Origin of the sequence: Curtobacterium sp. NPDC086286 (assembly GCF_044746255.1) — a bacterium.
Lineage (GTDB): Bacteria > Actinomycetota > Actinomycetes > Actinomycetales > Microbacteriaceae > Curtobacterium.
The window spans coordinates 24,102-74,593 of record NZ_JBIVBW010000010.1; the positions used below are offsets into that span (position 1 = coordinate 24,102).

General features: G+C 70.7%; 52 protein-coding genes and 1 riboswitch. Of the genes, 29 read left to right on the forward strand and 23 right to left on the reverse strand.

Annotation, left to right across the window (positions count from 1 at the left end; genetic code table 11):
* Positions 1-210: 210 nt before the first annotated feature.
* Positions 211-618 (forward strand): tautomerase family protein, encoded by a 408-nt coding sequence (locus ACIPKM_RS17080; protein WP_070416741.1) that lies wholly within the window; start codon positions 211-213, stop codon positions 616-618.
* Between the two features lie 9 nt (positions 619-627).
* Here the strand turns inward: ACIPKM_RS17080 and ACIPKM_RS17085 are convergent, their stop codons facing one another.
* Together ACIPKM_RS17085 and ACIPKM_RS17090 are read right to left on the reverse strand one after the other, a co-directional pair.
* Positions 628-1,386 (reverse strand): GntR family transcriptional regulator, encoded by a 759-nt coding sequence (locus ACIPKM_RS17085; RefSeq protein WP_070416740.1) that lies wholly within the window; start codon positions 1,384-1,386, stop codon positions 628-630.
* Positions 1,387-1,468: 82 nt separating this feature from the next.
* A complete protein-coding gene (locus tag ACIPKM_RS17090) occupies positions 1,469-2,104 on the reverse strand; it encodes an exonuclease domain-containing protein (protein ID WP_083295392.1) in 636 nt (211 codons plus the stop codon).
* 189 nt (positions 2,105-2,293) lie between these two features.
* Here ACIPKM_RS17090 and ychF point away from each other — a divergent pair, with 189 nt between their 5' ends.
* Positions 2,294-3,367, forward strand: a complete 1,074-nt coding sequence (gene ychF, locus ACIPKM_RS17095; RefSeq protein ID WP_070416738.1) for a redox-regulated ATPase YchF — start codon at positions 2,294-2,296, stop codon at positions 3,365-3,367.
* Between the two features lie 33 nt (positions 3,368-3,400).
* Here ychF and ACIPKM_RS17100 read toward each other — a convergent pair whose 3' ends face one another.
* Positions 3,401-4,300 (reverse strand): LEM-3-like GIY-YIG domain-containing protein, encoded by a 900-nt coding sequence (locus ACIPKM_RS17100; protein ID WP_402737167.1) that lies wholly within the window; start codon positions 4,298-4,300, stop codon positions 3,401-3,403.
* Positions 4,301-4,448: 148 nt separating this feature from the next.
* Here ACIPKM_RS17100 and ACIPKM_RS17105 point away from each other — a divergent pair, with 148 nt between their 5' ends.
* The 3 genes from ACIPKM_RS17105 (at position 4,449) to ACIPKM_RS17115 (ending at position 5,924) form a co-directional block, all read left to right on the forward strand.
* Complete coding sequence (locus ACIPKM_RS17105; protein WP_402737168.1) at positions 4,449-4,838, forward strand: DUF2510 domain-containing protein; 390 nt, start codon at positions 4,449-4,451, stop codon at positions 4,836-4,838.
* Positions 4,839-4,934: 96 nt separating this feature from the next.
* On the forward strand, positions 4,935-5,399 hold the full coding sequence (locus ACIPKM_RS17110) for a phage tail protein (protein ID WP_402737169.1): 465 nt from the start codon (positions 4,935-4,937) through the stop codon (positions 5,397-5,399).
* Between the two features lie 108 nt (positions 5,400-5,507).
* Positions 5,508-5,924: a hypothetical protein gene (locus tag ACIPKM_RS17115; RefSeq protein ID WP_402737170.1), complete on the forward strand. Its 417-nt coding sequence runs from the start codon at positions 5,508-5,510 to the stop codon at positions 5,922-5,924.
* Positions 5,925-5,986: 62 nt separating this feature from the next.
* Here the strand turns inward: ACIPKM_RS17115 and ACIPKM_RS17120 are convergent, their stop codons facing one another.
* The 3 genes from ACIPKM_RS17120 to ACIPKM_RS17130 all read right to left on the reverse strand — a co-directional run bounded on the left by ACIPKM_RS17120 (position 5,987) and on the right by ACIPKM_RS17130 (position 7,993).
* Positions 5,987-6,274, reverse strand: a complete 288-nt coding sequence (locus ACIPKM_RS17120) for a hypothetical protein (RefSeq protein ID WP_071294526.1) — start codon at positions 6,272-6,274, stop codon at positions 5,987-5,989.
* A 232-nt stretch (positions 6,275-6,506) separates the two neighbouring features.
* Positions 6,507-7,133 carry an HD domain-containing protein gene (locus ACIPKM_RS17125; RefSeq protein ID WP_402737171.1) on the reverse strand — a complete coding sequence of 209 codons (627 nt, stop codon included), beginning with the start codon at positions 7,131-7,133 and terminating at the stop codon, positions 6,507-6,509.
* A gap of 83 nt (positions 7,134-7,216) precedes the next feature.
* Positions 7,217-7,993 carry an isocitrate lyase/phosphoenolpyruvate mutase family protein gene (locus tag ACIPKM_RS17130; protein ID WP_402737172.1) on the reverse strand — a complete coding sequence of 259 codons (777 nt, stop codon included), beginning with the start codon at positions 7,991-7,993 and terminating at the stop codon, positions 7,217-7,219.
* Between the two features lie 97 nt (positions 7,994-8,090).
* Between ACIPKM_RS17130 and ACIPKM_RS17135 the strand changes: the two genes are divergently transcribed.
* Both ACIPKM_RS17135 and ACIPKM_RS17140 read left to right on the forward strand, forming a co-directional pair.
* The gene (locus ACIPKM_RS17135) at positions 8,091-8,972 is read left to right on the forward strand and encodes a helix-turn-helix domain-containing protein (RefSeq protein WP_071301997.1); all 882 of its coding nucleotides are present in this window, start codon (positions 8,091-8,093) and stop codon (positions 8,970-8,972) included.
* A gap of 146 nt (positions 8,973-9,118) precedes the next feature.
* Positions 9,119-10,306 (forward strand): MalY/PatB family protein, encoded by a 1,188-nt coding sequence (locus tag ACIPKM_RS17140; protein WP_254790694.1) that lies wholly within the window; start codon positions 9,119-9,121, stop codon positions 10,304-10,306.
* A gap of 63 nt (positions 10,307-10,369) precedes the next feature.
* Here the strand turns inward: ACIPKM_RS17140 and ACIPKM_RS17145 are convergent, their stop codons facing one another.
* Genes ACIPKM_RS17145 through ACIPKM_RS17155 form a run of 3 tightly spaced genes read right to left on the reverse strand, consistent with a single transcriptional unit; the run spans position 10,370 to position 11,955 of the window.
* Positions 10,370-11,155, reverse strand: a complete 786-nt coding sequence (locus tag ACIPKM_RS17145) for a class I SAM-dependent methyltransferase (protein ID WP_402737173.1) — start codon at positions 11,153-11,155, stop codon at positions 10,370-10,372.
* 58 nt (positions 11,156-11,213) lie between these two features.
* Positions 11,214-11,414, reverse strand: coding sequence for a hypothetical protein (locus ACIPKM_RS17150; protein WP_402737174.1), 201 nt, complete (start codon positions 11,412-11,414; stop codon positions 11,214-11,216).
* A 43-nt stretch (positions 11,415-11,457) separates the two neighbouring features.
* The gene (locus ACIPKM_RS17155; protein WP_229085175.1) at positions 11,458-11,955 is read right to left on the reverse strand and encodes a GNAT family N-acetyltransferase; all 498 of its coding nucleotides are present in this window, start codon (positions 11,953-11,955) and stop codon (positions 11,458-11,460) included.
* Between the two features lie 69 nt (positions 11,956-12,024).
* Here ACIPKM_RS17155 and ACIPKM_RS17160 point away from each other — a divergent pair, with 69 nt between their 5' ends.
* A complete protein-coding gene (locus tag ACIPKM_RS17160) occupies positions 12,025-12,912 on the forward strand; it encodes a LysR substrate-binding domain-containing protein (RefSeq protein ID WP_402717127.1) in 888 nt (295 codons plus the stop codon).
* Between the two features lie 19 nt (positions 12,913-12,931).
* On the opposite strand, the gene ACIPKM_RS17165 is transcribed toward ACIPKM_RS17160, so the two are convergent.
* The 4 genes from ACIPKM_RS17165 to ACIPKM_RS17180 are packed head-to-tail and all read right to left on the reverse strand — an operon-like array spanning position 12,932 to position 14,826.
* On the reverse strand, positions 12,932-13,186 hold the full coding sequence (locus ACIPKM_RS17165) for a hypothetical protein (protein WP_071294534.1): 255 nt from the start codon (positions 13,184-13,186) through the stop codon (positions 12,932-12,934).
* Positions 13,183-13,665 carry an FBP domain-containing protein gene (locus ACIPKM_RS17170; protein WP_402737175.1) on the reverse strand — a complete coding sequence of 161 codons (483 nt, stop codon included), beginning with the start codon at positions 13,663-13,665 and terminating at the stop codon, positions 13,183-13,185. Before ACIPKM_RS17170 ends, ACIPKM_RS17165 begins: the two co-directional genes overlap by 4 nt.
* Before the next feature lie 35 nt (positions 13,666-13,700).
* Positions 13,701-14,441 carry a M56 family metallopeptidase gene (locus tag ACIPKM_RS17175; RefSeq protein WP_402737176.1) on the reverse strand — a complete coding sequence of 247 codons (741 nt, stop codon included), beginning with the start codon at positions 14,439-14,441 and terminating at the stop codon, positions 13,701-13,703.
* Positions 14,442-14,451: 10 nt separating this feature from the next.
* On the reverse strand, positions 14,452-14,826 hold the full coding sequence (locus ACIPKM_RS17180) for a BlaI/MecI/CopY family transcriptional regulator (protein WP_070416722.1): 375 nt from the start codon (positions 14,824-14,826) through the stop codon (positions 14,452-14,454).
* 93 nt (positions 14,827-14,919) lie between these two features.
* Positions 14,920-15,022: riboswitch (glycine riboswitch) on the forward strand.
* 170 nt (positions 15,023-15,192) lie between these two features.
* Between ACIPKM_RS17180 and gcvT the strand changes: the two genes are divergently transcribed.
* From gcvT to ACIPKM_RS17220, 8 genes are all read left to right on the forward strand, one after another.
* Positions 15,193-16,311, forward strand: coding sequence for a glycine cleavage system aminomethyltransferase GcvT (gcvT, locus tag ACIPKM_RS17185; RefSeq protein WP_402737177.1), 1,119 nt, complete (start codon positions 15,193-15,195; stop codon positions 16,309-16,311).
* Between the two features lie 4 nt (positions 16,312-16,315).
* Complete coding sequence (gene gcvH / locus ACIPKM_RS17190) at positions 16,316-16,693, forward strand: glycine cleavage system protein GcvH (RefSeq protein ID WP_071294536.1); 378 nt, start codon at positions 16,316-16,318, stop codon at positions 16,691-16,693.
* Positions 16,690-19,614 carry an aminomethyl-transferring glycine dehydrogenase gene (gcvP, locus tag ACIPKM_RS17195; RefSeq protein ID WP_402737178.1) on the forward strand — a complete coding sequence of 975 codons (2,925 nt, stop codon included), beginning with the start codon at positions 16,690-16,692 and terminating at the stop codon, positions 19,612-19,614. Before gcvH ends, gcvP begins: the two co-directional genes overlap by 4 nt.
* Before the next feature lie 314 nt (positions 19,615-19,928).
* Positions 19,929-21,557 carry an ABC transporter substrate-binding protein gene (locus ACIPKM_RS17200; protein ID WP_402737179.1) on the forward strand — a complete coding sequence of 543 codons (1,629 nt, stop codon included), beginning with the start codon at positions 19,929-19,931 and terminating at the stop codon, positions 21,555-21,557.
* Between the two features lie 231 nt (positions 21,558-21,788).
* A complete protein-coding gene (locus ACIPKM_RS17205; RefSeq protein ID WP_402737180.1) occupies positions 21,789-22,718 on the forward strand; it encodes an ABC transporter permease in 930 nt (309 codons plus the stop codon).
* The gene (locus tag ACIPKM_RS17210; protein ID WP_402737181.1) at positions 22,708-23,658 is read left to right on the forward strand and encodes an ABC transporter permease; all 951 of its coding nucleotides are present in this window, start codon (positions 22,708-22,710) and stop codon (positions 23,656-23,658) included. The genes ACIPKM_RS17205 and ACIPKM_RS17210 overlap by 11 nt, the downstream gene beginning before the upstream one ends.
* The gene (locus tag ACIPKM_RS17215; protein WP_402737182.1) at positions 23,655-25,397 is read left to right on the forward strand and encodes a dipeptide ABC transporter ATP-binding protein; all 1,743 of its coding nucleotides are present in this window, start codon (positions 23,655-23,657) and stop codon (positions 25,395-25,397) included. Before ACIPKM_RS17210 ends, ACIPKM_RS17215 begins: the two co-directional genes overlap by 4 nt.
* Positions 25,398-25,495: 98 nt before the next feature.
* Positions 25,496-25,951: a PH domain-containing protein gene (locus ACIPKM_RS17220; protein ID WP_402737183.1), complete on the forward strand. Its 456-nt coding sequence runs from the start codon at positions 25,496-25,498 to the stop codon at positions 25,949-25,951.
* Positions 25,952-26,030: 79 nt separating this feature from the next.
* On the opposite strand, the gene ACIPKM_RS17225 is transcribed toward ACIPKM_RS17220, so the two are convergent.
* The 3 genes from ACIPKM_RS17225 to ACIPKM_RS17235 are packed head-to-tail and all read right to left on the reverse strand — an operon-like array spanning position 26,031 to position 30,090.
* Positions 26,031-28,175, reverse strand: a complete 2,145-nt coding sequence (locus ACIPKM_RS17225; RefSeq protein WP_083403222.1) for a dipeptide ABC transporter ATP-binding protein — start codon at positions 28,173-28,175, stop codon at positions 26,031-26,033.
* Complete coding sequence (locus tag ACIPKM_RS17230) at positions 28,168-29,106, reverse strand: ABC transporter permease (protein WP_402737184.1); 939 nt, start codon at positions 29,104-29,106, stop codon at positions 28,168-28,170. Before ACIPKM_RS17230 ends, ACIPKM_RS17225 begins: the two co-directional genes overlap by 8 nt.
* A gap of 3 nt (positions 29,107-29,109) precedes the next feature.
* On the reverse strand, positions 29,110-30,090 hold the full coding sequence (locus ACIPKM_RS17235; protein WP_070416712.1) for an ABC transporter permease: 981 nt from the start codon (positions 30,088-30,090) through the stop codon (positions 29,110-29,112).
* 261 nt (positions 30,091-30,351) lie between these two features.
* Between ACIPKM_RS17235 and ACIPKM_RS17240 the strand changes: the two genes are divergently transcribed.
* The gene (locus tag ACIPKM_RS17240) at positions 30,352-32,064 is read left to right on the forward strand and encodes an ABC transporter family substrate-binding protein (protein WP_261646322.1); all 1,713 of its coding nucleotides are present in this window, start codon (positions 30,352-30,354) and stop codon (positions 32,062-32,064) included.
* Positions 32,065-32,155: 91 nt separating this feature from the next.
* Here the strand turns inward: ACIPKM_RS17240 and ACIPKM_RS17245 are convergent, their stop codons facing one another.
* The 3 genes from ACIPKM_RS17245 to ACIPKM_RS17255 form a co-directional block, all read right to left on the reverse strand.
* Entirely contained in the window at positions 32,156-32,704 is a 549-nt protein-coding gene (locus tag ACIPKM_RS17245) for a hypothetical protein (protein ID WP_402737185.1), read from the reverse strand.
* A gap of 310 nt (positions 32,705-33,014) precedes the next feature.
* Complete coding sequence (locus ACIPKM_RS17250; RefSeq protein WP_070416709.1) at positions 33,015-33,494, reverse strand: peroxiredoxin; 480 nt, start codon at positions 33,492-33,494, stop codon at positions 33,015-33,017.
* A 181-nt stretch (positions 33,495-33,675) separates the two neighbouring features.
* Positions 33,676-34,425 (reverse strand): CPBP family intramembrane glutamic endopeptidase, encoded by a 750-nt coding sequence (locus ACIPKM_RS17255; protein ID WP_071294976.1) that lies wholly within the window; start codon positions 34,423-34,425, stop codon positions 33,676-33,678.
* Positions 34,426-34,563: 138 nt separating this feature from the next.
* On the opposite strand from ACIPKM_RS17255, the gene typA reads away from it, so the two are divergent.
* From typA to ACIPKM_RS17290, 7 genes are all read left to right on the forward strand, one after another.
* Entirely contained in the window at positions 34,564-36,486 is a 1,923-nt protein-coding gene (typA, locus tag ACIPKM_RS17260) for a translational GTPase TypA (protein ID WP_070416707.1), read from the forward strand.
* A gap of 93 nt (positions 36,487-36,579) precedes the next feature.
* A complete protein-coding gene (locus ACIPKM_RS17265; protein WP_229085184.1) occupies positions 36,580-37,773 on the forward strand; it encodes an amidohydrolase in 1,194 nt (397 codons plus the stop codon).
* Between the two features lie 113 nt (positions 37,774-37,886).
* Positions 37,887-38,429, forward strand: a complete 543-nt coding sequence (locus ACIPKM_RS17270; protein WP_261646318.1) for a hypothetical protein — start codon at positions 37,887-37,889, stop codon at positions 38,427-38,429.
* Between the two features lie 25 nt (positions 38,430-38,454).
* A complete protein-coding gene (locus ACIPKM_RS17275) occupies positions 38,455-39,654 on the forward strand; it encodes a PIG-L family deacetylase (protein ID WP_402737186.1) in 1,200 nt (399 codons plus the stop codon).
* Positions 39,655-39,736: 82 nt separating this feature from the next.
* Positions 39,737-40,054, forward strand: coding sequence for a ferredoxin (fdxA, locus tag ACIPKM_RS17280; RefSeq protein ID WP_058728223.1), 318 nt, complete (start codon positions 39,737-39,739; stop codon positions 40,052-40,054).
* A gap of 14 nt (positions 40,055-40,068) precedes the next feature.
* Positions 40,069-41,187 (forward strand): succinyldiaminopimelate transaminase, encoded by a 1,119-nt coding sequence (gene dapC / locus ACIPKM_RS17285; protein ID WP_402737187.1) that lies wholly within the window; start codon positions 40,069-40,071, stop codon positions 41,185-41,187.
* Between the two features lie 151 nt (positions 41,188-41,338).
* The gene (locus ACIPKM_RS17290) at positions 41,339-42,637 is read left to right on the forward strand and encodes a citrate synthase (RefSeq protein ID WP_083403225.1); all 1,299 of its coding nucleotides are present in this window, start codon (positions 41,339-41,341) and stop codon (positions 42,635-42,637) included.
* Positions 42,638-42,763: 126 nt separating this feature from the next.
* Here ACIPKM_RS17290 and ACIPKM_RS17295 read toward each other — a convergent pair whose 3' ends face one another.
* Both ACIPKM_RS17295 and dapD read right to left on the reverse strand, forming a co-directional pair.
* Complete coding sequence (locus ACIPKM_RS17295) at positions 42,764-43,570, reverse strand: alpha/beta hydrolase (protein WP_402737188.1); 807 nt, start codon at positions 43,568-43,570, stop codon at positions 42,764-42,766.
* Positions 43,571-43,581: 11 nt separating this feature from the next.
* Positions 43,582-44,550, reverse strand: coding sequence for a 2,3,4,5-tetrahydropyridine-2,6-dicarboxylate N-succinyltransferase (gene dapD / locus ACIPKM_RS17300; protein WP_071294981.1), 969 nt, complete (start codon positions 44,548-44,550; stop codon positions 43,582-43,584).
* Between the two features lie 88 nt (positions 44,551-44,638).
* Between dapD and dapE the strand changes: the two genes are divergently transcribed.
* Together dapE and ACIPKM_RS17310 are read left to right on the forward strand one after the other, a co-directional pair.
* Complete coding sequence (gene dapE / locus ACIPKM_RS17305; protein WP_402737189.1) at positions 44,639-45,721, forward strand: succinyl-diaminopimelate desuccinylase; 1,083 nt, start codon at positions 44,639-44,641, stop codon at positions 45,719-45,721.
* Complete coding sequence (locus ACIPKM_RS17310) at positions 45,706-46,950, forward strand: hypothetical protein (RefSeq protein ID WP_402737190.1); 1,245 nt, start codon at positions 45,706-45,708, stop codon at positions 46,948-46,950. The genes dapE and ACIPKM_RS17310 overlap by 16 nt, the downstream gene beginning before the upstream one ends.
* Here the strand turns inward: ACIPKM_RS17310 and ACIPKM_RS17315 are convergent.
* Entirely contained in the window at positions 46,929-48,077 is a 1,149-nt protein-coding gene (locus ACIPKM_RS17315) for an AI-2E family transporter (protein WP_070416699.1), read from the reverse strand. The two genes, ACIPKM_RS17310 and ACIPKM_RS17315, sit on opposite strands and share 22 nt — an antisense overlap.
* 127 nt (positions 48,078-48,204) lie before the next feature.
* Between ACIPKM_RS17315 and ACIPKM_RS17320 the strand changes: the two genes are divergently transcribed.
* Both ACIPKM_RS17320 and ACIPKM_RS17325 read left to right on the forward strand, forming a co-directional pair.
* Positions 48,205-48,375: a DUF3117 domain-containing protein gene (locus tag ACIPKM_RS17320; protein ID WP_017887054.1), complete on the forward strand. Its 171-nt coding sequence runs from the start codon at positions 48,205-48,207 to the stop codon at positions 48,373-48,375.
* A gap of 122 nt (positions 48,376-48,497) precedes the next feature.
* Positions 48,498-49,256 (forward strand): AAA family ATPase, encoded by a 759-nt coding sequence (locus ACIPKM_RS17325; protein ID WP_402737191.1) that lies wholly within the window; start codon positions 48,498-48,500, stop codon positions 49,254-49,256.
* Here the strand turns inward: ACIPKM_RS17325 and ACIPKM_RS17330 are convergent.
* Positions 49,253-49,885 carry an O-methyltransferase gene (locus ACIPKM_RS17330; RefSeq protein WP_070416696.1) on the reverse strand — a complete coding sequence of 211 codons (633 nt, stop codon included), beginning with the start codon at positions 49,883-49,885 and terminating at the stop codon, positions 49,253-49,255. The genes ACIPKM_RS17325 and ACIPKM_RS17330 overlap by 4 nt on opposite strands.
* A 64-nt stretch (positions 49,886-49,949) precedes the next feature.
* On the opposite strand from ACIPKM_RS17330, the gene ACIPKM_RS17335 reads away from it, so the two are divergent.
* Positions 49,950-50,318 (forward strand): twin-arginine translocase TatA/TatE family subunit, encoded by a 369-nt coding sequence (locus tag ACIPKM_RS17335; RefSeq protein WP_070416695.1) that lies wholly within the window; start codon positions 49,950-49,952, stop codon positions 50,316-50,318.
* Positions 50,319-50,492: the final 174 nt, after the last annotated feature.

The following is a 50,492-nucleotide window of genomic DNA, read 5'->3' on the forward strand; positions in this document are numbered from 1 at the left end:
CCCACAACGGGTGCCGCCGGCCCCCTCCCCCCCTCCCGGGGGGGGGGCGCGCCCCCGCCGGCGGCGGCCGCCGATACCCGACCCCCCCCCCCCCCCCCCCCCGGCGGGGGGGGGGGGGCCCCGGGGCCCCCCCGCCTCCCGTCTGCTCTGTCCCGCGGTCGCAATCCATGTTAGTTTGTCAGGACAAAGTATCGACCTGCAGGAGGCACCATGCCGCTCGTCCGTATCGACCTCGCCACCGGCCGCACGCCCGAGGCCGTGCGTGCCGTCGCCGACGCGATCCACACCGCCATCGTCGACGTGTACGGCATCCCCGCACGCGACCGGTTCCAGATCGTCACCGAGCACCCGGCGCAGCAGATCATCGCCGAGGACGCCGGACTCGGGTTCGAGCGCACCGACGGCGTCGTGATGATCCAGGTCTTCACACAGCGCGGGCGCGACCAGGCCGCGAAGCAGGAGCTCTACCGCGCGATCCACGACGGCCTTGCCGGGGTCGGTGTCGCGTCCGAGGACGTCTTCATCGGGTACGTCGAGAACGGGCCGGAGGACTGGTCCTTCGGCTTCGGCCGGGCGCAGTACGTGACCGGCGAACTCGGGGTCCCCTCGTTCGCCTGAGCGGGCCGCCTACTTGTCGACGAGCGTGACCTCGAACGAGTAGCGGTCGGGGCGGTAGCAGTGCACGCCGTACTCGACCGCGCGGCCCGAGGCGTCGTAGGCGGTGCGGCTCATCGTGAGCACCGGGTCGCCGTCCTCGATCTCGAGCAGACCGGCCTCCTCGTCGGTGACCGCGCGGGCGCCGATGCGCTGCTTCGCGACCCGCATGGTGACGCCGCGGCCGCGCAGGAGCTGGTACAGGCCGTGGGTCTGCAGGTCGTCGTCGGTGATCTCGAGGAACTCCGGCGGCAGGTAGTTCTCGAGGATCGCCATCGGGACGTCCTCGGCGAAGCGCACGCGACGGATGTGGGCGACCGTGGTGCCCGGTGCGATGCCGAGCGCCTCGGCGACGGCGTCCGGGGCGGGTACGTCGTTGCGTTCGAGGAGCTTCGTGGCCGGGGCCTGCGACCCCTGTGCGAGGTCGTCGTAGAGGCTGGTCAGCTCGACCTTGCGGGTCACCGGGCCGTGCACGACCTGGGTGCCGATCCCGCGCCGGCGCACGAGCAGGCCCTTGTCGACGAGGTCCTGGATCGCGCGGCGGATCGTCGGCCGGGACAGCCCGAGCCGCTCACCCAGGGCGATCTCGTTCTCGAGGCGGGCACCCGGGGGCATCGCGCCGGAGCGGATCGACTCCTCGATGCGCGAGGCGACCTGGAAGTACAGGGGCATCGGACCCGACCGGTCCAGGTCCATGAACAGGTCGGACGGCAGCTGGCCTTCGTTGGTCATCGCGGTCCTTCAGCAGTAGGGATTGTCGTGACAATACCACCGGGGCCGCGGCGGACCGGCTAGCGCGGCCGTGCGGCCGACGTCAGTCGGCGAAGATCATCGGGCGGTTCGACAGCCGGGGCTGCGCAGCCGTCCGCGGCTTCTCCGCTCGGGCCCGTACCGGAGCGATGGCGACCCGGACGGCCGCGCCGAGCGCCTCGACCGTGTCCGTCCCGTGGTGCCCGGCCGCGTGCACGACGATCGCCGCACACGCCTCGGCGTCGGCGGCCGCGTCGTGGTGCTGGAAGCCTTCGTACCCGGCGGCCCGTGCCGCCATCGGCAGGCGGTAGGAGTCGAGCGTGTAGGTCTTGCGGGCGACTTGCAGCGAGCACAGCGAGTGGTGTTCCGCGAGGTCGATCCCCGTCGCCGAGCACCCACCGGCGATCACGCCCATGTCGAAGCGGGCGTTGTGCGCCACGAGGACGTCCCCGTCGGCGAACGCCACGATGTCCGGGTACTGCTGCTCCCACGACTTCGCCCCGACGACGTCCGACGCGACGATGCCGTGGATGCGGGTGTTCCACTCGAGGAAGGCGTCATGCCCGAGCGGCGGTCGGATGAACCACGACGCCCGCTCGACGACCCTGCCCGCGCGGACCTTGACGAGTCCGACCGAGCAGGCGCTGGCGGGCGAGCTGTTCGCGGTCTCGAAGTCGATCGCGGTGAAGTTCAACGGCACGGTCCCGATCGTCGCACGCGGCGCCGACATCGCCGCAGAGCCCCTCGGCGTTGCGGCCGGGCCGGCCGTCCCGGCCGTCGGGCGTCGGGCGTCGGCGGTCGACGGTCGGCCGTCCTGTCGGACTGTCGGACTGTCGGACTGGAGGCGCGGGTCGGCCCCGACGGGCGGCCGCCGGTAGGCTGTCCTCCCGTGGCACTCACCATCGGAATCGTCGGTCTCCCGAACGTCGGCAAGTCGACCCTGTTCAACGCCCTGACCAAGAACCAGGTCCTCGCCGCGAACTACCCGTTCGCGACGATCGAGCCGAACGTCGGCGTGGTGAACCTCCCCGACCCGCGGCTGGACCAGCTCGCAACGCTCTTCAACTCCGAGAAGACCGTGCCGGCCCCCGTGTCGTTCGTCGACATCGCCGGCATCGTCAAGGGCGCGAGCGAGGGGGAGGGGCTCGGCAACAAGTTCCTCGCCAACATCCGCGAGGCCGACGCCATCGCCCAGGTCGTCCGCGGCTTCACCGACGACGACGTCGTGCACGTCGCGAACAAGGTGTCGCCGAAGGACGACCTCGAGGTCATCAACACCGAGCTGATCCTCGCCGACCTCGAGACCATCGAGAAGGCGCTGCCGCGGTACGAGAAGACCGTGAAGCTGAAGCAGGCCGAGCCGATCGTGCTCGAGACCGCTCGTGAGGCCAAGGCAGCGCTCGAGCAGGGCACGCTCCTGTCCGCCACCTCGATCGACCTCGCTCCGATCGCCGAGCTCGGGCTCCTGTCGGCCAAGCCGTTCATCTTCGTCTTCAACGTCGACGAGGCGATCCTCACCGACGAGTCCCGCAAGGCCGAACTGGCCGCGCTCGTCGCGCCCGCCCAGGCCGTGTTCCTCGACGCGCAGGTCGAGTCCGAGCTGATCGAGCTCGACCCGGCCGACGCCGCCGAGCTCCTCGAGTCGACCGGGCAGACCGAGTCCGGCCTCGACCAGCTCGCCCGCATCGGCTTCGACACCCTCGGGCTGCAGACCTACCTGACGGCCGGTCCGAAGGAAGCCCGCGCGTGGACGATCGGCAAGGGGTGGAAGGCACCCCAGGCTGCCGGCGTGATCCACACCGACTTCGAGAAGGGCTTCATCAAGGCCGAGGTCATCTCGTTCGAGGACCTCATGGCTGCCGGCTCCATCGCCGAGGCCCGTGCGCACGGCAAGGCCCGGATCGAGGGCAAGGACTACGTCATGCAGGACGGCGACGTGGTGGAGTTCCGCTTCAACAACTGACCCGTCGTCCGGGTTGTGCGCCTCGGTCCGTCCTCAGCGGGCGTAGGGCCAGTAGCGGAACGTCGACTGCTCGCCACGCTTCTTCTCCGGCAGACGGTGGCCGTACGCGCCGACCGTCTCCTCGAACAGCGCTCCGTCGCTCACGACCTCGAAGCGGAAGCCGCTCCGGCGACCAGTGCCCGACCCTTGGTGCTGCCACGAACCCGGGACGATCCGGAGGAGTGCGCGAGTCACGCCGCGATGCGCTGCGACGGCGTACTCGATCCCGTGGCGCCCGACCGTGGCTTCGGAGAACTTGAACCACTTCGACGCCGATTGCGCGATCTCCTGGGAGTGCTTCTCGCGCTCCGCCCGCGGGAGCCAGTCCGCCTTGTACCCGTAGCCGTCCAGTTCGGAGCCGTCGAGCGCCTCCTCGCGACTGCTGGTCCACGCGCCGAGCGAAATGATGAGCAGGGGTTCGTCCGTCTCGAGCGGCGGCGCTGACATCTCGTCGAGAAGGTCCTGGAGTCGCATGATGCCGTGCCCCTTGGCCGACTCTCGTCGCGCGTTCGTGAGCTGGGCGGCTTGGCCTCCGGGAAGCCGCACGGTTCCTGTGGCCCGTGCGAGGACCGGCATCGAGCGGAGCAGGTCGATGCACGCGGCCTCGACAGACGTGTACTCGACCTCGGATCGCATGCCGTAGCGGACGATCCAGATCTCCGGTTCAGCGCCGAGTTCCCGGATCGCCTTGATCTTGGCGATCTTGTTGCTCGGGGTCTCGGCGCTGTCCGTGAGCAGCGCTTCCCTCCCGTGGGAGGCGAAACGTTCGCCCTTTCCCTTCCCGACGTAGAAGGGCACACCCGTCGCGGGATCGACGAGCATGTAGACGTAGAGTCCAAGCTCGTTCGCTACCTGCTGCTGCACGCTTGGGTCGATCGCGGTCTGCACTGCCATGGTTCTTCCCCCGAGTTATTGATGTTTACTCAAAGAGACTAGGGCACGATGTTGGTGAGCGTGACCAACGCGCGGCTTCGCCGGTGACGGTGCTGGGGGATTCGCAGTGCCGTCGCCGGAATCGATCGCACGCCGCCAGGATGGGCACATGACGAACGCGCAGGCGGGCTGGTACGACGACGGTTCCGGGACGATGCGGTGGTGGGACGGCTCCGCGTGGACGGACCAGGTGCAGCCCGCGGCAGCGCCGCCACCGGGACTCGGCGGGGTGATCGACCGTATCCAGGCCGAGGCCTCCGCCGGTGGGCAGCCGCGCCTTGCTCCAGCCGGTATGAGCTACGTCGTCCTGCAGGTGGTGCTCAAGGAGAAGTTCTTCGGTACCGGGTCCGGCAACCTCACGGAGCTCGAGCGGGCGATCAACGCGCAGGCGGCGCTCGGGTACCGGCTGCACACGATCACCACGTCGTCCTCGGGCAGCACCGGCTTCGGCGGCGGCGACCGGATCCAGGCGACGATGGTCTTCGAGAAGCTCGTCTGACCGCAACCGCGGATGCGCCGCGTCGGACCGGCTGGCTTGGCGTCTGTTCGCATCGCCCCGCTAGGTTGGCGCTGAGTCCATCGCCGAGGAGGCCCCATGTCGTACGTCGTCGACTTCGAGCACGTGTCCACCGTCGGGTTGGAGTCATCGCCGGTCGCCGACGCCCTCGCCGGGCTCCGGGCGAACGAGGCCCGCTACTTCAAGAACAAGTACGACCACGTCTTCACCACCCACCCCGCCGAGGACGTGCCCGACCTGGTCGACTACGTCACGAAGGTCCTCCAGGAGGAGCGGGGGCTGGTCATCGCCTCGAAGCCACTCGAAGCCACCGAGGCCTTCGTCGACGGCATCCGCTGGACCCACGTCTTCTACGAGTCCGGACTCGCGGTCAACGTCCTCTACACGTTGGAGCCGGGCGGCAAGCGGGCGGTCGGATTCAAGCTCTCGGACGGCATGGAGATACCGGAGGAGCTGGCGGACAAGTTCAAGTTCGCGCGGCAGAAGTCGAAGCTGGCGGGGACGATTCGCGGTTCGTACTTCGTCGTCAAGGGCGAGTACTGACCTCGCGTCGTCCGCGCTGAGCCGATCGTCGTCCGGTTTGGCCACAGAACGCGCTTGCTCGGCCCACGCGCATCACGCCCACCTACCGTCGAGAGGCTAGGAGGCAACGTGAAGTACATCCACTACGACGGCAGCCAGATCCTCACGGGGGACGCGATCGCCGATGCGGTCGCGGACTACGCGGCGATCCTCGGTGCCAACGGCAGGACCGACACCGTTGCGATCCCCGCGGTGGCCGACGACGGCTCGGTGACCCGGACGACGGTGCTGATCGGCCCCGCGAGCGAGTTGACCGTGAGCGCGGCGCCCGACGACGAACTCGAGCCCGAGGACCACGCGTTCATCCGGCGGCTGCGGGACGCTGCGGAGCGAGCGGGGACCGAACGGCCGGTGGACGTCGACGGCGGGCACCGCTTCGCCGACGCCGACGAAGCGAACACGGCGGACGCGGACACGGCGGACGCGGATACGGCGACCGCGGACACGGCCGCGGCGGACACAGCGGCCGCGGACAAGACCGACTGACCCCACACACGACGAAGGCCGCCGAGCAGTGCTCGGCGGCCTTCGTGTGTGGCGTGCTGGGCTCAGGCTGCGAGTGCCAGTTCGCCCACGCGGACGGACTGCGCCTGCACGAGCGTGCGGCTCGCCTCACCGCGCCACGAGCGACCGGGCACGGTCCAGCCGGCCTCGCCGTCGATGTCGACGCGGGCGCCACGGGTGATGAAGAGACCGAGGTCGTCGGCCGGGATGCGGACGAGGTACTCGCGCTGCGAGCGCTCGTCGCGCACACCGAACTCGGCGATGCGGTCGGGGGAGACGGTCGGCGCCGCGAGGGCGGTGCCGGTGATGGTGATTCGTTCGTTGCTGGTCATGGTGTTGCGGTACTTCCTGGTCGTTCGGCGCCCAGGGCGACTCGGTGTCGGCGGACGGCTGAGTCCGGCGCGACGCATCGAGTGCGGGGCGCGCACGTCGAGCTTCGACGTGCAGCTCGTCCGTTCGGATCGAGCGGTGGTCTCGTGGGAATGCGACTCGGGTGAGTCGGCTTCGAGACGGTTCGGCGTGCGCGAGTCAGATGGGTTCGCTGCAGTGCACCAAAAGAACACTCTACTCGACGATGCCCGGATTGTCCAGGAACGATGTCCAGCGGCTCCCACCGGCAGCGACGTTGCCCGAGCCGTCGAGTCGGGCGGCGGAAGACGACGGCTTGCGACCGGCCTGCTCGTGGATCAGCCCGTCGAACGCCTCGGAGAAGTCGAGGCGGGGGACTGCCGCGGTGACGGCGAGCAGGTCTGACGCCGTCCACCGGGCGAACCCGGCCCCGGAGACGTCGAGCGAGGTCGCGACCTCGAGCAGGTGTCCCTCGACGTCGAGCGCGGGGTCGACCGACGTCCACATGTGACGCTCGATCACCTCACCGACCCGACGGGCACGGGCGGCGTCCCACCCGGCACCGAGGGCGAACACGCTGCCGACCGCACCGCCGGCGTCCTCGAACGGCACGGCGTGGGCGTCGAACGACGGCGTCACGCCGAGGTCGTGCAGCATCGTGGCGACGAACAGCAGCTCACGGTCCGGTTCGAGCTCGATGGTCGGAGCGAGGAGCGACGCCCACGCCCACGAACGCAGGCAGTGGTTCACCAGCGCCGGCGAGGACCACGCGCGCACGACATCGAGCGCCCGCGCGGCCACGGGGGAGGGCGGTGCGAGCAGCGCGTCGACGTCCAGGGTCATGGCAAGAAGGTATCGGAGGCGACCGCCGGACGGACGGGAGGCGCGGTGCCAGCTGGCACCGCGCCTCCAGGCCGCCTGTTGGTTCAGTTGAGGGTCGGGGTGTCCTCCGGCACGACGCCACCGCCGTACAGGTCGGTCGCCAGGTCACGCAGCGCGCGGAGCGCGACGCGCTGCGTGAGCGGCCCGTAGGAGATGCGGGCGACCCCGAGGGCCTCGTACTCGGCGGCGGGCAGGGCGCCCGGTAGCCCGATCACGGACAGCTTGCCGCGACCGAGGCCCGCGACGAGCTGCTCGACGACGTCACGCTGGATGGCTCCCGGCACGAACACCAGTGCGGCGCCGTTGTCGAGGAACGCCTTGCCGCGGGCGATCGCGTCGGCGACGCTCTCCTCGATCGGGCGGTCCCCGCCGCGGGCGATGGCGTCGGTGCGGGCGTTGAGCTGGAAGTCGATGCCCTCGGCCTGGGCGGCGGCGGTGATGGCGGCGACCCGGGCGACGGCCTCGTCGAACGGGCGGAGGCGGTCCTCGACGTTCGCGCCCACGATCCCCGCAGCGATCGCGCGGCGGATCGTCTCGGCCGGGTCCTCGTAGCCGTCGTCGAGGTCCGCCGTGACGGGCAGGTCCGTGGCGGCGGCGACGATCGCGGCGCCCGACAGGGCCAGGTCGAGCGGCATCCCGCCGTCGTCGTACCCGTGCGAGGCGGCGATGGAGTGCCCGGCGGTGGCGATCGCCTTCGTCTCCGGCAGGTCGCTGACGACCTTCGCGCTGATCGCGTCCCAGACGTTGACGACGCGGAGGATCTCCGGTGCTTCGTGCAGCTGCTTGAGGGTGGTCGCCTTGTCGGCGGTGCTCGTGCTCATGACGCAGACAGTAGGCCGACCAGCCCGGGCAGGGATCATCGTGTCCGTCGCGCGACGTCACCGTAGCGTCGAGGACACCACCAGGAAGGACACCGACATGGAGCGTTGGAACGAGGCGATCGCCGCGGTCGAGGAACACCTCGACGGCGGCCCGGACGACACCGTGCTCGACGTGGACGAGCTCGCGCGCATCACCGGGACGAGCGAGTACCACTTCCGGCGCGTGTTCTCCGCGCTCGCCGGGATGCCGCTCTCCGAGTACGTCCGACGTCGGCGGATGACGCTCGCCGCGGCCGTCATCGCCTCGGGGACGACGACCGTCTCGGACGTCGCCGCACGCTTCGGGTACGGCTCGGCCGATGCCTTCGGGCGGGCGTTCCGCGCCGTGCACGGCATCGGGCCGCAGGAGGCGCGCGAGCCCGGCGCAGTGTTCCGGTCGCAGGGTCGGCTGTCCTTCCGTCTCACCGTCGAAGGGAGCACTCCCGTGCAGTACCGCCTCGTCCAGAAACCCGCCTTCCGTCTCGTCGGACGCTCGACCCGTGTGCCGCTCGTGTACGAGGGGCCGAACGACGCGATCCAGGCGTTCGAACGCAGCATCACCCCCGAGGACCGGGAGCGCATCGCCGGACTGTCCGACCAGGAGCCGTCGGGCGTGCTGTCGGTGTCCGATGCGTTCGCCGAGGGCCGCGCGGACGGCAGTCTCCTCCGTTACTCGGTGGTCGCCGCCACCTCGGTCGAGAGCGCACCGGGCCTCGACGTCATCGAGGTGCCGGCTGCGACGTGGGTGGTGTTCTCCGGCTCGGGACCGGTGCCCGAAGCGATCCAGGCGCTGTGGCCGCAGGCGTTCGGGGAGTGGTTGCCCGCCAACCCGTACCGTCTCGTGGCGGCGCCGGAGATCGCTCGTGTCCGGCTCGCACCCGGCGGTCGTACCGCGGAGGCCGAGCTCTGGCTCGCGGTCGAGCCCGAGCCGGGGGCGTGACGCGGATCTGCTGAGCAGCAATGGTCGGGTCGGCGCAGGCAACCCGACCATTTCTGCTCACGATGCGATCCGCGGCCGGCCCGCGCACGACGCAGGATGACGGCCGGACTCGCGCCGCGCCTCCAGTCCGATGCATGCTGGGACGCATGGCGCACGACGAGGAGGACCCGGTCGGCACCCTGCGAGGGGTCCGCACGAGCATCAAGTGGACGCGGTACGCGCCCGACGTGCTGCCCCTGTTCGTCGCCGAGATGGACCACGAGGTCGCGCCGGCGATCCGGCAGGCGCTCATCGAGCGGGTGCAGCAGTCCGACCTCGGGTACCTCGATGGGCCCGGGCCGCTCGCACCGGCGTTCGCCGCGTTCGCGAAGGACCGCTGGGACTGGGACGTCGACCCCGCCCGGGTGTCCCTCGCCACGGACGTCAGCGTCGGGATCGTCGAGTCGCTCCGCCTCGCGCTGCCGGACGGCGGCCGGGTCGCCATCACGCCGCCGGTGTACCCGCCGTTCTTCGAGCTCGTCGAAGAGGCCCGATGTCAGGTGGAAGAGGTCCCGCTGCTCGAGCAGTGGGGCGTCTACCGGCTCGACCTCGAGGGCCTCGAGCGCGCCTTCGCCGACGGCGTCCGCGTCTTCCTGCTCTGCAACCCGCACAACCCCGTCGGCCTCGTGCACGACCACGACGACCTCGTGGCGCTCGCCGAACTGGCCGCCCGGTACGACGTCCTCGTCATCAGCGACGAGATCCACGCACCGCTGACGCACCCCGGCGTCCGCTTCACCCCGTTCGCTGCGGTTGCCGAGCCTGCCGGGGCGCGGAGCATCTGCGTGACGAGCGCGAGCAAGGGCTGGAACCTCGCCGGGGTGAAGTGCTCGATCATCGTCGCCGGGGACGCACGGACGGCAGCGCTCCTCGACACGCTCTGGGAGGAGGTCGCCTGCCGCACGAGCATCCTCGGGTTGCACGCGAACCTCGCGGCGTTCAGCCTGGCGACGGACTGGCTCGACGACGTGGTCGCCCGGATCGTCGCGAACGAGCGGTTGCTCGGGTCCCTCCTCGCGGAGCACCTGCCCGGCGTCGTGTACACCCGGCCCCGCGCCGGCTACCTGGCGTGGCTCGACTTCCGCGGCATCGGGCTCGGGGACGACCCGGCCGTGCCGCTCCGGGAGCACGCCTACGTCGCGTTGAACTCCGGTCTCGGGTTCGGATCGCAGGGCCGCGGGTTCGCGCGGCTCAACCTGGCGTGCTCGCCGGACACGCTGCGCGAGGCGGTGCTGCGGATCGCGGCGGCCTACCCGTCGAGTGCGCAGGAGGGGCTGGTCTGGCACGTCGCGTGAGCGGCGGGCTGGTGTGGGCCGTCGGCTGTCGGCTTTTGCCGTCGGCCTGGAGGCGCGGGTCGGCTACTCGGGTCGGCGCGCCTCGATGAGGTGCCGGGCTGAGGACGCCACGAACGGTCCGTCCCGCTGGATCAGCTCGTGCAGGTCGCGCAGACGGTCGCGGTACCGCTCGACGCTGAAGTCAGGCACCCACCAGATCACCTTCCGCAGCAGGTAGACCACCGCTGCGACGTCGTGGATCTCGATGCGGGTGCGAGCGGTCCGGAGGTCCACGACCTCGAGGCCGGCGGCGCGCGCGGCGTCTGCCTCGTCGTCGTGGTGACGCCCCCGACGCTCGATCGGCTTCGGGCCGAGGAAGAACTCGATGAGCTCGAACACGCTCGCCGGGCCGACGTGCTGGGCGAAGTACGTGCCTCCGGGGGCGAGTACCCGGGCGATCTCGTCCCAGTGGATCGCGGCGGGGTGCCGGCTCGTCACGAGGTCGAAGGCGCCGTCGGCGAAGGGCAGCGGTGGTTCGTCCGGGTCAGCGACGACGACCACTCCGCGCGGGTGCAGGAGCCGAGTGGCGGCGGCGACGTTCGGCGCCCAGGACTCCGTCGCGACCGCCGTGGCCGGGAACGCCGTGGCCTCGGCGAGGACCTCACCACCGCCGGTCTGCACGTCGAGGCTGGCGGAACCGGGGACCTCGGCGAGGCGGCCGAGTCGCTCGCCGAGCAGCTTCGCGTAGCCCCACGGCGGGCGCTCCTCGGTGGCGCGGCCGTCGAGCCACGAGAAGTCCCAGCCGGTGACGTCGGCGGCTTCGCCGATCGCGATCAGGTCGTCGAAGGTCGTGGTGCTCACGCGGTCCATGGTGGCGTCTCCCCGGCGAGGGCGCCAGCTCGTCGCAGCTGCTCGCTGACGGGGAGCGTCAGGCCACGTACTGGTTGCGTCCGACGACGCGGATCGTCAGGTCGACCTCGCGCGCGGGCACCTCTTCGGTGAGCCCGATCCACTCGCGGGCGACGAACCCGACGGAGGGCCACCGGGTGACCTCGGTCACCAGGGACCCGTCGATGAACACCTGCCACGCGCCGCGTTCGCGGACGGCCTGCACCTCGTGTGTCGCCATGCCGCGAGCGTACCGGGTCGGTACCGCTCCCTGGCGGCTCCGCTCAGAGGTCGAGTGTCATGTGGACGTCCGCGCGGGCGTAGGGGCTCGGCGCGACCTCGTCGTGGCCGAGGTGCCGGAACCCGAACGCCTCGTACAGGTGCACGGCGCTGGCCAGCTGCGCGTTGCTCTCCAGCACCACCCGGTGCGCACCGATCGCCCGGGCACGTTCGAGTGCCGCGGCGATGAGCTTGCGGCCGGTGCCGTGCCCCTGGTGCTCGGGCGAGACGGCCATCTTGACCAGCTCGAACACCCCGGGCCCGACGGGCGCGATGCCGACGCAGCCGATGACCGGCCCGTCCGATCCGAGCCGTGCGACGAAGGCGGCGCCGCCGGGCTCGACGATCTGGCCGAGCGGGTCGCCGAGGAGCTTCCGGTCCTCGTCCTCGAGCGTGAAGAACCGGCTGATCCAGGCCTCGTTGAGGACGCGGAACGCCTCGGCGTCGGCGGCGGAGGCGATGTCGGTGATGAGCACGGCGTCGGTGGTGGTCGCATCGGGCATGCACCCATCCTCGGACGCCGTGCCGAGTCCCGTCCAATACTCGTTCGCGCGGATCGATACGCTGAGTGCATGGATCGCGAGCCCGACGTCGACCTCCGGCAGCTCCGGGCGTTCCTCGCCGTGGCCGACGAACTGCACTTCGGACGTGCCGCCGAGGCACTCCGGATCGCGCAGCCGGCACTGTCGCAGCAGATCCGGCGGACGGAACGGGCGCTCGGCGTCGACCTCTTCGTGCGGACGAGCCGCAGCGTCGCGCTCACCCCGGCCGGACGGGTGCTGCAGGGCCGGGCACGATCGCTCCTGCAGCAGGCTCGCCGGGACCTCGACGAGACCGTGCGGGTGGGCCGGGGCGAAGCGGGTCGGCTCGACGTCGGGTTCGTCGTCTCCGCGCTGCCGCTCGGTCCGATCGAACGCGTGCAGGTGTTCCGGGAGCGTTACCCGCTCGTCCGCGTGGAACTCACCGAGGGCTACTCGTCGACCCTGCTGGCGCGGATCGTCCGCGGGGAGCTCGACCTGGCGATCGTACGAGACCCCGATCCCGACCCGGCCGTGCGCTTCCTGCCGTTCCGCAGCGAGCGGTTCGTGGCAGCGGTCCCGCGTGGGCACCGGCTCGCGGCGCGGGCATCGATCCGGGGACCGGAGCTGCTCGACGACCCGTTCGTGTTCTTCCCGGCGGAGGCCGGATCGGTCGCGACCGAACGCAACCTCGCCCCGGTGGTGTCCGGCGCCCGGCGACCCGTCATCGTGCAGGAGGCCACCACCTGGGCCACCGTGCTGCACCTGGTCGGCGCCGGCCTCGGGGTGACGGTGGCGCCGGAGAGCGCCACGCTCGCCGCTCCGGACACCGTCGTGCTGTTGCCGCTCGAGGCGGACGACCACCGGAGCGAGCTCGTCTGGGCCGCCCGCGCCGACGACGACCGCGAGATCCTGCGGAACTTCATCGCCGCGACGGAGTGAGTCCGCAGCGCCGGGCCCCTCACGCCAGCGGCAGCACCGGCGCCCGCTGGTCCCCGAGCTCGTCCACCCGCCAGGGTCGAGTGCCGCGGAGCGTCAGGCCGAGCTGCGCGAGCACGAAGCCCACGTGCGGTTCGACGTCCGGGTCCCACGGCCCCTCGACGCCGAGCCCGAACGCGCCGAGCTCGTCGTCGGCCTCGTCGCGCAGGGTGAGGCGCCACCGGCCGTCCCCGAGTTCCTCGACGACGGCCCACCGGGCGGTGCTGAACCGGCTCACGCGGTCTTCGCCACGTCCTCGGTGAAGTTCCGCACCCGCTGCAGGAGTGCTTCGCCGCGTATCGCGATCGTCGCCGGCGGGTTGAGGTGCGGCGGCGCGGTGCGGATCAGCATCGGGCACCCGAGGTCCTCGCAGATGTAGGAGCCGATGGTGTTGCCGTTCCGCCCCGATTCTCCGGCACGCGCGGCCGAGAACAGGCGGACTTGCGTCGCCGGCTGCGGGGAGTGGCAGAACGAGCACATCGCCGCGATCCCGGGGCGGAGGGACCCACCGGCGGAGCGCACGACGATCCCGACCGGGCGGTCGTCGATCCAGGACACGATGTAGCCGCGGCGGGCGGCCTGCGGGTCGCGCCACCCGAGGAACTCGCGCTCGTCCCACAGCGTCTCGTGCAGGCCGGGGATGGGCAGCTGGGCGAGTTCGTCCGGGGTGGCGTTGACGAACGACGAACGGATGTCTGCTTCGGTCAGTGGCTTCACGGTGCCATCACCATATGCCCCACCGCCGACACACGTCAGGACCCCAGACGGGAGGCGCGGATCGCCCCGAGCGCGCTCGTCCCGTCCGCCACCAGGACGGCTCGCCGCAGCGCGTCGCGTCCGACACGTCGCGCCGCCGCGTCGTCGGCGGCGAACTCCACGAGGACGCGCGTCGAGCGCGCCATGGCGCGCGAACCGGGGATCCACGGGACCGCACGCTCGATCGACTCGGCGATCCCGACCGCGACCGCGTGGCGCTGGGTCAGGTGCGCGCGTTCGTGGGCGACCACGGCCTCCAGTTCGTCGGTGCGCAGACGGTCCGCGAGCCCGGTGCTCACGAGCACGCCACCGGACCTGCCGGGGACGGCGCAGGCGAGTGCGTGGTCCGCCTCGAGGACGGACACCGGCGTGCCGTCGATCTCGCGGTGCGGTGCCGCACCGGAGCGCATCGCCTCGCGCACGGCCTCGTGCTCGGGGCCGGGCCGGACCCGGACCGCGATCACGAACGCGAGCACGGCGAGCAGGGCGACGCCGACGTTGAGGCCGTGCGTGGGGGAGCCGCCGAAGCCCATCGGGTCGGTGATCGGGCGGTTCGCCACGACGAGCAACGTGATGCCCGCGACGAAGCCGACCACGCCGAGCAGCACCGCCACCGACCAGCACACCAGCGCGGTTCGCGGCCGGTCGATCGTCCACGCGGAGCGGGTCAGGACCCGGGGCGCGAGGACCACGACCGCCAGGGCGAGCGCGATGAGGACGACTCCGGTGACGACCACGGCGGATCCGTCAGGAACGGGCTCGGGCGTCGAGGGCGCGGCGGATGACGTCGAGGTCGTCGGAGGCGAGCGAGCCGGTGAACTGCAGCAGGGCGGCTTCGCGGTCGGTCGCCGCGGCGAGGGCGTTCGACATGAGGGAGGCCGTCTGCTCCTCCCTGCTGTTCGTCGCACGGAAGGTGAGCGGAGCGTCGTCGTGCTGCTGCCGCTCCACCCGTCCCTTGCGACCGAGGCGGTCGAGCACGGTGAGCACGGTCGTCAGTGCGGGTCGGGGTTCGGGGAAGGCGTCGAGCACCTGGCGCGCGCTGAGCCCGCCGTCCGCCGACCAGAGCGCGTCGAGCACCGCCTGCTCGAGCTGCCCGCGGGGGCGTGATCGCTGACCTGCCATCCCCGCATTCTACGAGATGTCGAACCACCGGGTCCGTCACATGCCCGAAACGCGGGGTCGGTATGATCGGCCCGACAACTGAAGACCGGCCGTTCATCCGTCGCGGGAGACGTCGTGCGGTGCCCTGGGCACCCAGCACGGCACCGAAGGAGCAATCCCCCCGACAATCTCTCAGGTCCCACACCGCAGCGGACAGGCCACTCTGAAAAGCAGCCACGATGCACCCACCGGGTCGGTCCGTGGCTCGCCCACGGTGAAAGCCGCCGGACCTCACGGGCCGCGGTGAAACTCTCAGGCCCATGACAGAGGGGGAGTTCCGCCCGACGACGGTCGTCGGGTCCTGCCGATGCCAGGAGAACTCCGCCCATGCCAACGTCCCCACTGCGCTCGTCGCCGCTGGAGCCCGCCCACGAAGCCGCCGGCGCCACCTTCACCGACTTCGCCGGGTACCGGATGCCCGTCCGGTACTCGTCCGACCTCGCCGAGCACCACGCCGTGCGTCAGGCCGCCGGTGTCTTCGACCTCTCGCACATGGCCGAGGTCGGCGTCACCGGTCCGCAGGCCGTGGCCTTCCTCGACCACGCACTCGCCGGGTCGTTCGGCGCGATGCCGGTCGGACGGGCGAAGTACTCGCTCCTCCTCGCCGAGGACGGCGGCATCCTCGACGACCTCGTCGTCTACCGCACCGACGAGGACGTCTTCCTCGTCGTCGCGAACGCGTCGAACCGGCAGGTCGCGGTGGACGCCCTGACCGCACGGGCCGACGGCTTCGACGTCGAGGTGTCGGACGACTCGGACACCACCGCACTGGTCGCGATCCAGGGCCCGGCCGCTGCCGGAACGCTCGACGCGCTCGTCGTCGCCGACCGGCTCCAGCCGGAGAGCCCCCTCGACGAGCTCGGGTACTACCGGGCACTGCACGCGGTGTTCGACGGCGCCGAGGTCCTCGTCGCCCGCACCGGCTACACCGGCGAGGACGGCTTCGAGGTCTACAGCGACCCGTCCGTCGCCGGAGCGCTCTGGGACGCCCTGCTCGAGGCCGGCGCCGACCGCGGGGTCGTGCCCGCCGGCCTCGCCGCCCGCGACACCCTCCGGCTCGAGGCGGGCATGCCGCTCTACGGGCACGAGCTCGGCACCGACGTCCGTCCCGCCCAGGCCGGCCTCGGCCGGGTCGTGGCCAAGGACGGCGACTTCGTCGGCGCCACCGGCGTCACCCCGTCGGACGACGCCCGCGTGCTCGTCGGCCTGGTCACCGAGGGCCGCCGAGCCCCGCGTGCCGGGTACGACGTCGTGCAGGACGGCGTCGTCGTCGGCACCGTCACCTCCGGTGCGCTCTCGCCGACCCTCGGCCACCCCGTCGCGATGGCGTTCGTCGACCCGGCGCTCGCCACCGAGGGACAGCTCCTCCACATCGACGTCCGCGGAACGGCCATCCCCAGCACCGTCACCGCGTTCCCCTTCTACCGCCGCGCCTCGAAAGGCTGATGCAATGACCGACCAGACCGCACTCCAGTACACGGCCGACCACGAGTGGCTGCTCGTCGAGGGCGACACCGTCACCGTCGGCATCACCGACCACGCCGCCGAACAGCTCGGTGACGTCGTCTACGTCGAGCTCCCCGCCGTCGGCACCGCCACCACCGCGGGCGAGCAGATCGGCGAGATCGAGTCGACCAAGAGCGTCGGCGAGCTCTTCGCCCCGATCGAGGGCGAGGTCGTGGCGATCAACGACGCCGTCGTCGACGCCCCCGACACCGTCAACCAGGACCCGTTCGGCGCCGGCTGGCTCGTCAAGATCAAGGTGGACGGCACCTCCTTCCCCGAGGACCTCATGGACCACGACGCGTACCGGGCGTCCATCGCATGACCGGCGGCCTCCAGAACCTCCAGACGTCCTTCGCCGACCGCCACATCGGCACCACCCCGGCCGACCAGCGGACGATGCTCGACGCCGTCGGCCAGCCGTCCCTCGACGCCCTCGTCCGCGCCGCGATCCCCGAGGCGATCCACGCGGCGCCGACCGTCCACTCGGGCATCCCCGCGGCGATCGGCGAGACCGAGGCGCTCGCCGAACTCCGCGCCAAGGCCGCCCGCAACACCGTCCGTCGCGCCATGATCGGGCTCGGGTACCACGGCACCCACACCCCCGCGGTGATCCAGCGGAACGTGCTCGAGAACCCCAGCTGGTACACGGCCTACACGCCGTACCAGCCGGAGATCTCGCAGGGCCGGCTCGAGGCGCTCATCAACTTCCAGACCATGGTCTCGGACCTGACGGGCATGGCGACCGCCGGCGCCTCGATGCTCGACGAGGGCACGGCCGTGGTCGAGGGCATGCTCCTCGCCCGCCGGGCGTCCAAGGTCAAGGGCGACGCGTTCCTCGTCGACGCCGACCTGCTGCCGCAGACCCGTGCGCTGCTCGACCACCGTGCCGAGGCCGTCGGCATCGTCCTGCGCGGGTTCGACGCCGTGGCCGGACCGACCGACGAGCAGCTCGACGGCGCCTTCGGCGTCATCGTGCAGTACCCCGGTGCCTCCGGTCGGATCGTCGACCCGTCGTCGGTCATCGAGCGCGTGCACGCCGGTGGGGGCATCGCGGTCGTCGCGGCGGACCTCCTCGCGATGACGCTCCTCGCCAGCCCCGGCGACCTCGGCGCCGACGTCGCCGTGGGCACGAGCCAGCGCTTCGGCGTCCCGCTCGGCTTCGGTGGCCCGCACGCCGGGTACCTCGCCGTCCGTGCCGGCCTCGAGCGCCAGCTGCCCGGCCGCCTCGTCGGGGTGTCCTTCGACGCCGACGGGCAGATGGCCTACCGCCTCAGCCTGCAGACCCGCGAGCAGCACATCCGCCGCGAGAAGGCGACGAGCAACATCTGCACCGCGCAGGTCCTGCTCGCCGTGATGGCCTCGATGTACGCCGTGTACCACGGTCCCGAGGGGCTCCGCTTCATCGCGGACCGCGTCGCCCGGACGATATCGGCGCTCGCCGGGGCCGCCCGTGACGCCGGGCTCGAGGTCGTGCACGACGCGTTCTTCGACACGCTCACCCTCCGCGCCCCCGGACGCGCCGAGGCACTCGTCGCCGCGGCCCGTGACGCGGACCGCCTGCTGCACCTCGTCGACGCCGACACCTTCCAGCTGTCCGTCGACGAGACGACGACGCCCGAGGACGTGACGGCCCTCGCCGTCGTGTTCGGCGCGGTCGACGCGACGGTCCCGGCGACGGAGACCGCCGTGCGGGACGCGGCCACGTGCCTCCCGTCCGATCTGCTGCGGAGCAGCGAGTACCTGACGCACCCGGTCTTCAGCGCCCACCGCAGCGAGACCCGCATGATGCGCTACCTCAAGCACCTCGCCGACAAGGACTACGCGCTCGACCGCGGCATGATCCCGCTCGGCAGCTGCACGATGAAGCTCAACGCGGCGACCGAGATGGCGGCCGTGACGTGGCCGGAGTTCGCGAACATCCACCCGTTCGCGCCGCGAGACGACGTCGAGGGCTACCTCGACATGATCGGCGACCTGGAGTCCTGGCTGGCCGAGGTCACCGGGTACGACACGGTCTCCCTGCAGCCGAACGCCGGCAGTCAGGGCGAACTCGCCGGACTCCTGGCGATCCGCGGGTACCACCGGTCCCGCGGCGACGAGTCCCGCACGGTCTGCCTCATCCCGTCGAGCGCGCACGGCACGAACGCCGCGTCGGCCGTCCTCGCCGGCATGCAGGTCGTCGTGGTCGCCTGCGACGAGAACGGCAACGTCGACCTCGACGACCTCCGCGTGAAGACCGAGCAGCACGGCGACCAGCTCGCCGCGCTCATGATCACGTACCCGTCCACGCACGGCGTCTACGAGCACGACATCCGCGAGATCTGCGCCGCCGTGCACGACGCCGGTGGCCAGGTCTACGTCGACGGCGCGAACCTCAACGCCCTGCTCGGCCACGCCCGGTTCGGCGACTTCGGCGGGGACGTCTCGCACCTCAACCTGCACAAGACGTTCTGCATCCCGCACGGCGGCGGCGGGCCCGGGGTCGGACCGGTCGCGGCGAAGTCGCACCTCGCACCGTTCCTGCCGGGCCACCCGTTCGCGCAGGACGCCGACCGTCGCACCGGATCCGTGCGCGCCGAGGGCTCCGACCGCGACGCGCACGCCGGTGGCCCGGTCAGTGCAGCGCCGTACGGCAGCCCGAGCATCCTGCCGATCACGTGGACGTACGTCCGGATGATGGGGCTCGAGGGGCTCACCCGTGCGACCGAGGCCGCGGTGCTCGGGGCGAACTACATCGCCGCACGCCTGCGCGACGCGTTCCCGGTGCTCTACACGGGGGAGTCGGGTCTCGTCGCGCACGAGTGCATCCTCGACCTCCGCCCGCTCCGGGACACGACGGGCATCACGGTGGACGACGTCGCGAAGCGCCTGGTCGACTACGGGTTCCACGCCCCGACGATGTCGTTCCCGGTCGCGGGCACGCTCATGGTCGAGCCGACCGAGAGCGAGGACCTCGCCGAGCTCGACCGCTTCGTCGACGCGATGCTCGCCATCCGTGCCGAGGCCTCGGCGGTCGAGCGCGGGGAGTGGCCGGCGGACGACAACCCGCTCGTGCACGCCCCGCACACCGCGTCGTCGGTGATCTCGGGGGAGTGGACGCACGCCTACACCCGCGAGCAGGCGGTCTATCCGCTGCCGGGCATCAGCGCCCGGAAGTACTGGCCGCCGGTGCGCCGGATCGACCAGGCGTACGGCGACCGCAACCTCGTGTGCGCCTGCCCGCCGGTCGAGGCGTTCGCCTGATCCCGAGCTCGCGTAACGTGTGCCCCGTCCGGTGTCCCGGGCGGGGCACACTGCTGTGCGCAGCCAGGCAATCGGCTTGCACAGAGTTGTGCACGGACGCAAGCATCTCGATGCGGTTGCAACAATCTCGCCCCGGCGTCCGTGATCCGCCCGAATCTTGCATCCTCTCGCAAGGATCGTGCAACTTGGTTTCCGATTTGTAACCGATCTCCCCTGGGCTTGGTGAGCACTCCCCACACTGCCTACAGTGCAAAGGTCAAACGTGGCGAGCAGGCACCCGTGCGCCCGCCGCGTCCCATGCACCAGGAGGAATCTTGATCAAGAAGCGCGCTGGGCTCGCAGCCCTCGCCGTGCTCGGGGCCACAGCAATCGCCCTGGCCGGCTGCTCCAGCAACAGCAGCAGTGGAGGTGACAAGGCGGGCTCGACGAACGCGTCCGGCATCGTCACCACCAACGGCAACGAGCCCCAGAACCCGCTCATCCCCTCGAACACCACCGAGGTCGGCGGCGGCAAGATCATCGACTCGATCTTCGAAGGCCTGGTGTCCTACGACGCCAAGGGCAAGCCGGTGAACGAGGTCGCGAAGAGCATCGACACCGATGACTCGAAGACGTTCGACATCAAGCTCAACACGGACTACACCTTCACCAACGGCGAGAAGGTCACGGCCGAGTCGTTCACGAAGGCGTGGAACTGGGCCGCCCAGTTCTCGAACAAGCAGGGCGCGAGCTACTTCTTCGAGAACATCGAGGGCTACGACGCCACGAAGGACTCCGAGCTCACCGGCCTCAAGGTCGTCAGCGACGACGAGTTCACCGTGACGCTCAAGTCGGCGCAGTCGGACTTCCCGCTGTCGCTCGGCTACTCGGCGTTCGTGCCGCTGCCCTCGGAGTTCTACAAGGACACCAAGGCCTTCGGTGAGAACCCGATCGGCAACGGTCCGTACAAGCTCGACGGCAAGGGTGCGTGGACGCACAACCAGTCGATCAAGCTCGTCACCAACAAGGACTACGAGGGCAAGCGCAAGCCGAAGAACGGTGGTCTGACGATCACGTTCTACACCTCGCAGGACACCGCGTACTCCGACGCGCAGGGCGGCAACCTCGACGTCCTCGACGCCGTGCCGGACAGCGCCTTCGCGAACTACAAGTCCGACTTCCCGGACTCGAACGTCAATCAGGCCGCCGCGATCTTCCAGGCGATCTACCTGCCCTACTACCTCGACCACTGGAAGGGTGAAGAGGGCAAGCTCCGCCGCGAGGCGGTCTCGATGGCGATCAACCGCAAGCAGATCACCGACAAGATCTTCGACGGCACCCGCACCCCGGCCAAGGACTTCACCTCCCCGGTGATCGCCGGCTGGAACGACGACCTCGACGGTTCGGACGTCCTGACCTACGACAAGTCGAAGGCCAAGGAGCTGTGGGCCGAGGCCGACAAGATCTCGAAGTACAACGACACCCTCACCATCTCGTACAACGCCGACGGCGGACACGAGGCGTGGGTGACCGCGGTCACGAACTCGATCTCGAGCACGCTCGGCATCAAGGCCGAGGGCAAGGCGTACCCGACGTTCGCCGAGGCCCTCGCGGTCCAGACGGACGACAAGCTCACGGGCGGCAGCCGCACCGGTTGGCAGGCGGACTACCCGTCGCTGTACAACTTCCTCGGCCCGACCATGGGTGACGGCTCGTCGAGCAACTACTCGCGCTACGACTCGGCCGAGTACAACGAGCTCCTCCAGAAGGGCCGTTCGGCCGCGACCGTCGAAGAGGGCAACAAGTTCTTCGACCAGGCGCAGGAGCTCCTGTTCAAGGACCTCCCCGAGATCCCGCTGTGGTACTCCAACGTCACCGGCGTGTGGAACGCGGACACCGTGTCGAACGTGAAGTTCGGCTGGAACTCGGTGCCGCTGTACTACGACGTCGAGGTCAAGAAGTAACCTCAGTCTCCTCGTGAGACACATCGCGGACGGGTGTCCTGCTCCGCGACCACCGGACGGGGGTTCGGGAGCCCACCAGGCTCCCGAGCCCCCGTACCTCGGCGGCAACACCTTCCCCCACCACAGCGGGCGCCGCCGCCCGCACCGGACTCCCGTGCCGACCCGCGGACCGTCCACCCCTCACGACATGAACCTGAACGACATGCGCGTCCCGAACCAGGCAGAGATCTGATGGCCTGGTACCTCGGCAAGCGCCTCCTGCAACTCATCCCCGTGTTCTTCGGGGCCACGTTCCTCATCTACTTCATGGTGTTCTCCCTGCCGGGCGACCCGATCGCCGCCCTGTTCGGCGACCGTCAGCCGTCCCCGCAGGTCATCGAGCAGCTGCGCCAGCAGTACAACCTCGACAAGCCGTTCATCATCCAGTACCTGCTCTGGATCGGCGGCGTGTTCCGCGGCGACCTCGGACTGACCTACTCGGGTCTGCCGGTCAGCTCGCAGCTCGCACAGGCCTTCCCGATCACTGCCCGCCTGGCGATCCTCGCCCTGCTGTTCGAGTCGATCGCCGGCATCGTCGTCGGTGTCATCGCCGGTCTCCGGAAGGGCAAGCTCTTCGACGCGACCGCCCTGGTCGTGAGCCTCCTGCTCATCTCGGTCCCGACGTTCGTGGTCGGGTTCCTGCTGCAGTACGTCTTCGGCATCAACCTCGGCCTGTTCCGGGTGACGGTGTCCAGCCAGGCGCCGTGGTCCGAGCTCGTGCTGCCCGCGATCGTGCTGGCAACGGTGTCGTTCGCCTACATCGTCCGCCTCACCCGTGCGAGCGTCGCCGAGAACGTGTCGGCCGACTTCGTCCGGACCGCGACCGCCAAGGGGCTCCCGCGGCGTCGCGTCGTCGGGGTACACATCTTCCGCAACTCGCTCATCCCCGTGGTGACCTACCTGGGTGTCGACATCGGCAACCTGATGGTCGGCGCGGTCGTCACCGAGGGCATCTTCAACATCCACGGTGTGGGTGGCACGGTGTTCCAGGCCGTCAAGCTCGGCGAGGGTCCGACCGTCGTGTCGTTCGTCGCCGTGATGGTCATCATCTTCATGCTCGCCAACCTCCTGGTCGACCTGCTCTACGCCGTCCTGGACCCGAGGATCCGCTATGCCAAGTAACGCCGCACCCCGCTCGGCGACGCACTACGTCGCCCCGATCGAGGAGACCCCACTCCAGGCCGTCGACCAGGTCAACGAGGACGAGAAGACCCGTTCGACCTGGAGCGACGCCTGGGACTCGATGCGGACCCGCCCGATGTTCTGGGTGTCGTCCGTCCTCATCCTGTTGATCATGTTGGTGGCGATCTTCCCCGGGTTGTTCGCCCACGTGGACCCGCGGGCCTTCGACCTGGCGAAGAGCAACGAGGGCCCCGAGAGCGGCCACATCCTCGGCTTCAACCGTCAGGGCAACGACGTCTACGCCCGCACCATCTGGGGCACGCGCAACTCGCTCATCGTCGGCGTGGTCGCCACGGTGCTCGTGTCCGTGATCGGCATCGTGATCGGCGCACTCGCCGGTTTCTTCGGCGGATGGCTCGACACGGTCGTGTCCCGCATCGGTGACATCTTCTTCTCGATCCCGACCGTCCTCGGCGCGATCGTGCTCATGTCGGTGATCCCGGCCCGGAACGCCCTGACGGTCGCGCTCGTCCTGGCCGCCTTCGCGTGGCCCCAGATCGCGCGCATCATGCGCGGTGCCGTGCTCAGCGCGAAGCAGTCCGACTACGTGACCGCGTCGGCCGCGCTCGGCGTGAGTCGGTTCACGACGCTGGTCCGCCACGTCGTCCCGAACTCGCTCGCACCGGTCATCGTCGTCGCGACGGTTTCGCTCGGCTCGTTCATCGTCGCCGAGGCCACGCTGTCCTTCCTCGGTATCGGACTGCCGCAGTCGGCGCTCAGCTGGGGTGTCGACATCGGCAACGCCCAGGCGTCGATCCGCACCGCGCCGTCGACCATCTTCTGGCCGTCCGCTGCCCTGTCCATCACCGTGCTCGCGTTCCTCCTCCTCGGTGACGTGGTCCGCGACGCACTCGACCCGAAGGCGAGGGCCCGCCGATGAGCGAGACACTGACCCAGCCGAACGCCAGCCGTACCGGCGGCTCCGGCGCGCCCCTGCTCGAGATCACCGACCTCGAGGTCGGCTTCAAGACGCAGAACGGCTTCGTCCAGGCAGTCCGCGGCGCCAGCTTCACCCTCGAGCAGGGTGAGCGGCTCGCGATCGTCGGCGAGTCCGGCTCCGGCAAGTCGACGAGCGCCCAGTCCATCATCAAGCTCCTGCCCGGGACCGGCCAGGTCACCGGCGGGTCGATCAAGTTCAACGGGCGCGAGCTCGTCGGCCTGAGCGACAAGGAGATGTCGGAGATCCGCGGGAAGGAGATCGGCTACGTCCCGCAGGACCCGATGTCGAACCTCAACCCGCTGTGGTCGATCGGCTTCCAGGTCGAAGAGGCCATCAAGGCCAACGGCATCGCGACCGGCAAGCACGCCATCCGTGCCCGTGCGGTCGAGGTCCTGCAGGAGGCCGGCCTCGGCGACGCGTCGACCCGCCTGAAGCAGTACCCGCACGAGTTCTCCGGCGGCATGCGGCAGCGCGTGCTCATCGGCATCGGTCTGTCGAGCCGCCCGAAGCTGCTCATCGCCGACGAGCCGACGAGTGCGCTCGACGTCACCGTGCAGCGCGTGATCCTCGACCACCTCGAGACCCTCACCCGCGACTTCGGCACCTCCGTCCTGTTCATCACGCACGACCTCGGCCTCGCTGCCGAGCGCGCCGAGAAGCTCGTCGTGATGTACAAGGGCCAGGTCGTCGAGGCCGGGCCCTCGAAGGAGATCCTGGCGAACCCGCGGCACCCGTACACGCAGCGCCTGGTCGCCGCGGCACCCTCGCTCGCGAGCCGCCGCATCCAGTCCAAGGTGCAGCACCAGCGCGTGGACATCGCGGACGTCGGCAGCGACGACGCCGAGCTCCTCGCCCGCGCCCAGGAGCGCGAGCAGGCGCCGGCGAAGGACCTCATCGTGGTGAAGAACCTCGAGAAGGTCTACAAGCTGCGCGGCAAGAACCTCGCCTCCCGCGAGCTGAAGGCCGTCGACGACGTCTCGTTCTCGATCCCGAAGGGCACCACCACGGCGCTCGTCGGCGAGTCCGGTTCGGGCAAGTCGACCGTCGCGAAGCTCGTCCTGCAGCTCGAGGCCATCACGAGCGGCACGGTCCAGTTCGACGGCATCGACATCGGCGGGCTGAAGGGCAAGGACCTCTTCGACTTCCGCCGCCGCGTGCAGCCGGTCTTCCAGGACCCGTACGGCTCGCTGGACCCGATGTACAACGTCGGGAACACGATCGCCGAGCCGCTGCACACGCACAAGGTGGGCGACAAGGCGTCCCGCCGGGCCCGCGTGCTCGAACTGCTCGACCAGGTCGCGCTGCCGAAGTCGATGGTCAACCGCTACCCGAACGAGCTCTCGGGCGGGCAGCGGCAGCGCATCGCCGTGGCGCGGGCCCTCGCGCTCAAGCCCGAGGTCATCGTGCTCGACGAGGCGGTCTCGGCGCTCGACGTGCTCGTGCAGGGCCAGATCCTCGACCTGCTCACCGAGCTGCAGTCCGAGCTGGGCCTGACCTACCTGTTCATCACGCACGACCTGGCCGTCGTCCGCCTCGTGGCGGACAACGTCTGCGTGATGCGCAAGGGACAGATCGTCGAGAAGGCGACCACCGACGAGGTCTTCGCCAACCCGCGCGAGCAGTACACGAAGGACCTGCTGGACGCCATCCCCGGCGCCGGGTTCGAGTTCGGACGCTGATCCCGCTGGACACGAACGAGGCCGGACGCACCGTCGTCCTCCGCGCAGGCCGCGGAGGCGCGGTCGCGTCCGGCCTCGTCGCGTTCCTGGCGCTGTTCATGCTCGGCGACGCCGCGGTGCGGGGGAGCTGGGACGTCGTCCTGCACGCCGTCGGTCCCCTCGCCGCGCTCGTCTGGGTGCTCTGGGTGCTCACCTTCCGCCCGCACGTCCGGATCACCGACGACGCGATCACGGTGGTGAACCCGCTCCGGTCGACGACAGTCCCGTGGGGCGCCGTCGAGGACGTCCGGATGCGCTGGCAGATCGTGCTCGACCTCGCCGACGGCCGCCGGCTCACCTGCTGGGGTGGACCGTCGCTGCCGCGGCCGAAGCCGACCCGACGCGGGGAGCCCCGCGTGCTGCGGCAGCCGGACGAGTTCGTCGCGGTCCGCGACCGCTGGTCGGAACGGCACGGGCGCACGCCCGACGCCCCCGTCGTCCGGGGCTGGGACATGCCAGCGGTCGTGTCCGGCGTTGCCGTGTTCGCCCTCTGCGTCGTCGCGATCGTCGTCTGAGACGTCCCCACCGGACGGACGGGAGGCGCGGTGCCAGCTGGCACCGCGCCTCCCGTCCGTCACACGGAACGTCAGTCGGTCACACCGTCGCCGACACCCGCTCGGTGAGCAGGTGGTTCTGGTCGGTCTGGATGCAGGCCACGCCGCGTCCGTGCACGTCCTGCAGGCGCGGGTCCACCGAACGGCACTGCTGCTGCCGGTCCTCGTCGAGGAGCTGGTACAGCGGGCAACGGGTGCGGAACCGGCACCCGTCGATCCGTTCCGTGGGGGAGGGGAGGTCGCCGTCGAGCAGGATGCGTCCGCGGGCGGCCTCGGCGAACGGGTCCGGCACCGGGACCGCGGACAGCAGGGCCCGGGTGTAGGGGTGCTGCGGGTCGTCGAACACGCGGTCGCCGTCGCCGTACTCGACGATCCGGCCGAGGTACATGACCGCGACGTCGTCGGCGATGTGCCGGACGACCGAGAGGTCGTGCGCGACGAACAGGTAGGACAGGCCCAGGCGGTGCTTGAGGTCCTCGAGCAGGTTGATGACGCCGGCCTGCACGGACACGTCCAGCGCCGACACCGGCTCGTCGAGCACGAGGATCTTCGGCTCGACGATGAGCGCGCGGGCGATGCCGATGCGCTGTCGCTGGCCGCCGGAGAACTCGTGGGGGTACCGGTCGATGTAGCTCGGCTCGAGACCGACGAGCTCGAGCGAGTCCCGCACGCGTCGGCGGATCTCGTCCTTCGGCACGCCCTGCACCGTGAGCGGCTCGCCGATCACGGACCCGATGTCGAGACGGGGGTCGATGGAGGCCATCGGGTCCTGGAAGACGACCTGGATGTCGCTCCGGAGCGCACGGCGGTCGGACTTCGACAGGGTGCCGGTGTCGACGCCGTTGACCTTGATGGTGCCCTGCTGCGCGCCGGCGAGCTCGAGGATCTCCATGATCGTCGTGGTCTTGCCGCAGCCGGACTCGCCGACGAGCCCGAGGACCTGTCCGCGCTTCAGCGTGAGCGAGATCCCGTCGACCGCGTGCACCTCGCCGATGCGCCGGCGGAACAGGGCGCCCTTCGTCAGCGGGAAGGTCTTCACGACGTCGTCGAGCTGCAGCACCACGTCGTCGCCGTGGTCGATCTCGGACTCGGGGACGTCCTCGGGGCGCGGGAAGATCTCGGAGCGGGCGAGCGTGCCGGCGGCGATCTCGTCGCGGCGGATGCACGCGGCGGTGTGCTCGTCGTCGAAGGCGCCGTTCGTGATGGTCGGCGTCGCACCGGTCAGGACCGGGTTGTCGTCGCTCGGTGCCACCGACGGGGCGATCAGGGCCGGCTCGCCCTCACGGCAGGCGTCGAGGACCGCGGGGCAGCGGTCGGCGAACGGGCAGCCGGTCGGCTTCTGGGTGAGCAGCGGCGGGCGGCCGTCGAGCGGGACGAGGCGCTCCGAGCGTGCCGAGGCCATGTTCGGCATCGAGCGGAGCAGGCCGATCGTGTACGGCATGACCGGCTCGCGGAAGAGGGGTTCGACCGGTGCCGTCTCGACGATCCGGCCGGCGTACATCACGGCGACCCGGTCCGCGTTGCCCGCGACGACGCCGAGGTCGTGCGTGATGAGGACGACGGCGGCACCGGTCATGTCCTTGGCGGTCTGCAGCACGTCGAGGATCTGTGCCTGGATCGTCACGTCGAGCGCCGTGGTCGGCTCGTCGGCGATGATCAGCTTCGGGTCGTTGGCGATGGCGATCGCGATCATGGCGCGCTGCCGCATGCCGCCGGAGAACTCGTGCGGGAAGGCGTCGAGCCGCCGCGAGGGGTTCGGGATGCCGACGACGCGCAGGAGTTCCTCGGCACGGGCCCGGGCGGCGTGCGCGGTGAGGTTCCGGTCGTGCAGCCGCAGCCCCTCGACGATCTGCTGGCCGATCGTGTACACGGGCGTCAGGGCGGAGAGCGGGTCCTGGAAGACCATCGCGATGTCGCCGCCACGGAGCTTCGACATCTCGCGGTCGTTCAGGCCGAGCAGCTCGCGGCCGTCGAACCGGATGCTGCCCTCGACCTTGGCCGACGACGGCAGCAGACCCATCACGGCCATCGAGGACACCGACTTGCCCGATCCGGACTCGCCGACGATGCCGAGGAACTCGCCCTGGTTGACGGAGTAGTCCACGCCGCGCACGGCGTACACGGGCTTGGAGCCCGGGTTGAACGTGACCGCGAGGTCGGAGACGGTGAGCAGCGGCTCAGTCACGGTTGGCTCCCGAGGTGGGGTCGATGGCGTCGCGCAGGGCGTCGCCGAGCAGGCTGGTGGAGAGGACCGTGGCGACGAGCGTCGCAGCCGGCAGGACGAACAGCCACGGTCGGGTGACCGCGGACTGGCTGCCGGCGGCGAGCAGGGTGCCGAGCGACACGTCCGGCACCTGGATGCCGAAGCCGAAGAAGCTCAGGGCGCTCTCGGAGAGGATCATCGCGCCGACGCCGAGCGTGGCGTCGATGATGAGCAGCGAGGCCACGTTCGGCAGGATGTGCCGCCGGATGATCGTGAACGACGGGACGCCCATGAACCGTGCGGCCTTGACGTAGTCGCGCTCCCGGAGGGACATCGTCTGTCCGCGGATCACGCGGGCCATGATCATCCACCCGAAGATCGCCAGGCCGACGATGAGCGCGAGCCAGCTGAGGTTCTTGAACAGCGGGCTGAGGAGCACGAGCGCGTAGAACGACGGGATGACCAGGAGCAGGTCGATGCCCCACACGAGCGCCCGGTCGACGAACCCGCCGAAGTACCCGGCGATCGCACCGACGATGCCCGCGATGAGGGTCGCGGCGGGACCGGCGATGAGCCCGATGAGGAGGGACTTCTGCAGGCCCACCAGGGTCTGGGCGTAGATGTCCTGGCCGATGTCGTTCGTGCCGAACCAGTGCGAGGCGCTCGGCGGCATGCCGAAGGCGAGCCCGTCGGAGTCGACGGCGTTCCAGTGGTACAGGTACGGACCGACGAAGGCCCAGAGCAGGATGAGGAGGAGTGCACCGCCACCGATGCGGGCACGCCAGGTGCCGAGCACCTTGCGCCAGAGCGGGGTGCGGCCACCCTTCACCTCGACGACGTGCTCCGGCTGCCCGGCGTTGCCGTCACCGGGGTCGCCGGCGGTGGTCGTGGTCGTGGGGTCGAGAACAGACACGGGTCACACCCTCACTCGCGGGTCGAGCGCGGCGTAGAGCAGGTCCGCGAGGGTGCCTGCGATGAGCACGAGGATCGCCGTGAAGAGGATCGTGCCCGCTGCCGCGTTGATGTCGTTGTTGCTGATGCTCTGGACGAAGTACTCGCCCATGCCGTGCCAGCTGAAGACCAGTTCGGTGATGCTCGCACCGGTCAGGATGAGGCCGAACGAGTACGCGAAGAACGTCGACATCGGGATGAGGGCGACGCGGACACCGTGCCGCATGATGGCCGATCCACGCGTCCGGCCCTTCGAGCGCGCCGTCCGGATGAAGTCGTTCGACAGCACGTCGAGCATCGCGGAGCGCTGGTAGCGCGAGTACGAGGCGACGGCGCCGACCGTCAGCGAGATCGTCGGTAAGAGCAGGTGCACCAGCCGGTCGCCGAGCACCGGGAAGAACCCGGTCACCCCCGGGGTGTACTCACCGGTGAACGAGATCAGCTGCGTCCCGACCGCCCCGTTCAGGGTCGTCGCGAGGATCATCAGCACCACCGCGATGACGAAGGGCGGCGTCGCGAGCACCGCGAACGACAGGTAGGTCGACACCTGGTCGGACGTCTTGTACTGCTTGACGGCGTTCCAGACGCCGAGCAGGACGCCGAGGATCGCTCCGAGCAGCGTGCCGATCACCAGCAGCCGCAGGCTCGTGCCGGAGCGGGCGACGATGTCGGCCGTGACCTCGGTGCCGCGGGCGCTGATGCCCAGCGAGCCGTGCGTGACCAGGTTCACCCACCAGTTCCACGTGCGGACCAGGAGCGGGGTGTTCGGGTCGGCGCCGAGCTTCTGGAGCGCGGCGTCGATCGAACTCTGCGGGACCGGCGGGTTCTTGCCGAGGTACCGGGACGTCGGGTTGAGCGTCGCGCTGGCGAGGATGTAGCCGAGCGTCGTCGCGACGATCGTCAGGATCACGTAGTTGACGATCCGCTTCGCGAGGAAAGCAAGCATGTACTGGGACCTCAGTGGGGTGCGGCCGTCCGTCCGGACGGCGTTGTTCGGTGGCGACAGGCTAGCCGCTTCCGAGCCGGGGTGGGTGATCCCTGTTGACGCTATGCAACATTCGTTACGAGCATGTTTCGATTCGGTACAGCAGCCCTTGTGCGACCTTCGGATGTGACTAGGGTTCTCAACCAACAGGCGTGGCGGCGGGGGCCGTCGCGTCCCGGCGCTCCGGCGCGAACCACAACGAAAGGGAATCCTCGCATGCGAATGAGGATCAAGACGACGGCCGTGCTCGCCACAGCAGCCGCCGCGGCACTCGTGCTCGCGGGCTGCTCCGGCGGCGGGTCCGCCGGACAGAGCAGCTCGGCCGTTGCCACGTCGTCGCTGAAGTCGACGGGTTGGACGGTCGCCGACCGCGACACGATCAAGGACGGCGGCTCGCTCACCCTGCCGATCGACTCCGCACCGGCGAACTGGCAGCTGTCGAACCTCGACTCCGGGACGGTCGACGACAACACGATCGCGGGCACCTACCTGCCCGGGTTCATCCAGTTCAAGGCCAACGGCGAGTGGGAGGCGAACAAGGACTACGTCGACTCGATCGAGCTGACGAAGGACTCGCCCCAGACCGTCGAGATCAAGATCAACCCCAAGGCGGTCTGGTCCGACGGCACCCCGATCACCGAGAAGGACGTCGAGGCGAACTGGAAGGCGCTGAACGGCACGAACAAGGCCTTCGCCCCGCTCGCCACCAACGTCTGGGAAGACGTCGACTCCGTCACGCAGGGTTCGGACGAGCGCGACGTCATCGTGACGTTCTCGAAGACGAACGCCGACTGGCCGAGCGTCTTCACCGCGATCTACCCCTACTGGGCCGTGGACACCCCCGACCACTTCAACAACTCGTGGGCGAAGGGTCCGTTCGCCGCGGACGGCAAGACGTACGTCTCCGCCGGCCCGTACATCCTCAAGACCTTCGACGCCAACGGCGGCGTCGTGACCTTCGAGAAGAACTCGAAGTGGTGGGGTGACGCGCCGAAGCTCGACACGATCGTCTTCAAGACCGTGTCCCGCGACGGTGTCGCCCAGGCCTACGCGAACAAGGAGTTCGACGCCTTCAACCTGAACGGCAGCGCGGACAACTTCAAGACCGCGAACAGCCGCTCGGACTCGAAGATCGAGCGCTCGCTCGGCACGACCCAGCGTCAGATCACCCTGAACGGCACGTCGGACGTCTTCAAGGACCAGGAGGTCCGCCAGGCGTTCGCCCAGGCGATCAACCGCCAGGTCGTCGCGCAGGCGATCCTCTCGCCGGTGAAGAGCCCGGTGCAGGTCCTCAACAACCTCGTCTACCTGCCCGGCCAGAAGGGCTACCAGGACAACGTCTCCTCGGTCTACGGCTACAGCACCGACAAGGCGAAGAAGAAGCTCGAGGACGCCGGCTACACGATCGGCTCGGACGGCTACGCGACCAAGGGCGGCAAGACGCTCGACGTCCGCTTCGTCATCCCGTCGGACAACCAGAACTCGGCGAACGTCGCGCAGCTCGTGCAGCAGCAGACGAAGCTCGCCGGCTTCAAGGTGACCATCGACACCGTCCCGACCGACGACTTCTTCACGAAGTACGTCACCACCGACGGCCGTGACTTCGACGCCACGTACTTCGCCTGGCAGGGCACGCCGTTCCCGGTGTCGTCGCTGAAGTCGATCTACTACCCGGCCGACGCGGGGCAGAACTACACCGGCGTGACCGACGACTCGCTCGGTGCCGCCTGGGACAAGGCGAACGCCGAACTCGACGCCGACAAGCGCATCGAGGACGCGGACGCGATCGACAAGAAGATCGTCAAGGTCGCGGGCACGATCCCGCTGTTCCCGGAGCCCTACGCCTGGGGTGTGCGCAAGGACCTCGTGAACTACGGTCCGGCGCAGTTCCAGCAGTCCTCCGTGAAGTGGCAGGACGTGGGCTACAAGGAGTAGTCCGCTCCGCTGGAGAACGGAAACGACATCCCCGACGTCGCACGACGTCGGGGGTGTCACACTCTGTGGGCACGGAGCCACTGCGCGGCGGTCAGAGCTGCGCGGCCGCCAGGGTCGCGACGAACGCGAGGACCACGATCGCGAGGATCGTCCACCCGTGCACGCGGTGCGTGATCGGCGCAGCCGTCACGGTCGCCGGAGGCGGGCCGTCCTGTGCGGGCGGCTCGGGCACGAACGCCCGGATGCGCTCGGCCGCAGCGTCGACGTCGAGGCGATCCGCGCCTCCTGGACGACCGTCGACCACGGCGGCGAGCCGGGCCGACCTGCGGGTGGCGAGCCACGTGCGGCGGACGCCCTCGCTCGTGACGATCTCGATGCCGTACTTGGTGCGGACCTCGGTGATGCGGCGCCAGGTGTAGGTGCTGGTGCGGCGGACGTCGACGATGCGGAGGTGCTCGTCGGTCAGCTCGAAGCGCGGGCGCCAGAGGACCGCCCACGCGATGAAGGCGATGCAGATGCTCGGGACCGGGGCGAGCCAGGCGGTGCCGCCGCTCAGGAGGGCGAGGGGGACGAGCGCGGCGGCCGCGACCCACAGGACGACGGCGAGCAGACGCATGCCGGGGGCGAGGATCGTGGTCACGCCGAAGAGGTTACAAGCGAAGAGGTCACGAGATGCCGACCCTTGGTGACACGCAACGCCCGGGGAGCCAAGAGGTCACGGGCTGCCGACCCTTGGTGACACGCAACGCCCGGGGAGCCAAGAGGTTACGAGATGCCTCCCCGGGAACGCCCGGGGAGCGGGTGTGACACACCAGCGCGTATCTCCGGACGACCCGATTCCCCGGGGAGGCAGATCCTGTGTGGACCTCTCGTGGCGTCAATCGTCCTCGGCCCCCGTTCGGGTGTCAATACCCCAGACCGTCGCATCTTCGGGGGACCGACACGCCGTGTCACGCCACGAGGAGCTCGATCTGCGCCCGGATCGCGTCCGCCTTGGGGAACCGGAGCCCGACGAGCCCCACGTGGCGCCAGCGGACCACGCCGTCCGGACCGATCACGAACACGGACCGCCGGAGCCCGATCCCCGGTGCCTGCACGCCGTACGCGCGGATGACGTCCCCCGCGGTGTCGCTCAGCAGGGGGAAGGTGAGCGAGGACCCGCGGGCGAACGCCTCGTGCGAGTCGAGCGCCTGCGGGCTGACGCCCCACACCACGGCGCCGAGGTCGCCGAAGTCGTCGAGTTCCTCTTGGTAGCTGCAGAGCTGTGCCGTGCAGACCGGGGTGGCGTCGCCCGGGTAGAAGGCGAGCACGAGCGTCCGGCCGATCTCGGCGGACAGGGCGTACTCGTCGTCGGTGCGGGTGCCGTCGCGCACGATCATGCCGGGCAGGGTGAATCCGGGTGCGGGATCGCCGACCTCGGGGATGCTCATGCGGCCACGGTAGGTGCGGGACCACGGTCCGGTGCGGCGCCGCGCTGTGGGTTCGCTGTGGGTCCGTCGGGCCGGGGTCGGACGGGTCCGCCGCATCGCCGACGCCCGAACGGGGGGATGCCGCGCGGCCGGCGCGGCTGGCGCCCGGGCCGGTCGCCGGCCGTGCCGCGGGCGACCAGCGTCAGCGGAAGAGCTGCGGGAACGCGTGCGCGACCCACGGGTACCCGACGAACACCGCGGCGTCGAGCAGGCAGTGCGTGATGACGAGGGGGAGGAGCCGGCCCCACCTCGTGTAGATCCAGCCGAACACGATGCCCATCACGGCGTTCCCGACGAACGCGCCGAACCCCTGGTAGAGGTGGTAGCTCCCGCGCAGGACCGCCGTGGACAGGATGACCTGCCAGCGCCCCCACCCGAGGCCGCCCAGCCGTTCGTAGAGGTACCCGACGACGATCACCTCCTCCTGCAGCCCGGAGCGGATCGCCGAGAGCAGCAGCACGGGGATCGTCCACCAGTACGAGTCGAGCGCCGCCGGGTTCACGTTCACGGTGAACCCGAGCGCCCGCCCGGTGAAGTACAGCGCGAGCCCGGGGATCCCGATGCCGAGGGCGATGAGCGCCGCGCCGCCGAGGTCGGGCCGCACGCGGAACCGGTCGATGCCGAGTCGACCGAGGTGCGGGCGGGTGGTGCTCCAGAGCAGGAAGCAGACGAGCGCGACCGGCGCGAGGTCGACCGCGATGCCCACGAGCTGCCGGGCGAGGTCGACGTACTGCACGGTCGTGGTCGAGGTGTTGAGCGCCGTGGACTGCTGCCCGAGCGGCGTCGTCTGCGACAGGTCGTCGATGATCTGCAGCACCGAGTACAGCGCGCTGCCGCCGAGCGAGAGCATCAGCACGATCGTGATCTCGATCCACGTTCGCCGACGGCTCATCGGGGGTACTCCTCTCGGTTGCGAACTACCGGTAGACTGGCGTGTCGGGCGTTCTGCCCACCTCCGGGCAGTGCCACCGCGGCGCGAGCGCCACAGTCGGCCGCCCGATCTTCTTCCGAACACCAAAGGATGTCCTGTATGGCGCTCGCCACCCGGTCCGACCTGCGCAACGTCGCCATCGTGGCACACGTCGACCACGGCAAGACCACCCTCGTCGACGCGATGCTCACGCAGACCAACTCGTTCGACGCCCACTTCGAGGGCGAAGACCGCATGATGGACTCGAACGACCTCGAGCGCGAGAAGGGCATCACGATCCTCGCGAAGAACACGTCGGTGCTCTACAACGGCAAGCACGCGACCGAGTTCGGCGCGGACGGCCCCATCACGATCAACGTCATCGACACCCCGGGTCACGCCGACTTCGGTGGTGAGGTCGAGCGCGGCCTCTCCATGGTCGACGGCGTCGTGCTCCTCGTCGACGCATCAGAGGGTCCGCTGCCCCAGACCCGCTTCGTGCTCCGCAAGGCGCTCGCCGCGAAGCTCCCGGTGATCCTGCTCGTCAACAAGACGGACCGCCCGGACTCCCGCATCGACGAGGTCGTGTCCGAGTCGCAGGACCTCCTGCTCGGGCTCGCCTCCGACCTGTCGGACGAGGTCGACGACCTCGACCTCGACGCGATCCTCGACGTCCCCGTGGTCTACGCCTCAGGTCGCGCGGGTGCCGCCAGCCGCAACAAGCCGGCCGACGGCTCGCTGCCGGACAACGACGACCTCGAGCCCCTCTTCGAGGCGATCCTCCAGCACGTCCCCGCCCCGAAGTACGACGACGAGCACCCGCTGCAGGCGCACGTCACGAACCTCGACGCGTCGCCGTTCCTCGGTCGCCTCGCGCTCCTGCGCATCTTCCACGGCACCATGAAGAAGGGCCAGACGGTCGCGTGGGTCAAGCACGACGGCAGCGTCGTCAACGCCCGCATCACCGAGCTCCTCGTCACCAAGGCGCTCGAGCGCTACCCGGCCGAGTCGGCGGGCCCCGGTGACATCGTCGCCGTCGCCGGCTTCGACACGATCACCATCGGTGAGACCCTGACCGACCCCGAGGACGTCCGTCCGCTGCCGACCATCACGGTCGACGACCCGGCGATCTCGATGACGATCGGCACGAACACCAGCCCGCTCGTCGGCAAGGTCAAGGGCCACAAGCTCACCGCCCGCATGGTCAAGGAGCGCCTCGACCGCGAGCTCATCGGCAACGTCTCGCTCAAGGTCCTCGACATCGGTCGCCCCGACGCGTGGGAGGTCCAGGGCCGCGGCGAGCTCGCGCTGGCCATCCTCGTCGAGCAGATGCGTCGCGAGGGCTTCGAGCTCACGGTCGGCAAGCCGCAGGTCGTCACCAAGCGTGACGAGAACGGCAAGCTCCAGGAGCCCTACGAGCACATGACGATCGACACGCCGGAGGAGTACCTCGGCGCGATCACGCAGCTCATGGCCGCCCGCAAGGGCCGCATGGAGAACATGACGAACCACGGCACCGGCTGGGTGCGCATGGAGTTCATCGTCCCGTCGCGCGGCCTGATCGGCTTCCGCACGTCGTTCCTCACCGAGACCCGCGGCACCGGCATCGCCAACGCGATCTCGCACGGTTACGACGAGTGGGCCGGCCCGATCCAGACCCGCATCAACGGGTCGATCGTGTCCGACCGCTCCGGTGTCGTCACGCCGTTCGCCATCACGAACCTCCAGGAGCGGATGACGTTCTTCGTCAACCCCACCGAAGAGGTCTACGAGGGCATGGTCATCGGCGAGAACTCGCGCGCCGACGACATGGACGTCAACATCACGAAGGAGAAGAAGCTCACGAACATGCGTTCGGCGAACGCTGACACCTTCGAGTCGATGACGCCGTCGCGCCAGCTGTCGCTCGAGGAGTGCCTCGAGTTCGCGCGTGAGGACGAGTGCGTCGAGGTCACCCCCGACGCCGTGCGCATCCGCAAGGTCGAGCTCGACGCGCAGGCCCGCCAGCGTGCGTACGCCCGTCTGAAGCGTCAGGACGCGTAAGCAGCGGTCCATCCAGGAGGCACGGCCTCCCTCCGACGGCCCGGTCACCTCGTTCGAGGTGGCCGGGCCGTCGTCGGATGTACCGTGGTGCGCGTGACTCTCGACCTCCTCTCGCTGTACCAGGACCTCCACGCCCACCCCGAGCTCGGCTTCCAGGAGCACCGCACGGCGGGCATCGTCGCCGACCGGCTCGCGGAGATCGGCGGGATCGAGGTCACCACGGGCGTCGGCGGCACCGGTGTCGTGGGCGTCCTGTCGAACGGCGAGGGGCCCGTCGTCTGGCTCCGCGCCGACATGGACGGGCTGCCGGTCCAGGAGCGCACCGGCCTGCCCTACGCCAGCGAGCACCACGGCACCGACGAGGACGGCAACGACGTCCCGACGATGCACGCCTGCGGCCACGACATCCACGTGACGTGGCTGCTCGGGACCCTCGAGCGCCTCGCCGCCACCACGGGCGACTGGCACGGCACGGTCGTCGGTGTCTTCCAGCCGGCGGAAGAGGTCATCTCCGGCGCCCGCGCCATGGTCGAGGACGGGCTCGTCGAGCGCTTCCCGACGCCCGACGTCGTCCTCGGACAGCACTCCGCGCCGGCGCCGGTCGGCATCGTCGCGGTCGGCAGCGGCCCCGTGATGGCGTCGAGCGACCGGCTGACGGTCACGTTCAACGGCCGCGGCGCGCACGGTTCCGCCCCGCAGGCCTCGCTCGACCCGGTCGTCACGGCCGCGTCGGCCGTCGTGCGCCTGCAGACCGTGGTCTCGCGCGAGGTCTCGCCGAGCGACGCCGGGGTCGTCACGGTCGGCAGCTTCCACGCCGGCACCCGCGCGAACATCATCCCCGACCAGGCCGTCATCGAGATCTCGACGCGGGCCCGCAACGAGGAGACCCGCGAGCGGATCATCGCCTCGATCGAGCGCATCGTCCGCGCCGAGAGCGAGGCCGGTGGGCTTCCCGAGCCGACGATCGTGCGGTCGCCGGGTGCCGAGGTCACCGTGAACGACGCCGAGGCCGCCCAGACCGTGCTCGACGCGATCCGCGCCGAGGTCCCCGGAGCCCGCGACCTCGAGATCGGCCTGGCGATGGCGTCCGAGGACGTCGGCCAGCTCGCCACTGCGGCCGGAGCACCGCTCGTGTACTGGTTCACCGGCATCACCGACCCGGAGCTGTTCCGTCGCGGCGAGGACATCCCGAGCAACCACTCGCCCTTCTACGCGCCGCAGGCCGAGACGGCGATCCCGGTGGGCGTCGACGCCCTCGTGGCGGCGACGCGCGCGTACGTCGCCTGACGCGGGCGGACCCGCAGGACCGAGCCAGGAGGCGCGGCGCGACCCCGCCACGCACGTGACGTTCCCAGGGGACTCACGCCGCGCCTCCCGTCTCGCCCCCTAGGGTGCTGGGCATGCGCACCCCGACCCGCACCCTGATCGCCGCCGTCGCCGCCGGCATCGCCCTCGCCGGACTGGCCGGCTGCTCGTCCGACGCCGTGAAGCAGGCCACCGACCTCGGCTCGTCGGTCGCGTCGAGCGTCGCCGAGGGTGTGCAGGGCATCGACGGCAAGGCCGTCCAGGACGGCATGGCCTCGGTCGCCGGCGGCATCGACGGCGCACTCGACACCGCGCTCAAGGGCGCGAACGTGACCTCGGACGGCAAGGTCCCCGACGGCTTCCCGACGAAGGACGTCCCGCTCGTCGACGGCACCGTGCTCGGCGGCGGGAGCGGGCCGAACGGATCCGGGTGGGTGGCACAGGTCCGTGCCGCCTCGGTCGACGACTTCCAGGCCGCCGCGCAGCAGCTCACCGACGCCGGGTTCACCGAGTCGGCGAAGCGCGCGGACTCGTCCAGCGCCTTCGGGATGTTCCGGAGCGACGGCTACCGGGTGGTCCTGACCTTCTCCGACGGCAGCGACGGCGTGACCGCGACCTACATCGTGACGCCCCGCTAGCCACCGCTGGGTACGCTTGGACCCGATGTCGAAGGCCCCCGCAACCCGCCCCGAGCGCGTCCTGTTCGTGCACGCCCACCCCGACGACGAGACGCTCTCGTCGGGCGGGACGATCGCCACCCTGCTCGAGCTCGGCGCCGAGGTGACCGTGCTCACCGCCACCCGTGGCGAGCGCGGCGAGATGCTGACGCCCGAGCTCGCGCCGCTCTTCGGCGACGGTCCGCGGGTCGCCGCGCACCGCGAGACCGAGATCGCCGCCGCCCTCGCCGCACTCGGGGGGCCGGCGCACCTCTGGCTCGGCGGGCCGGGTGCGCGTCCGACGGACCTGCCCGAGCGCCGCTACACCGACTCCGGCATGCAGTGGGGCCCCGACGGACGCGCCGTCGCCGCCGGGGACGCCCCGGCGGACTCGCTGACCGCGGCGGACCTCGGCGAGGTCGTCGACGACATCCGCGCCGCGATCCGGTCCACCGGCGCGGACGCGGTGGTGAGCTACGCCGACGACGGCGGCTACGGCCACCCCGACCACGTGCGGGTCCACCACGCCGCGCGGTACGCCGCCCGTGCCGAGGAACTCCCGTTCTCGATGATCGTGGACCCCGACTCCGGGCAGGCCGACCTGACCGTCGACGTCGTGCCGGTGCGGGCGAAGGTCCGGGCGGCCGTCGAGCAGTACCGGTCCCAGGTGACGGTCGACCCGGTCGATCCCCGTGACCCGACCGCGCTGTCGTGGGTCATGCCGCACGGTGCCCGGCACCAGGCGCCGGCGGTCGAGGCGTTCCGTCACGACGCCGACCGGGTCCCGCAGGCGCCGCAGACGTTCGCCGAGTTCTCGCGGCAGGGGAAGGTCACCGCCGTCGTGGTCGCCCTCGTGCTCGGACTCGTCGCCGGGGGACTCGGCACGGTCACGCACCAGCAGACCCTCGGAGGCGTCCCGGTCGGCATCGTGCTCACCTCGTTGATCGTGATCGGGCTCACGGTCGGCATCCGGCTGCTGTACCGGTCGCGGGCGATGGTCGCGGCGGTCGGCATCGGGATCATCGCCGCGACGCAGGTGCTGTCGTCGGTGGGCGGGCAGAGCTCCCCGCTCGTGCTCGCCAACGTCGCGGGCTACGTGTGGACGTTCGGGCCGGCGGCCGTCACGGCGCTCGTGCTCGCGTGGCCCGACCTGTCCGGCATCCGGGCGTCGGCCGCCGGGCGGTCGGGGACGGCCGACCGGGCCTGACGGTCCGTCCGCCGGGCGGTCAGGTGCGGCCGGGTCGCGCGGGTAGACTCGATCTGCTCAGTCCGAAGGGAGCACCCCAACCGTGACGTACGTGATCGCCCAGCCCTGTGTCGACGTCAAGGACCGCGCCTGCATCGACGAATGCCCGGTCGACTGCATCTACGAGGGTGACCGGTCGCTGTACATCCACCCCGACGAGTGCGTCGACTGCGGTGCGTGCGAGCCGGTGTGCCCGGTCGAGGCGATCTACTACGAGGACGACCTCCCCGACGAGTGGGCCGACTACTACAAGGCCAACGTCGAGTTCTTCGAAGAGGTCGGTTCCCCCGGCGGTGCCGCGAAGGTCGGTGTGATCCACAAGGACCACCCGGTCGTCATGGCCGAACCGCCGCGCGGCTGAACCGGATCCGACCCGTGGCGCTCGACCTCCCCGACTTCCCCTGGGACCAGCTCGTCCCGTTCAAGCAGCAGGCCGCGGCGGTCGAGGGCGGCATCGTCGACCTCAGCGTCGGCTCGCCCGTCGACCCGACGCCCGCCGTCGTCCGCACGGCGCTGGCCGAGGCGACCGACGCGCACGCCTACCCGCAGGTCGCCGGCACCCCGGCCCTGCGCGAGGCGATCGCGGACTGGTACGGCCGGCGCCAGGGCGTGACCCTCACGCCGGACCAGGTCCTCCCGACCATCGGGTCGAAGGAGTTCATCGCCGGGCTCGCGCTCTGGCTCGGCATCGGCCGCGGCGACACGGTGGTGTTCCCGGCCGCGGCGTACCCGACGTACGAGCTCGGTGCGGCCCTGGTCGGCGCCGACGCCCTCGCGTCGGACGACCCGGCCGCCTGGCCGTCCACCACGAAGCTCGTCTGGCTGAACTCCCCGGGCAACCCCGACGGCCGCGTCCTGTCGATCGACGAGCTGCGCGCCGCGGTCGAGCGGGCGCGGGAGCTCGGCGCCGTCATCGTCGGCGACGAGTGCTACGCCGAACTCGGGTGGGAACCGCCGTACGACACCGCACCGACCCCGACGATCCTCGACCCCCGGGTCGTGGGCGACTCGGTGGACGGGGTGCTCAGCGTCTACTCGCTCTCGAAGCAGTCGAACCTCGCCGGCTACCGGGCGGCCTTCGTCGCCGGTGACGCGCAGGTCCTCGCCGAGGTGCTCGCGGTCCGCAAGCACACGGGCATGATGCCGCCGCTCCCGGTGCAGGAAGCGATGATCGTCGCCCTCGCCGACGAGACCCATGTGCAGGCGCAGAAGGCGCTGTACCGCGCCCGACGGAACATGCTCCGACGGGCACTCGAAGGCGCCGGCTTCCGGGTCGACCACAGCGAGGCGGGCCTCTACCTCTGGGCCACCCGCGGCGAGCCCGCGCTCGACACCGTCGCCTGGCTGGCCGAGCGCGGGATCCTCGTCGCACCGGGGACCTTCTACGGCGCAGCGGGTGCCGAGCACGTGCGTGTGGCGCTCACGGCGACCGACGAGCGCATCGCCGCAGCCGCGCAGCGACTGGCGAGCGGGCGTCGTCTGGCGTCCGCCTGAGCCTTTCGCGCTCGGCGCAATCCGTGGTTCCCACCAAGTCCTGAGGCTCGATGTGTGCACGACCGACAGTGGGCGCGATTAGGCTGTCACCGTGACTGACACTGCCAATGACGCTCAGAAGACGGCCACACCGCCCACCACGCCCGTCCCCGTGAGTCCCGCCGCCGAGCAGACCGCGGCGACCGCGACGCTGACGTACCCGGGCGGCACGGCGGAGTTCCCGATCCTGCCGAGCGTCGACGGTGCGTCCACCATCGACATCTCGACGTTCAAGAAGCAGACCGGGATGAACACGCTCGACTACGGGTTCGTGAACACCGGGTCGACGAAGAGCGCCATCACCTACATCGACGGTGACCAGGGCATCCTGCGGTACCGCGGCTACCCGATCGACCAGGTCGCGTCGAACCTGACCTTCCTCGAGGTCGCCTGGCTCCTCATCTACGGCGAGCTGCCGACGCCCGCCGAGCTCGAGTCGTTCGACGCCCGGATCCGGCGCCACACGCTGCTGCACGAGGACCTCCGTCGTCTGTTCGACGCCCTGCCGCACTCGGCGCACCCGATGTCCGTCCTCTCCAGCGCCGTCAGCGCCCTGTCGACCTACTACGAGGACGACATGGACGTCGACGACCCCGAGAAGGTCGAGCTGCAGACCGTCCGGCTCCTCGCGAAGCTGCCGGTGATCGCCGCGTACGCGCACAAGAAGTCCATCGGGCAGGCGTTCCTCTACCCGGACAACTCGCTGTCCTTCGTCGACAACTTCCTGCGCCTGAACTTCGGCACCATGGCCGAGACCTACCAGCCGAACCCGGTGCTGTCGAAGGCGCTCGAGCGGCTCCTGATCCTGCACGAGGACCACGAGCAGAACGCCTCCACCGCCACGGTCCGGATGGTCGGGTCGACGAAGGCGAACATGTTCGCCTCGATCTCCGCCGGCATCAACGCGCTGTACGGTCCGCTGCACGGCGGCGCGAACGAGGCCGTGCTCGAGATGCTCCAGCAGATCAAGGACTCGGGCGAGCCGGTGACGCGCTTCGTCGAGCGGGTGAAGAACAAGGAGCGCGGCGTGAAGCTCATGGGCTTCGGGCACCGCGTCTACAAGAACTACGACCCGCGGGCGAAGCTCGTGAAGGAGTCCGCGCACGAGGTGCTCGAGGCGCTGGGCGTGCAGGACGACCTGCTCGACATCGCCATGGAGCTCGAGGGCATCGCGCTCGAGGACGAGTACTTCGTCAGCCGGAAGCTCTACCCGAACGTCGACTTCTACACGGGCATCATCTACAAGGCGATGGGCTTCCCGCCGCGGATGTTCACGGTGCTGTTCGCCATCGGGCGTCTGCCCGGGTGGATCGCGCAGTGGCGCGAGCTGAACAACGACCCGCTGAACAAGATCGGGCGCCCGCAGCAGCTCTACGTCGGGCACCCGGAGCGCGACCTGCCCGCACGCTGACGCGGCGCGCGGCCACGCGCGGGGCGGTGGACGCGACGGATCGACGGACGGGAGGCACGGTGCGGGCCGGCACCGCGCCTCCCGTCCGTCGCACGGCCGGCTCCTCCGCGTGCCCGCCCGCGCCGCTCAGGCGCCGGACGAGCGCGCCGCCCAGGCGGTGACGAGGTCGAGCGCCCGGTCCGAGTCCGGCGACCCCGGCCGGTTGAGGAAGGCGTGGCGCGCTGCCGGGAGCACGTGCCGTTCGACCGCGACCCCGGCGCCGCGCAGCTCGTCGGCGAACCGGTCGCCCGAGGCCCGCATCGTGTCGTGCTCGGCGTCCACCATGAGCGTGCGGGGGAAGCCCTCAAGGTCCGCGCCTCCGGGGAACGCGGTGGCGGTGTCGTCTGCGCGGCCGACGTGGTTCCGGTTCGCCCGGTCGAGCAGTGCCGGGTGGTGGGTGAGCCGCCGGTGCCCGCGGACCGATCGGAGGACTGCCGCGTCGCGCGGGGTGCGGGCGTGGAAGAACCCGTACGCGAGGACGAGCCCGTCCGGCCGTGCGTCGTCCGGCAGCCTCCGCGTCACGGCTGCTGCGAGGCACGCGCCGGCACTCGCCCCGCCGAGGAGGACCGGACCGTCGGCCTCGCCGCGGACGACCTCGAGCACGGCGCGGACCTCGTCGTTCGGCACCGGGTGACGGCGTCGACCACGGGGTCCTCGGCGTCCGACGACGGGCAACCCGGGCAGGGGAGCGAGGCGGTACCCGACCGTGACGACGTCGAGCCCCCGGTCGGCGAGAGTGCCGGCGACGACGTGCGCTTCCGGCAGGTCGAGGCTGCCGCGGAAGAACCCACCCCCGTGCAACCACACGAGCGTCGTGGCCGACGTCGTGCCCCGACGCGCGGCGTACCGGCGGACCGGCACCGGGCCGTGCGGTCCGTCGACCGTTCCCCCCACGGACGGACCGCCTACGCGTGCAGCGCGGTGTTGAGCTGGATGCCCTGCCCCTGGCGCTGCAGTGCCTCCACCGCGCCGGAGACCGAGTTGCGGCGGAACAGGATGTTGGGCGTCCCGGAGAGCTCGGCGGCCTTGACCGTCTTCGGGGTGCCGTCCGGGTTCGGGGCCGCGCCGACGAGGACGACCTTCGTGCCGGCCGTCACGTACAGCCCGGCCTCGACCACCGAGTCGTCGCCGAGCGAGATGCCGAGACCGGCGTTCGCACCGAGCAGCGCGCGCTCCCCGAGGGAGACGCGGTGGGTGCCGCCGCCGGACAGCGTGCCCATGATGGAGGCACCGCCGCCGATGTCCGTGCCGTTCCCGACGACGACGCCTTGCGAGACACGGCCCTCGATCATCGCGTCGCCGAGGGTGCCGGCGTTGAAGTTCACGAAGCCCTCGTGCATCACCGTCGTGCCGGGAGCGAGGTGGGCGCCGAGCCGGACCCGGTTCGCGTCGGCGATGCGCACGCGGTCCGGCACGACGTAGTCGACCAGCCGGGGGAACTTGTCGATCGCGTGCACGGCGATCCCGGCGCGCTGCAGGCCGGGGCGGAGGCGGGTCAGGTCGTCGGGGTGCACCGGGCCCGCGTTCGTCCACGCGACGATCGGCAGGTGTGCGAAGACACCGTCGAGGTTGACCTCGTTCGGCGCCACGTGCAGGTGGCTGAGGAGGTGCAGGCGGAGGTACGCGTCCGGCGTGCTCGCGGGTGCGGCGTCGATCGTGACCTCGGTCGTGACCGCCTCGATCGTGACACCGCGGCGCGGGTCGTCGCCGACGTGTGCGCGCAGGTCGGCGGGGAACACGGCGTCGGCGGGCAGCGCGCCGACGAACGTCTCCGGGTACCAGGTGTCGAGCGTCGTGCCGTCGGCGGCGATCGTCGCGAGGCCGTGGCCCCAGGCGTGGGTCGGGCGGGCGGTGGCAGCGGTCGTGTCGGTCACCGGACCAGGGTACCCAGCGAGGGGAGGGGCCACCCGTCCGTCCGGACGGCTCCGCCGGGCTGCAAGGGTCGGCCGGTAGGCTTCCCGCATGCCGGAGCCGCTCGACCTCACCGCCTCGTCCATCGACATCACCCGTGCCATCTGCGACATCGAGTCGGTGTCCGGCGACGAAGGGCCGCTCGCCGACGCGATCGAGGCCGCCCTGACGCCGCTGCCCCACCTCGAGGTGATCCGCGACGGCGACGCGATCGTGGCACGGACGAACCTCGGTCGTGACCGCCGCGTGGTCATCGCGGGACACATCGACACCGTGCCGCTCAACGGGAACCTGCCGACCGAGTTCCGGACGGCCGAGGACGGCACCGAGATCCTCTGGGGCCGGGGCACGGTGGACATGAAGGCGGGTTGCGCGGTCCAGCTCAAGCTCGCGTACGACCTCGCCGAGCCGAACGTCGACGTCACCTGGGTCTTCTACGACCACGAAGAGGTGAGCGACGCGCTGAACGGCCTCGGACGCCTGGCACGGACGCGTCCCGAGCTCCTCACGGGCGACTTCGCGATCCTCGGCGAGCCCTCCGGCGCGCAGATCGAGGGCGGGTGCAACGGCAACCTCCGCGCCGAGGTCCGCGCGTACGGCAAGCGCTCGCACAGCGCCCGGAGCTGGATCGGCGACAACGCGATCCACAAGGCCGCGCCGATCCTGGCCACGCTCGCCGCCTACGAACCGCGCACCGTCACGGTCGACGGACTCGACTACCGCGAAGGCCTCAACGCCGTCGGCATCACGGGCGGCATCGCCGGCAACGTCATCCCCGACGAGGTGATGGTGCACGTCAACTACCGCTTCGCCCCGTCGCGCAGCGCGGACGAGGCCGTCGCCCACATCCGCGAGCTCTTCGACGGCTACGACGTGCAGATCGTCGACCTCGCCGCCGGTGCCCGACCCGGACTCGACGCCCCGCTGGCGCAGGACTTCGTCGCCGCGGTCGGCGGTCCCGCGCCCCGCCCGAAGTACGGGTGGACCGACGTCGCACGCTTCTCGGCGCTCGGCGTCCCCGCGGTCAACTACGGGCCCGGCGAGCCGGTCTTCGCCCACCACGACGACGAGCAGGTCCCCGTCGACCAGATCACCGCGGTCGAGCACGGTCTGCGTCGGTGGCTGACGGCCTGACCACGGCCGGGTCCACCCGGCTGAGCCCTGCCCGCGCCCGGTGGCACGCCCGCTACCGGGTCGTGCCGTGGTGGCTGCGGATCACGGTCGTGTACGTGCTCGCGCGGATCGTCACGGGCACGATGCTCGCCGCGTTCGCGAGCGTGCAGGCGGCGAACTCCTTCACGGTGCAGCACCCCGGCCTGCTGTCGTTCTCGTCGATCTGGGACGGTGCCTGGTACCGGGTGATCGCCGCGTCCGGGTACCCCTCGACGCTGCCGATCGACGCCACGGGACACGTGACCGAGAACGCGTGGGCGTTCATGCCCGCCTACCCCTTCCTGGTGCGGGGCCTGATGGCGCTGACGGGCGCGTCCTTCGAGTTCGTCGCCGTCTCCGTGTCGCTCCTGTTCGGCTGGGGAGCGGCGCTCGTGTTCCGGCGGCTGATGGGTCGGTTCCTCGACCCGGCGCGGGCGACCTTCGCGACCGTGCTGTTCTGCGTCGCACCCGTCTCGGCGATGTTCCAGGTCGCGTACGCCGAGTCGATGGGCCTGTTCCTGCTCCTCGTCGCGCTGCTGCTGATGCTGGACCGCCGCTGGTGGTCAATGCTCCCGGTCGTCCTGCTGCTCGGGATGACCCGGCCCACCGGGCTGGCCTTCGCGCTGCTGATCGTGCTGTTCCTCGCCGCGTGGTTCGTCCGCCCGTCGTGGGTCCGCGCGTCGTCGCCGCTCACCGTGCAGCGGTTCGTCCCACCCGCGGTGGTCGCGGTCGTGTCCGGGATCGTCGGGCTGGCGTGGCCGGCGATCGCCTGGGCGGTGACCGGGGTGCCCCGGGCGTACACGGACACCGAACTGGCGTGGCGGTCGTCGTACATCGGGTGGCGGGAACTCGTCCCGTTCGCGCCGTGGGTGCAGGGCTTCGGGTGGTGGTTCGGGCAGCCGGCCGGCGCGATCCTGCTCGCCGTCGTGGTGGTCGGGTTCGCCGCGTTCGTGGCCCTGCCGGCCGCGCGGCGGATCGGGCTCGAGCTGCGGCTCTGGGGCGTCGCCTACCTGGTGTACCTGCTGGCCGTGTTCTTCCCGCAGTCGAGCACCTGGCGCATCCTGCTGCCGATCGCCCCGCTGCTCGGGATCGTCGCGCTGCCGCGGTCACGGGTGTACCGGGTGGCGGTCGTGGTGGTCTGCATCGCGCTGCAGTGGGTGTGGATGTACTACTGCTGGTGGATCGACGGCTACGACTGGACCCCGCCGTGATCGACGTCGGCCTCGCGGTCCTCGGCGCCCCGCGCCACCGCCTCGGGGTCGGCTGACGCCGCCGCGTGGATCATCGCGTTCGCGGTCGCGATGAACGGCACCGCGAAGAACGCCCCGACGACGCCGGCGATCGTCGTGCCCGCGGTGACGCCGAGCACGACACCGAGCGGGTGCACGCGCACGGCCGAGCCGGTGAGGAACGGGTGCAGGACGTGGCTCTCGAGCTGCTGCACGGCGATCACGATGCCGAGCATGACCAGCGCGGGCACCCAGCCGTTGAACACGAGCGCGACGAGCACCGCGACGACGCCCGCGACGATCGCGCCGACCACCGGCACGAAGGCGCCGAAGAACACGATGACGCCGATCGGGATCGCGAGCGGCACCTGCAGCGCGAGGGCGCCGATCACGATGCCGAGCGCGTCCGTCACCGCGACGACGAGCTGGACGCGGATGAAGCTCGTCAGCGTCTTCCAGCCGGCGTGCCCGGCGACGTCGATGCGACCGCGCGCCCGGCGGGGGAAGAGCCGCACCACCCACGACCAGATGCGCGGGCCGTCGACGAGCACGAAGATCGTCGTGAACACCACGATGAAGAGGCCCTCGAGCAGGTGCACGAGCCCGCTCCCGGCCTCGGCCGCACCTGAGGCGATCGACGACGCGTGGGTCTGCAGGAACTTCGTGCCGTCGGACAGCCACTTCGTGACCTGCGACGCCGTGATGCCGAACGGCTCGGTGGCCAGCAGGCTCTGCAGGGACTGCACGTTGTGGTCGAGACGGTGCTCGAGCGACGGCAGGTCGTACCGGATCTGCGCCGTGACGACCAGCGCGAGGACGCCGATGACGATCACGACGGCGAGGAAGCACGACAGCACCGCGAGCCACTTCGGCCAGCGGTGGCGCTGCAGGAACAGCGAGAACGGCGCGAGCAGGGCGCACACGATGAGGCCGATCAGGAACGGCACCACGATGTCCTGCAGCAGGACCACGAGTGCCACGACGACGGCGAGGGCGGCGACGACGACGAGCATCCGCCACGAGAACGCCCCCGCGACGCGCACGCCGACGGGGACGGCCTCGACGGCGGGGTCGAGCGGTTGACGGCGCTTGGAGCGGATGTACGGCACACGCCAAGGTGACCACTCGGAACCGCGAGAACGTCGCGATCCACGACCCCCAACCTGGGCGGTTTCGCAGTTCCCCCATCGATACGAGATAATGGGGGTGCATGTACTGCACGAAAGGGGACATCTGATGGCAGCCATGAAGCCGAGGACCGGTGACGGGCCGATGGAGGCTGTTAAGGAGGGTCGACTCATCATCGTGCGGGTTCCGCTCGAAGGTGGAGGCCGCCTGGTCGTCTCGGTCAACGATGCCGAGGCCAAGGAACTCCACGACGCACTCGCCGAGGTCGTCTCGGCCTAGTACGTCGACGCACCAGAACGGAGGGCCCGGAGCGCGTACGCTCCGGGCCCTCCGTCCGTCCGCCCGCCCTCCGTCCGTCCCGCCCGGCGCCGATGTCGGCGTGGCACGGCAGGATGGGCTCCGTGCCGAGGACCCACCTGCCGATCCGTCGCGTCGAGGAGTACTGCGACCCCGACCCGATGCCCCGCGACGTCTGGCCCGCCACCCTCGCCCCCGTCCGGCAGCTCCTCGACGAGGGGCTCGACCTCGACCCCGTCACGGTGTTCGTCGGGGAGAACGGCGTCGGCAAGTCCACCATCGTCGAGGCCATCGCGCTGCAGTTCGGCATGGGGCCGGAGGGCGGCGGCACCGGATCGCAGCACTCGACCCGCGCCTCCGAGTCCGACCTGTGCGAACACATCGCCATCCGCCGCGACTTCGGGGCGCCCCGCGGCGGGTTCTTCCTCCGGGCGGAGACCATGCACGGGTTCTTCACCTACCTCGAGGAACACCCGAACCTGTCCCGGCCCGAGCCGGTCTTCCACGAGCGCAGCCACGGCGAGTCATTCCTCGACTTCGTGATCGACCGTGCGCGGTGGCCCGGGTTGTGGATCCTCGACGAACCCGAGTCCGCGCTGTCGTTCTCCGGCTGCCTGGCGCTCATCGGTCTGCTGCAGTCGATCGTCGAGAGCGGTGTCGGGCAGGTGCTCATGTCGACGCACTCACCGGTGCTCGCAGCCTTCCCCGGCGCGACGATCCACGAGGTCGGCGAGTGGGGCCTGCGGCGCACGGAGTGGGCCGACCTCGACCTCGTCCGGCACCAGCGGTCGTTCCTCGACTCCCCGGAGCGCTACCTGCGCCACCTCGGGCACGACGGCTCCGACCGAGACGACACCGACTAAGCGGACACCTTCGTCATCTGCAGCAGTCCGTCTCCGGCGGGGGAGAGCGCGCTGATGACCGCTCCCGACGTCGACACCTCGGTGAGCAGCAGCCGGAAGTCGGTCGTCGCCCGGTCACGCTTCACCGGGTCGGCCACCCGGCCCCGCCAGAGCGCGTGCGGCACGAGGACGGTCCCGCCGAGCCGAGCGAGCCGCAGTCCGTGCTCCACGTACTCGATGACGTGCTCCGGGTCGGCGTCGACGAGGACGATGTCGTACGAGGCCTCGTTCATGCGCGGCAGCACCTGGTTCGCCCGGCCCGGGATGAGTCGGATCCGGGCGGGGGCGGTGCCCGCGGCGATGTACGCGTCACGGGCGTACTGCTGGTGGTCGACCTCGATGTCGATCGTGGTGAGCGTGGCGGACGGTGCGCCGCCGAGCAGGTACAGCCCGGACACCCCCAGGCCGGTGCCGATCTCGATCATGCTCGTGGCGCGCGAGGCGGCCGCGACGACCCCGATCTGTGCGCCGATGGCGGGGGAGATCGCCTCGACCCCGAGTTCGAGGGAGTGCTCCCTGGCTCGGGCGATCACCTCGGACTCCGAGACGATGTCCTCGGCGAACTTCCAGTTCGACTCTTTCTCTGACACGCACACTCCGTTCGGGTGACAACTCTACGGGTGCTCCGGGGTGTGGACGGGTTACGCTCGTACCGTGTTCGACGGCTTCGAGAAGTTCCTGGTGATCGGGATCATCGGCGTCCTCCTGCTCGGTCCGCAGCGACTCCCGCAGTACGCCCAGAAGCTCGCCGAGTTCGTCAAGGCCGTCCGTCGCTTCGCCGACACCGCGAAGGACCGGATGCGCGACGAGATGGGCCCCGAGTTCGACGAGGTCGACTGGCAGAAGCTCGACCCGCGGCAGTACGACCCGCGCCGGATCATCCGTGATGCGCTGCTCGACTCCGGCAGCAGCGCCGCTGCGGTGCAGACCGCCCAGGTGACCGCGTCGAAGGTGCGCGCGACGGCACCCGTGGTGCCGCTCGCCGTCGGCGAGGCCGCACCGTTCGACGCCGAAGCGACCTGACGCGACGTCACGTGAGCCGGTGACGGACTGGAGGCGGGGGGGCCCCGGGGCCCCCCCCCCCCCCCCCGGGGGGGGGGGGGCCCCCCCCGGGGGGCCCCCCCCGGGTAAGGAACCGGTCCCCCCCCGCCCGCGCCCCCGGGGGGTGGGGGCACCACCGCGGGGCCCCGCCCGGGT

What these genes read in the sequence shown, in the direction of transcription:
- ACIPKM_RS17240 (WP_261646322.1), top strand. Translation starts at nt 30,352, where the DNA reads ATGAGGATCAAGACGACGGCCGTGCTCGCCACAGCAGCCGCCGCGGCA.
- gcvT (WP_402737177.1), top strand. Translation starts at nt 15,193, where the DNA reads ATGCCAACGTCCCCACTGCGCTCGTCGCCGCTGGAGCCCGCCCACGAA.
- ACIPKM_RS17275 (WP_402737186.1), top strand. Translation starts at nt 38,455, where the DNA reads ATGTCGAAGGCCCCCGCAACCCGCCCCGAGCGCGTCCTGTTCGTGCAC.
- ACIPKM_RS17320 (WP_017887054.1), top strand. Translation starts at nt 48,205, where the DNA reads ATGGCAGCCATGAAGCCGAGGACCGGTGACGGGCCGATGGAGGCTGTT.
- ACIPKM_RS17135 (WP_071301997.1), top strand. Translation starts at nt 8,091, where the DNA reads ATGGAGCGTTGGAACGAGGCGATCGCCGCGGTCGAGGAACACCTCGAC.
- ACIPKM_RS17130 (WP_402737172.1), bottom strand. Translation starts at nt 7,993, where the DNA reads ATGAGCACGAGCACCGCCGACAAGGCGACCACCCTCAAGCAGCTGCAC.
- ACIPKM_RS17100 (WP_402737167.1), bottom strand. Translation starts at nt 4,300, where the DNA reads ATGGCAGTGCAGACCGCGATCGACCCAAGCGTGCAGCAGCAGGTAGCG.
- ACIPKM_RS17210 (WP_402737181.1), top strand. Translation starts at nt 22,708, where the DNA reads ATGCCAAGTAACGCCGCACCCCGCTCGGCGACGCACTACGTCGCCCCG.
- ACIPKM_RS17085 (WP_070416740.1), bottom strand. Translation starts at nt 1,386, where the DNA reads ATGACCAACGAAGGCCAGCTGCCGTCCGACCTGTTCATGGACCTGGAC.
- dapE (WP_402737189.1), top strand. Translation starts at nt 44,639, where the DNA reads ATGCCGGAGCCGCTCGACCTCACCGCCTCGTCCATCGACATCACCCGT.
- ACIPKM_RS17220 (WP_402737183.1), top strand. Translation starts at nt 25,496, where the DNA reads ATGCTCGGCGACGCCGCGGTGCGGGGGAGCTGGGACGTCGTCCTGCAC.
- gcvP (WP_402737178.1), top strand. Translation starts at nt 16,690, where the DNA reads ATGACCGGCGGCCTCCAGAACCTCCAGACGTCCTTCGCCGACCGCCAC.
- ACIPKM_RS17250 (WP_070416709.1), bottom strand. Translation starts at nt 33,494, where the DNA reads ATGAGCATCCCCGAGGTCGGCGATCCCGCACCCGGATTCACCCTGCCC.
- ACIPKM_RS17270 (WP_261646318.1), top strand. Translation starts at nt 37,887, where the DNA reads ATGCGCACCCCGACCCGCACCCTGATCGCCGCCGTCGCCGCCGGCATC.
- ACIPKM_RS17140 (WP_254790694.1), top strand. Translation starts at nt 9,119, where the DNA reads ATGGCGCACGACGAGGAGGACCCGGTCGGCACCCTGCGAGGGGTCCGC.
- ACIPKM_RS17205 (WP_402737180.1), top strand. Translation starts at nt 21,789, where the DNA reads ATGGCCTGGTACCTCGGCAAGCGCCTCCTGCAACTCATCCCCGTGTTC.
- ACIPKM_RS17120 (WP_071294526.1), bottom strand. Translation starts at nt 6,274, where the DNA reads ATGACCAGCAACGAACGAATCACCATCACCGGCACCGCCCTCGCGGCG.
- gcvH (WP_071294536.1), top strand. Translation starts at nt 16,316, where the DNA reads ATGACCGACCAGACCGCACTCCAGTACACGGCCGACCACGAGTGGCTG.
- ACIPKM_RS17105 (WP_402737168.1), top strand. Translation starts at nt 4,449, where the DNA reads ATGACGAACGCGCAGGCGGGCTGGTACGACGACGGTTCCGGGACGATG.
- ACIPKM_RS17160 (WP_402717127.1), top strand. Translation starts at nt 12,025, where the DNA reads ATGGATCGCGAGCCCGACGTCGACCTCCGGCAGCTCCGGGCGTTCCTC.
- ACIPKM_RS17155 (WP_229085175.1), bottom strand. Translation starts at nt 11,955, where the DNA reads ATGCCCGATGCGACCACCACCGACGCCGTGCTCATCACCGACATCGCC.
- ACIPKM_RS17180 (WP_070416722.1), bottom strand. Translation starts at nt 14,826, where the DNA reads ATGGCAGGTCAGCGATCACGCCCCCGCGGGCAGCTCGAGCAGGCGGTG.
- ACIPKM_RS17145 (WP_402737173.1), bottom strand. Translation starts at nt 11,155, where the DNA reads ATGGACCGCGTGAGCACCACGACCTTCGACGACCTGATCGCGATCGGC.
- ACIPKM_RS17080 (WP_070416741.1), top strand. Translation starts at nt 211, where the DNA reads ATGCCGCTCGTCCGTATCGACCTCGCCACCGGCCGCACGCCCGAGGCC.
- ACIPKM_RS17255 (WP_071294976.1), bottom strand. Translation starts at nt 34,425, where the DNA reads ATGAGCCGTCGGCGAACGTGGATCGAGATCACGATCGTGCTGATGCTC.
- ACIPKM_RS17110 (WP_402737169.1), top strand. Translation starts at nt 4,935, where the DNA reads ATGTCGTACGTCGTCGACTTCGAGCACGTGTCCACCGTCGGGTTGGAG.
- ACIPKM_RS17235 (WP_070416712.1), bottom strand. Translation starts at nt 30,090, where the DNA reads ATGCTTGCTTTCCTCGCGAAGCGGATCGTCAACTACGTGATCCTGACG.
- ACIPKM_RS17125 (WP_402737171.1), bottom strand. Translation starts at nt 7,133, where the DNA reads ATGACCCTGGACGTCGACGCGCTGCTCGCACCGCCCTCCCCCGTGGCC.
- ACIPKM_RS17150 (WP_402737174.1), bottom strand. Translation starts at nt 11,414, where the DNA reads ATGGCGACACACGAGGTGCAGGCCGTCCGCGAACGCGGCGCGTGGCAG.
- typA (WP_070416707.1), top strand. Translation starts at nt 34,564, where the DNA reads ATGGCGCTCGCCACCCGGTCCGACCTGCGCAACGTCGCCATCGTGGCA.
- ACIPKM_RS17215 (WP_402737182.1), top strand. Translation starts at nt 23,655, where the DNA reads ATGAGCGAGACACTGACCCAGCCGAACGCCAGCCGTACCGGCGGCTCC.